Annotated in this window: 51 protein-coding genes (1 of these 51 running past the window's edge); 38 read left to right on the top strand and 13 right to left on the bottom strand. The window is 63.8% G+C overall.

Annotated features, from left to right (window positions below; genetic code table 11):
- Positions 1–717, top strand: the 3' portion of a protein-coding gene (locus OX459_RS27515) for an S-adenosyl-l-methionine hydroxide adenosyltransferase family protein (protein WP_289907425.1). The gene continues 207 nt to the left of window position 1, outside the view; only the last 717 of its 924 coding nucleotides appear in the window; the start codon falls outside the window, past its left edge; its stop codon occupies positions 715–717.
- A gap of 236 nt (positions 718–953) precedes the next feature.
- Complete coding sequence (locus tag OX459_RS27510; protein ID WP_289907424.1) at positions 954–1,277, top strand: hypothetical protein; 324 nt, start codon at positions 954–956, stop codon at positions 1,275–1,277.
- Positions 1,278–1,367: 90 nt separating this feature from the next.
- Here OX459_RS27510 and OX459_RS27505 read toward each other — a convergent pair whose 3' ends face one another.
- The 3 genes from OX459_RS27505 to OX459_RS27495 form a co-directional block, all read right to left on the bottom strand.
- Positions 1,368–4,589, bottom strand: a complete 3,222-nt coding sequence (locus tag OX459_RS27505) for an efflux RND transporter permease subunit (RefSeq protein WP_289907423.1) — start codon at positions 4,587–4,589, stop codon at positions 1,368–1,370.
- A gap of 3 nt (positions 4,590–4,592) precedes the next feature.
- Positions 4,593–5,765, bottom strand: coding sequence for an efflux RND transporter periplasmic adaptor subunit (locus tag OX459_RS27500; protein ID WP_077401247.1), 1,173 nt, complete (start codon positions 5,763–5,765; stop codon positions 4,593–4,595).
- 240 nt (positions 5,766–6,005) lie between these two features.
- Positions 6,006–6,431, bottom strand: a complete 426-nt coding sequence (locus OX459_RS27495) for a divergent PAP2 family protein (RefSeq protein ID WP_099664992.1) — start codon at positions 6,429–6,431, stop codon at positions 6,006–6,008.
- A 247-nt stretch (positions 6,432–6,678) separates the two neighbouring features.
- Here OX459_RS27495 and OX459_RS27490 point away from each other — a divergent pair, with 247 nt between their 5' ends.
- From OX459_RS27490 to OX459_RS27440, 11 genes are all read left to right on the top strand, one after another.
- Positions 6,679–7,761, top strand: coding sequence for a DUF475 domain-containing protein (locus OX459_RS27490; RefSeq protein WP_251350920.1), 1,083 nt, complete (start codon positions 6,679–6,681; stop codon positions 7,759–7,761).
- Between the two features lie 225 nt (positions 7,762–7,986).
- Positions 7,987–8,562: a TerD family protein gene (locus OX459_RS27485; RefSeq protein ID WP_086146096.1), complete on the top strand. Its 576-nt coding sequence runs from the start codon at positions 7,987–7,989 to the stop codon at positions 8,560–8,562.
- 106 nt (positions 8,563–8,668) lie between these two features.
- Positions 8,669–9,385, top strand: a complete 717-nt coding sequence (locus OX459_RS27480; protein ID WP_070224704.1) for a TIGR00266 family protein — start codon at positions 8,669–8,671, stop codon at positions 9,383–9,385.
- Between the two features lie 99 nt (positions 9,386–9,484).
- A complete protein-coding gene (locus OX459_RS27475; RefSeq protein ID WP_289907418.1) occupies positions 9,485–10,522 on the top strand; it encodes an ATP-grasp domain-containing protein in 1,038 nt (345 codons plus the stop codon).
- A complete protein-coding gene (locus tag OX459_RS27470) occupies positions 10,519–11,676 on the top strand; it encodes a phosphoribosyltransferase domain-containing protein (RefSeq protein WP_289907417.1) in 1,158 nt (385 codons plus the stop codon). The genes OX459_RS27475 and OX459_RS27470 overlap by 4 nt, the downstream gene beginning before the upstream one ends.
- On the top strand, positions 11,654–12,406 hold the full coding sequence (locus OX459_RS27465) for an HAD family hydrolase (protein WP_289907416.1): 753 nt from the start codon (positions 11,654–11,656) through the stop codon (positions 12,404–12,406). Before OX459_RS27470 ends, OX459_RS27465 begins: the two co-directional genes overlap by 23 nt.
- Positions 12,403–13,503: a cysteine protease StiP family protein gene (locus OX459_RS27460; protein ID WP_289907415.1), complete on the top strand. Its 1,101-nt coding sequence runs from the start codon at positions 12,403–12,405 to the stop codon at positions 13,501–13,503. The genes OX459_RS27465 and OX459_RS27460 overlap by 4 nt, the downstream gene beginning before the upstream one ends.
- Complete coding sequence (locus OX459_RS27455; protein ID WP_289899329.1) at positions 13,496–14,482, top strand: HpcH/HpaI aldolase/citrate lyase family protein; 987 nt, start codon at positions 13,496–13,498, stop codon at positions 14,480–14,482. The genes OX459_RS27460 and OX459_RS27455 overlap by 8 nt, the downstream gene beginning before the upstream one ends.
- A complete protein-coding gene (locus OX459_RS27450) occupies positions 14,479–15,717 on the top strand; it encodes a TerD family protein (RefSeq protein WP_289907414.1) in 1,239 nt (412 codons plus the stop codon). Before OX459_RS27455 ends, OX459_RS27450 begins: the two co-directional genes overlap by 4 nt.
- Before the next feature lie 33 nt (positions 15,718–15,750).
- Entirely contained in the window at positions 15,751–16,125 is a 375-nt protein-coding gene (locus tag OX459_RS27445; RefSeq protein ID WP_046682297.1) for a hypothetical protein, read from the top strand.
- 208 nt (positions 16,126–16,333) lie between these two features.
- Positions 16,334–17,287, top strand: a complete 954-nt coding sequence (locus tag OX459_RS27440; protein WP_289907412.1) for a hypothetical protein — start codon at positions 16,334–16,336, stop codon at positions 17,285–17,287.
- A 164-nt stretch (positions 17,288–17,451) separates the two neighbouring features.
- On the opposite strand, the gene OX459_RS27435 is transcribed toward OX459_RS27440, so the two are convergent.
- Positions 17,452–19,896, bottom strand: a complete 2,445-nt coding sequence (locus OX459_RS27435; RefSeq protein ID WP_289907411.1) for a hypothetical protein — start codon at positions 19,894–19,896, stop codon at positions 17,452–17,454.
- Between the two features lie 232 nt (positions 19,897–20,128).
- Entirely contained in the window at positions 20,129–21,142 is a 1,014-nt protein-coding gene (locus tag OX459_RS27430; RefSeq protein ID WP_289907409.1) for a serine/threonine protein kinase, read from the bottom strand.
- A gap of 104 nt (positions 21,143–21,246) precedes the next feature.
- Here OX459_RS27430 and OX459_RS27425 point away from each other — a divergent pair, with 104 nt between their 5' ends.
- From OX459_RS27425 to OX459_RS27400, 6 genes are all read left to right on the top strand, one after another.
- Positions 21,247–21,945, top strand: coding sequence for a UPF0149 family protein (locus tag OX459_RS27425; protein ID WP_034785080.1), 699 nt, complete (start codon positions 21,247–21,249; stop codon positions 21,943–21,945).
- Between the two features lie 77 nt (positions 21,946–22,022).
- Positions 22,023–22,943: a LysR family transcriptional regulator gene (locus OX459_RS27420; protein WP_289907407.1), complete on the top strand. Its 921-nt coding sequence runs from the start codon at positions 22,023–22,025 to the stop codon at positions 22,941–22,943.
- 102 nt (positions 22,944–23,045) lie between these two features.
- The gene (locus tag OX459_RS27415) at positions 23,046–24,581 is read left to right on the top strand and encodes an MFS transporter (RefSeq protein ID WP_289907406.1); all 1,536 of its coding nucleotides are present in this window, start codon (positions 23,046–23,048) and stop codon (positions 24,579–24,581) included.
- Between the two features lie 27 nt (positions 24,582–24,608).
- Entirely contained in the window at positions 24,609–25,679 is a 1,071-nt protein-coding gene (locus OX459_RS27410; RefSeq protein ID WP_289907405.1) for an HlyD family secretion protein, read from the top strand.
- Positions 25,676–27,115: an efflux transporter outer membrane subunit gene (locus OX459_RS27405; protein WP_289907404.1), complete on the top strand. Its 1,440-nt coding sequence runs from the start codon at positions 25,676–25,678 to the stop codon at positions 27,113–27,115. The genes OX459_RS27410 and OX459_RS27405 overlap by 4 nt, the downstream gene beginning before the upstream one ends.
- Positions 27,112–27,546 (top strand): hypothetical protein, encoded by a 435-nt coding sequence (locus tag OX459_RS27400; protein WP_289907401.1) that lies wholly within the window; start codon positions 27,112–27,114, stop codon positions 27,544–27,546. Before OX459_RS27405 ends, OX459_RS27400 begins: the two co-directional genes overlap by 4 nt.
- 21 nt (positions 27,547–27,567) lie before the next feature.
- Here OX459_RS27400 and OX459_RS27395 read toward each other — a convergent pair whose 3' ends face one another.
- The 5 genes from OX459_RS27395 to OX459_RS27375 all read right to left on the bottom strand — a co-directional run bounded on the left by OX459_RS27395 (position 27,568) and on the right by OX459_RS27375 (position 32,564).
- Entirely contained in the window at positions 27,568–28,356 is a 789-nt protein-coding gene (locus tag OX459_RS27395; RefSeq protein WP_289907398.1) for an ATP-binding cassette domain-containing protein, read from the bottom strand.
- A 10-nt stretch (positions 28,357–28,366) separates the two neighbouring features.
- Positions 28,367–29,419: an iron ABC transporter permease gene (locus tag OX459_RS27390; protein ID WP_289907397.1), complete on the bottom strand. Its 1,053-nt coding sequence runs from the start codon at positions 29,417–29,419 to the stop codon at positions 28,367–28,369.
- Positions 29,416–30,354, bottom strand: coding sequence for an ABC transporter substrate-binding protein (locus tag OX459_RS27385; RefSeq protein ID WP_289907396.1), 939 nt, complete (start codon positions 30,352–30,354; stop codon positions 29,416–29,418). Before OX459_RS27385 ends, OX459_RS27390 begins: the two co-directional genes overlap by 4 nt.
- Entirely contained in the window at positions 30,342–31,439 is a 1,098-nt protein-coding gene (locus OX459_RS27380) for a ChuX/HutX family heme-like substrate-binding protein (RefSeq protein ID WP_289907479.1), read from the bottom strand. The genes OX459_RS27385 and OX459_RS27380 overlap by 13 nt, the downstream gene beginning before the upstream one ends.
- Positions 31,440–31,664: 225 nt before the next feature.
- Positions 31,665–32,564: a DMT family transporter gene (locus OX459_RS27375; protein ID WP_289907394.1), complete on the bottom strand. Its 900-nt coding sequence runs from the start codon at positions 32,562–32,564 to the stop codon at positions 31,665–31,667.
- Positions 32,565–32,881: 317 nt separating this feature from the next.
- Between OX459_RS27375 and gcvA the strand changes: the two genes are divergently transcribed.
- Complete coding sequence (gene gcvA, locus OX459_RS27370) at positions 32,882–33,826, top strand: transcriptional regulator GcvA (protein WP_289907391.1); 945 nt, start codon at positions 32,882–32,884, stop codon at positions 33,824–33,826.
- Entirely contained in the window at positions 33,823–34,161 is a 339-nt protein-coding gene (locus tag OX459_RS27365; RefSeq protein ID WP_289907389.1) for a hypothetical protein, read from the top strand. Before gcvA ends, OX459_RS27365 begins: the two co-directional genes overlap by 4 nt.
- A gap of 138 nt (positions 34,162–34,299) precedes the next feature.
- On the opposite strand, the gene orn is transcribed toward OX459_RS27365, so the two are convergent.
- A complete protein-coding gene (gene orn / locus OX459_RS27360; protein WP_289899341.1) occupies positions 34,300–34,896 on the bottom strand; it encodes an oligoribonuclease in 597 nt (198 codons plus the stop codon).
- 56 nt (positions 34,897–34,952) lie between these two features.
- Between orn and OX459_RS27355 the strand changes: the two genes are divergently transcribed.
- From OX459_RS27355 to OX459_RS27285, 15 genes are all read left to right on the top strand, one after another.
- Positions 34,953–36,233 carry a M48 family metallopeptidase gene (locus tag OX459_RS27355; protein WP_289907387.1) on the top strand — a complete coding sequence of 427 codons (1,281 nt, stop codon included), beginning with the start codon at positions 34,953–34,955 and terminating at the stop codon, positions 36,231–36,233.
- Positions 36,230–36,595: a 4a-hydroxytetrahydrobiopterin dehydratase gene (locus OX459_RS27350; RefSeq protein WP_289899343.1), complete on the top strand. Its 366-nt coding sequence runs from the start codon at positions 36,230–36,232 to the stop codon at positions 36,593–36,595. The genes OX459_RS27355 and OX459_RS27350 overlap by 4 nt, the downstream gene beginning before the upstream one ends.
- A complete protein-coding gene (gene rsgA, locus OX459_RS27345; RefSeq protein WP_289907386.1) occupies positions 36,592–37,497 on the top strand; it encodes a ribosome small subunit-dependent GTPase A in 906 nt (301 codons plus the stop codon). The genes OX459_RS27350 and rsgA overlap by 4 nt, the downstream gene beginning before the upstream one ends.
- 282 nt (positions 37,498–37,779) lie before the next feature.
- Positions 37,780–38,196 carry a hypothetical protein gene (locus tag OX459_RS27340; RefSeq protein WP_289907385.1) on the top strand — a complete coding sequence of 139 codons (417 nt, stop codon included), beginning with the start codon at positions 37,780–37,782 and terminating at the stop codon, positions 38,194–38,196.
- A 240-nt stretch (positions 38,197–38,436) separates the two neighbouring features.
- On the top strand, positions 38,437–41,286 hold the full coding sequence (locus tag OX459_RS27335; protein ID WP_289907383.1) for an ATP-binding protein: 2,850 nt from the start codon (positions 38,437–38,439) through the stop codon (positions 41,284–41,286).
- Positions 41,287–41,571: 285 nt separating this feature from the next.
- Positions 41,572–42,492, top strand: coding sequence for an ornithine carbamoyltransferase (argF, locus tag OX459_RS27330; protein WP_077401165.1), 921 nt, complete (start codon positions 41,572–41,574; stop codon positions 42,490–42,492).
- Positions 42,493–42,561: 69 nt separating this feature from the next.
- On the top strand, positions 42,562–43,797 hold the full coding sequence (locus OX459_RS27325) for an argininosuccinate synthase (RefSeq protein ID WP_034759383.1): 1,236 nt from the start codon (positions 42,562–42,564) through the stop codon (positions 43,795–43,797).
- Between the two features lie 187 nt (positions 43,798–43,984).
- Positions 43,985–45,796: a methyl-accepting chemotaxis protein gene (locus OX459_RS27320; RefSeq protein WP_099665019.1), complete on the top strand. Its 1,812-nt coding sequence runs from the start codon at positions 43,985–43,987 to the stop codon at positions 45,794–45,796.
- 4 nt (positions 45,797–45,800) lie between these two features.
- A complete protein-coding gene (locus OX459_RS27315) occupies positions 45,801–46,256 on the top strand; it encodes a chemotaxis protein CheW (protein WP_289907381.1) in 456 nt (151 codons plus the stop codon).
- A complete protein-coding gene (locus tag OX459_RS27310) occupies positions 46,253–47,500 on the top strand; it encodes a protein-glutamate O-methyltransferase CheR (RefSeq protein ID WP_289907380.1) in 1,248 nt (415 codons plus the stop codon). Before OX459_RS27315 ends, OX459_RS27310 begins: the two co-directional genes overlap by 4 nt.
- 9 nt (positions 47,501–47,509) lie before the next feature.
- Positions 47,510–48,196: a chemotaxis protein CheW gene (locus OX459_RS27305; RefSeq protein WP_099665022.1), complete on the top strand. Its 687-nt coding sequence runs from the start codon at positions 47,510–47,512 to the stop codon at positions 48,194–48,196.
- On the top strand, positions 48,193–50,478 hold the full coding sequence (locus OX459_RS27300; RefSeq protein WP_289907379.1) for a hybrid sensor histidine kinase/response regulator: 2,286 nt from the start codon (positions 48,193–48,195) through the stop codon (positions 50,476–50,478). The genes OX459_RS27305 and OX459_RS27300 overlap by 4 nt, the downstream gene beginning before the upstream one ends.
- 10 nt (positions 50,479–50,488) lie before the next feature.
- Positions 50,489–51,541: a chemotaxis-specific protein-glutamate methyltransferase CheB gene (gene cheB / locus OX459_RS27295; RefSeq protein ID WP_251350948.1), complete on the top strand. Its 1,053-nt coding sequence runs from the start codon at positions 50,489–50,491 to the stop codon at positions 51,539–51,541.
- Positions 51,542–51,551: 10 nt separating this feature from the next.
- Positions 51,552–52,577, top strand: a complete 1,026-nt coding sequence (locus tag OX459_RS27290) for a diguanylate cyclase (RefSeq protein WP_289907376.1) — start codon at positions 51,552–51,554, stop codon at positions 52,575–52,577.
- Positions 52,578–52,602: 25 nt separating this feature from the next.
- Positions 52,603–52,917 carry a pyrimidine/purine nucleoside phosphorylase gene (locus tag OX459_RS27285; protein ID WP_289907375.1) on the top strand — a complete coding sequence of 105 codons (315 nt, stop codon included), beginning with the start codon at positions 52,603–52,605 and terminating at the stop codon, positions 52,915–52,917.
- 70 nt (positions 52,918–52,987) lie between these two features.
- On the opposite strand, the gene murB is transcribed toward OX459_RS27285, so the two are convergent.
- On the bottom strand, positions 52,988–54,016 hold the full coding sequence (gene murB, locus OX459_RS27280) for a UDP-N-acetylmuramate dehydrogenase (protein WP_289907373.1): 1,029 nt from the start codon (positions 54,014–54,016) through the stop codon (positions 52,988–52,990).
- A gap of 185 nt (positions 54,017–54,201) precedes the next feature.
- Here murB and OX459_RS27275 point away from each other — a divergent pair, with 185 nt between their 5' ends.
- Together OX459_RS27275 and OX459_RS27270 are read left to right on the top strand one after the other, a co-directional pair.
- Complete coding sequence (locus OX459_RS27275) at positions 54,202–54,687, top strand: YajQ family cyclic di-GMP-binding protein (protein ID WP_034759416.1); 486 nt, start codon at positions 54,202–54,204, stop codon at positions 54,685–54,687.
- A gap of 183 nt (positions 54,688–54,870) precedes the next feature.
- The gene (locus OX459_RS27270; protein WP_070277935.1) at positions 54,871–56,136 is read left to right on the top strand and encodes a nitronate monooxygenase; all 1,266 of its coding nucleotides are present in this window, start codon (positions 54,871–54,873) and stop codon (positions 56,134–56,136) included.
- A gap of 54 nt (positions 56,137–56,190) precedes the next feature.
- Here the strand turns inward: OX459_RS27270 and OX459_RS27265 are convergent, their stop codons facing one another.
- Positions 56,191–57,489: a leucine-rich repeat-containing protein kinase family protein gene (locus OX459_RS27265; RefSeq protein WP_289907477.1), complete on the bottom strand. Its 1,299-nt coding sequence runs from the start codon at positions 57,487–57,489 to the stop codon at positions 56,191–56,193.
- Positions 57,490–57,671: the final 182 nt, after the last annotated feature.

Raw genomic sequence — 57,671 nt, 5'->3', positions numbered from 1 at the left:
ATCTGGCTGGGCGCCTACCGCTTGTACCAGACGGCCAATTACTGGCCGCAAGGCACGGTATTCGTTTCCGTCATCGATCCGGGCGTGGGCACGGCGCGCAAGTCGGTGGTGCTGAAAACCAAGGGCGGGCGCTACTTCGTGGGGCCGGACAATGGCCTGTTCACCCTGATCGCCGAGCGCGACGGCGTGGCCGAACTGCGCGAAATCGATGAAAAGGTCAACCGTCTGGCTGGCTCCGCCGAGTCGTACACCTTCCATGGCCGCGACGTGTACGCGTACGTGGGTGCGCGTCTGGCGTCGGGCGCCATCAACTATGAACAGGTGGGTCCTCAATTGCCGAGCGAATCCGTGGTGAAGATCGCGTATCAAAAGCCTGTGCGCGACGGCAACACGATTCGCGGCATCGTGCCCGTACTCGACGTCAAATATGGCAATGTCTGGACGAACATTCCGAAATCCCTGCTCGATGAATTGCAGGTAAAACTGCACGACCCGCTGCAAGTACGCATCTTGCACAAGGGCAAGCAAGTGGCCAAGGTCACGGCGCCGTTCGAGCACACGTTTGGCGGCGTCGCCAAAGGCAAGCCCCTCGTCTACCTGAACAGCCTGCTCGACGTGGCCGTCGCCATCAGCCAGGGCGACTTTGCCGCCAAGCATCACGTCGAGTCGGGCGTGGATTGGGAAGTGGAAGTGAGCAAGGCCCCTGCCGCCAAATAAATCGTCTTGCGCGGCCAGAACGTCCTGTCCTGGCCCACCCCGTATCCCTTGCGGATTTGCGCTGCGTCAAACGCAGCGCGCTCCCTGTCTCCGCCAGCACCGCGCCTGTGCAAGTCCGGTGAACCAGTACCGGCCCGCCTACTCTAAACCTTGCAAGCGATGCCAGCCTTGTTCCAGATACGCAATCTGGCGAGGCATGCGTTTCCACGACAGTCTTTCACTGAAAAGGAACAATCATGACGGCTCCACTCCTGACCACCAGCAAGCTCGTCCTCGGCAGCGCCATCGTCTGTGCGCTGCTGGGCGGTTGCAACAAGCGCAACGATACCAGCACCACCGCCACGCCCGCCGCCACCGCGCCGGCAACGCCGCCCGCCACCAGCGGCACGTCCGGCACCACGGGCACGACCAATCCGGACGCCACCACGCCGGCCACGCCAGGGATGGCACCGGGCACCACCACCAACCCCGATGGCACGACCACCCCGCCCTCCACCACGCCGCCTAACAACGGCACAGGCACGGGTACAGGAACCACGCCGCCACCGCGCAACAGCTAGCGCCCTGGCCAACGGGCAGGCAAAAAAAGAGCCTTCCGCGGAAGGCTCTTGAAATACCACGGCGCAGCGCAAGCTGGCCTTGGCCCGGTTTTACTTTTGCAGGCTGACCGACGCCGCCTTCGGCGTGCGGCGTCCCATCAGGAACAGCACGGCCTTTTTCAGCATGCGGTAGGCGAAGCGCACCAGCAGCAGGGTCAGCACGCACTCGATCAAGGTCAATAGCAGGGCTACGGCCACGGGCATGCGCGCGGCGCGGCGGTGGAACTTGGCCACGGCGCTATCGCGGGCGATTTCGATGCTGTCATAGAAGGTCGGCACGACCAGCAGGGTCAGAATCGTCGAGGTGATGGTGCCGCCGATGATGGCGATCGCCAATGGACGGTAGAACTCGCCGCCCTCGCCCAGGCCCAGCGCCACGGGGAACATGCCGGCAATCAGCGCAAACGTCGTCATCAGGATGGGGCGCAGACGCATGCGTCCCGCATACATCAGCGCGTCTTCGCGGCCATGCCCCTCTTCCTCGCGCTTGCGCGCCGCGTCCAGCAACAGGATGGCGTTCTTGGCGACCAGCCCCATCAGCATGATGATTCCGATAAAGCTCATCAGGTTGAGGGTGTTATTCGTGATCACCAGCGCCACCACCACACCGATCAGACTGAGCGGCAAGGACATCATCACGGCCACCGGCGCGGTAAATGAACCAAACTGCATGACCAGGATCAAATACATCAAGCCGATACCCATCACCAGCGCGATCAGCATTTCCGTGAACAGCTCTTGCTGGTCCTGGCCGGCGCCACCGAGCGCCAGGCCATAGCCGGGCGGGAAGTCGATGGAATTGGCCAGCTTCATGGCGTCGCTCGTCACTTCGCCGTTCGAGCGGCCTTGCGCATTGGCCGACACGGTAATCGTACGCTTGCCATTCTTGTGCTCGATGCCGGACGGACCTTTGCCCATGGTGATGGTGGCGATCTGGTCGAGCGGGACCATTTGCGAAGTCCCCGTCACGCTGATCGGCAGGCGCTCGATGTTTTCCGACGCCACGCGGTCATCGGGATGCAAGCGCACGGCTACGTCGCGCGTTTCGCCCGTCGGATCGACCCAGTCGCCCACTTCCACGCCGGCAAAGGCCACGCGCAACGATTGCGCTGCATCATTGACGGAAATGCCCATCGAGTTGGCCAAGCCGCGGTTGAGCTCGATCTGCAGCTCGTTCTTCGGGTCTTGCTCGGACAGGCCCACGTCGACGGCGCCGGGAATCGTGCGCAGCTTGTCCATATAGGCATTCGTGATTTCCATCAGTTTGCGCGAGTCGGGACCCGTGAATTCCACCTGGATCGGTTTTTGCGAACCGTTGCTCAAGTCATCCTGCACCACGTATTCGGCGCCCACCAGGCGGGACATCTTTTCGCGCAGCTCGACGGCGATTTCCTTGGCCGAACGCTTGCGGGTATTGCGCTTGCCGATGTCGACATACACTCTTCCGCCGCCCGCATTGATGGAACTGTTGGTATCCTTGGTTTCAGGCAAGGTACGCGCCAGCACGGCCGCCGCTTCCAGTTTCAAACGCGAATACTCGATGCTGCTCGACGATGGGGTGCGCACATTGATCATCAAGTTGCCCGAATCGGATGCTGGCAGGAAACTCGTGCCGCCATGGGTAGCGTGCAGGACGATGGCGCCTACCAGGCTGCCGAAGGCGATCACGGCCATCCAGCGGCGATGATGCAGGGCCCAGGCGATCACGCGGCCATAACGGTCGGCCTGGTGGTCGAACCAGTGGTTGAATTTTTCCAGTACGCGGCCGATGCCTTTTTTCGGCGCCGAGTGTTCCTCGACCGGGTCGCCCCAGTAAGCCGACAACATCGGGTCGAGCGTAAACGAGATGCCCAGGCTGACGAGCACCGAGCACGTCACCGTCAAGGCAAACGGACGGAACCATTCGCCGGAAATGCCGGGCATGAACGCGACGGGAATGAAGACGGCGATGATGGAGAAAGTCGTGGCGGCCACGGCCATGCCGATCTCGGCCGTGCCTTCCAGCGCGGCCGTGCGGCGGTCCTTGCCCATCTGCATGTGACGCACGATGTTTTCACGCACGACGATGGCATCATCGATCAGCACGCCAATGGCCAGCGACAAGCCCAGCAAGGTCATGAAGTTCAGGGTAAAGCCGCACAGCCACACGGCAATGAAGGCGGCAATCACGGACGTAGGCAGGCTCAACGCCGTGATCAGGGTCGAACGCCACGAGTTCAGGAAGGCGTAGACGACGAAAATCGTCAGCACGGCGCCCAGTACCAGCGATTCGATCACATTGTTCAAGCTATGCTGGGCGTTTTCGCCGCCGTCGCGCGTCACTTGCAGGATCGTGCCTTTCGGCAAGGTCTTGTTGATTTCCGCCACCATGTCGCGGATCTTGTTGGCCACGCTGACGGTGGAAGCGTCGCGCACGCGGGTGATCGAAATGCCCACGTTGGGCTTGCCGCTGCGCATGCTCAGGCTGTTGACTTCGGCAAAGCCATCTTCGATGGTGGCCACTTGCGCCAGACGGACGATTTCCTCGCCGCGGCGCTTGATCACCACTTTCTCGAAGTCGCTTGGCGACTCGATGCGGCCCACGAGGCGGATGCTTTTCTCGTCCAGGGTGCCGCGCACCTTGCCCACGGGCGCATTCGTGTTCTGGTTGCGCAAGGCGGTGACGACGTCGCTGACGGAAACATTGTATTCACGCAACTTTTCCGCCCGCAGCAGCACGGACAGTTCGCGCTTGAGCGAACCGCCCACGTTGACCAGCGCCACGCCATCGACGGTGCGGAAGCGGTCCGACAGCACGTCCTCGGCCAGGCGCGAAATTTCCGCATGGCTTTGCGTATTCGACGACAGGGCCAGTTGCATGATGGGCTCGGCAGCCGGGTCGATGCGCTGCAAGATAGGCTCGCGCATTTCCGTCGGTAACTTGTAGCGCACGGCGGCAATCGCATTGCGGATATTGTCGGACGCTTCGATCAAATTGGTATTGAAGGAAAACTTCAGGAAGATGCTGGCCGAACCTTCATTCGAATCGCTGTTGACTTCGGTCACGCCGGAAATGCTTTGCAAGGACTTTTCCAGGCGGTTCACCACTTCGCGCTCGACCGTGTCGGGCGACGCGCCAGGGTAAGGAATGCTGACGACGATGAACGGTACTTCGACGTCCGGGTTCTGGTTGACGCGCAATTTCTTGAGCGCCAGCAAGCCGACGCACATCATGGCCAGGATCAGGACGATGGTGGCGGTGGGCCGCTTGATACTGAAATCGGAAAGGAACATGGCTTAGTTTCCTTTACCGGCAACGGCGGTGCTGCTGCTGGCCACGGCGGCGGCTGGCACGGCCTTGGCGGCCGTCAATTCCACTTTCTGGCCATCCTTGAAGGTCGAGCCCGGCGTGCGCAGCACGGTATCGCCGCTGGCCAGCCCGCTTTGCACTTCCCACTGGCCCGTGCGCACGTCGCGCGCGCCGATGCGCAAGTTGACTTTATGCAAGGCCTTGTCCTTGACTTTCCACGTGTACGTGACGTCGCCCGCCTTCACCAGGGCCGAGTCGGGGATCATCAGCGCGCTGACGGTTTCCGTCTCGATGCGGCCTTCCGCATACAGGCCGGCCACGCGCGGTTGTTCCTTGTCATTGAAATCGACGAGCACGGCCACCTGGCGCGTGACGGCGTTGGCGGCCGGATCGACGCGGCGCACCTTGCCCGCGAAATCCTGTCCCGGATAACCATTGATGCGGAACAATACGGGCTGGCCCACCTTGACGACGCCGATCTTGTCGGCCGACACCAGGCCTTCCAGGCGCATGCTGGTTGGATCGATGACCTTGATCAATTCCTTGCCGATTTGCGCCGTATCGCCATTCGATACCTTGCGCTCGCTCACGATGCCGTCGAACGGCGCGCGCACGAGGGTGCGCTGCAACTGCTGGCGCGCTTGCACGGCGCGGCTTTTCGCGGCGGACAGATCGCTTTGCGCATTGTTGCGGCGGATTTCCGCGTCTTCCAGCGCTTGCGTCGACGTCATGCCCGAAGCGCGCAGGGTTTTCATGCGCTGGAACATGCGTTCGGACTGCTCCAGCACCTGGCCGGCGGCGCGGCTGGCTTCCTCGGCCGAATTGAGGCCGTCGCGGATGGACGTTTCGTCCAGGCGCACCAGCACGTCGCCCCGCTTGACGATTTCACCATTTTCCTTCATGACCTGGATCACCACGGCCGACACTTCGGCGCGCAAGTCCGCGTTGCGCTCGGGCTGCACGGAACCGGTGATGACCGGCCCCGACGCCAGCGCATTGCTCTGGATGGTCAGCAAGTCTTCCGGGGACACGAGCAAATTGGCGGCAGCGCCCGCCTGTTCCTTGGCATTCTTGCCGCCCTTGCCGGGATCTTTGGACTCTTTGCCGCAGGCGGCCAGGGCAGAAGCGATTGCCAGAACAAACAGGGTTTTGCGCAACATGGGTAATTCTCCGGATAGATAGCACCACTACCGTTCCCGCGGCCCGGATAGGGCTGCGAGCGATAGCAGGCATAATATTTTTATTAAAACCACAAGCGCCAAAGTATCCATGAGCGCGTCCGGGCATGTCAATCGGCGGTTTCCTGTAATGCTTTAATCAATGGATGAAACGTAGTTTTTACGCCCTGAAACGCAAAACCCCGCCTTGAAGCGGGGTTTTGCGTTTCAGGGGAAGCGAACTTAGCGGCCGAAAACATAGTTGATCAGGAAACCGATGGCCACGCCCGTGCACAGGCCGCCGGCGATTTCCACCAGGGTATGGCCCATGCGCTCGCGCAACCATGTATGCGCGGGGCTGGCCGCTTCCTTGGCCAGGCGGTTGATGGCGGCCGCCTGCTTGCCCACGTGCTGGCGCAGGCTGTTGGCGTCGATGATGACGATGAAGGCCAGGGTCACTGCCACGCCGAAGGCGGGATGGCCGATGCCTTCACGCAAGGCGATCAGGGTCGCCATGCTGGACACGACGGCACTATGGTTGCTGGGAAAGCCGCCATTGCCGACCAGGCCGAACGCCCATTGCCGCGTGCGGACACTGTTGATCAGGAATTTGATCGGTCCGACCAGGATCCAGGTGATCAGGGGCGTGACGAGGTAAGCGATATCCACGGGGTATTCCTTCTTATATATATGTAGAGAATGTGTCAGGGGCTGCGGCAGCCAGACTGGCGCGCCGCAATTATCGCAGATCGGCCGCGCCAGCAGAACTGTCTGTCGTCGGCCTATAAAACGCCGCCCCCAGCGGCAACTAATATAAAATCATGGCATATACAACAATTGACGTATATCAACACCGAGTGCGGCGCGTACAGCGGCGCGGATAATCAAACGTCTTCATATTTGCAACGGGGTCCTCATGCGGCATTTCAGAATTTCCTTTTTAGTCACTTTTATCCTGATGGCTGTATCAGGCTGGTGGGGTTACAGCCATGGCGGCATGCCGGGCCTGATCCAGGCGCTGTGGATCACGGGCGTGCTGGGCATCATGGAAGTGTCGCTGTCGTTCGACAATGCGGTGGTGAATGCCTCGGTCTTACGTCACTGGAATGAATTCTGGCAAAAACTGTTCTTGACGGTAGGTATCCTCGTGGCCGTCTTCGGCATGCGGCTGCTGTTTCCATTGGTCATCGTTTCCGTCGCCACGGGCCTGGGCCTCGTCGACGTATGGACCATGGCCACCACCACGCCCGATGTGTACGCCAAGCACCTGACGGACAACCATGCGCAAGTGGCAGCCTTCGGCGGCGCCTTCCTGCTGCTGGTGTTCCTGAACTTCCTGTTCGACGACGAGAAGGAATTGCACTGGCTGGGCTGGGCCGAGGAAAAAGTCAACGCGCTGGGCACCGAAAGCCTGGCCGTGCTGATCACCATGGGCGCCGTGGCTGCCTGCGTGGCGATGGGCCCCGTGGAACAAAAATACAGCGTGCTCGCGTCGGGCATCGTCGGCATCGCCGTCTACATCGGCGTGAACTGGATCAGCGGCTTGCTGGAAGAAGGCGAACCGGACTTGCAGGATGACGCAGAAGAAAACGCCGCGCCGGCCAGGAACGGCAATGGCGACCTGGTAAAAACCGTGGCGCGCGGCAGCATCGGCGGCTTCCTGTACCTGGAAGTACTGGACGCCTCGTTCAGCTTTGACGGCGTGATCGGCGCGTTCGCCATCACCAACGACGTCGTCATCATCATGCTGGGCCTGGCCATCGGCGCCATGTTCGTGCGCTCGATGACGGTATACCTGGTGCACAAGGGCACGCTGGACGAATTCGTCTACCTGGAGCACGGCGCCCACTATGCGATCGGCATCCTCGCCTTGATCATGCTGGCGTCCGTCAAGTACCATATTCCGGAGTGGTTCACGGGCCTGTCGGGCGTGGCCTTCATCCTGGTCTCGCTGTGGTCATCCTTGCGTTATCGCAAACGGCACGCGGCACAAGCTTGAAATCGGGGGTTCCGCCCCCAATTGAGAGAGTAATGGCACGAGCGCCTTGCGCTCATCCCATGAAGGCATGTTTAACAACACCTGACAAAACCGTAGCGAGCGGAAGGAAGTTGTGGCAGAGAAGCGCAACTGTACGAAGGTACAGTGAGCATCGCAGGCCGCAAATTACGACGCGCAGTAGGTTTTGATTGGCGTTTTGAGTTAATTACTGAAAAGGAGCACCACATGGCAATCAGTTTGCAAAAAGGCGGCAACGTCAACCTGAGCAAGGAAGCACCGAACCTGAAGAAGATCATCGTCGGCCTCGGCTGGGATCCTCGTTCGACGGACGGCGCCACCTTCGACCTTGACGGTAGCGCTTTCCTCCTGAAAAGCGACGGCAAAGTCCGTGGCGACTCTGACTTCATTTTCTACAACAACCTGAAGTCGACCGACGGCTCCGTCGTCCACACGGGCGACAACACCACGGGCGAAGGCGAAGGCGACGATGAGCGCATCGAAATCGACCTGACCCGCGTGCCAAACGACATCGACCGCATCAGCATCACGGTCACTATTCACGACGCCGACGCGCGCCGCCAGAACTTCGGCATGGTCTCGAAAGCCTTCATCCGCTGCCTGAACGCGGAAGGCGAAAAAGAAATCGCCCGCTACGACCTGTCCGAAGACAGCTCGACGGAAACGGCGATGATCTTTGGCGAAATCTACCGTTACAACGGCGAATGGAAGTTCAAGGCCATCGGCCAGGGCTTCAACGGCGGCCTGGGCCCACTGGCCCGCTCGTTCGGCGTCAATGCCTAAAATTCACACGCAGAAAGCCTGCCTGGCTTTCTGCGATGAATTGGACTAGTGTCATATCATTACTGCCGCCTGCACAGTTCAGGCGGCTTTTTTTTGGAGATTTATCATGCCAGTATTTAGTGTCACGGGCGACGTCGATCCTTTCCTCCACGTCAGCATGAAACAGGGCGAAACCATCTATTGCGAATCCGATGCGATGGTGATGATGGAAACGGCGCTGGACTTGAAAGGCAAGATGACGGGCGGCCTGGGCAGCGCCATCATGCGCCGCTTCGCGAATGGCGAATCGTTCTTCCAGCAGCACATCGAAGCGGTGCGCGGCAGCGGCGATTGCCTGCTCTCGCCCACCCTGCCGGGCGCCATCGAAGTGGTCGACGTGGGCGCGCGCCAGTACCTGCTCAACGACGGCGCCTTTGTCGCCGCCACCTCGGGCACGGAAATGAAGGTGCGCACGCAAAGCATCGGCAACGCATTGTTCGCCCAATCGGGCGGCTTCTTCGTCATGGAGACGGCTGGCACGGGGCAAGTGGTGGTGTCCGGCTTCGGCTCCATGTTCCAGCTCGATGTCGAGCCGGGCAAGGATGTCGTGATCGACAATTCCCACGTCGTGTGCTGGGACAATAGCCTGAAATACGAGATTTCCGTGACCACGGGCGGCGGTTCGGGCGGCGGCGGCATCGGCGGCTTCCTCGGCAATATCGTCAACAGCGTGACAAGCGGCGAAGGCATCGTGCTGCGCTTTTCCGGCTCGGGCAAGGTGTTCATCTGCTCGCGCAATCGCGACGCCTTCCTGAAGTGGACGGCCAGCGGCAAAGCCGGCTGATTCCCCCTCCTCTATAAGGCCAGGTTAAGTCTGGCCGCTTAGAATCCCCGCGCGCGCACCTGCGCGCGGCTTCCCCCTATTTCCACCCGGTCCCCGTACATGCAAAGAGTCTGGTTCAACAAAACATTTTCCTCCGTCGGCACGGCCATGCGCCTGATCCGCGAGGCCGATATGGCCGCGACAAACGGCGCGCCCCGCTATCACCTCGTATGCAGCAATACGAACGCGCACGCGGCCGCCTTCCTGGCGGCCCACGAATACGCGGTCGAACCGTCCGGCCTCACGGGTCTCGATTATGTCGAGTGGTGCCTGGAATTTTGCCGCGGCCGGGGCATCACGATTTTCTGGCCCGGCAAGGAAGCAGGCCTGATCGGCAGCGCCAGCGCGCGCTTCGCCGCCATCGGCACGCGCGTGCTCAGCGTGGCCAGCGAAGAGACCTTGACCCTGATGCATGACAAGGCGCGCTTCTGCGACGGCCTCGATCTGCCCATGGCGCGCCCGGCCGACTACCGCGCCGTCACAAACATCACCGAATACGACGCCGCCTGCGCCGAACTGCGCCCGCTGCACCGCAAGCTGTGCATCAAGCCGTCCGAATCCGTGTATGCCCTGGGCTTTGCCATTCTCGATGAAGAGCGCACCAGCGCCCAGCTGCTGCTGGCCGGCGCCGCCTACCAGATCAATGCGCAAGAGCTGCGCAACGGCCTGGCGCAGATGGAAACGTTCAAGACCCTGCTGCTGATGGAATACCTCGATGGCCACGAATACAGCGCCGACTGCGTCGCCGACCAGGGCAAGCTCATTTGCGCCGTGCCGCGCAAGAAGCTGCACGGGGGCGGCAGCGGCCAGCTGATCGAGCTGCGCGCCGACTTGCTGGCGGCCTGCGACAAACTGGCGCGCGACTACCGCCTGAATGGCGTCTTCAACATCCAATTCCGCGAAGGCGCGAATGGCCTGGCCTTGTTGGAGATCAATCCGCGCATGTCGGGCGGTATCGGCATGGCGTGCGCGGCCGGTCCCAACCTGCCCTACCTGGCGCTGGCCGGTTTCGACCAGGGCTTTGACAAGCTCACCGTGCCCGCCATCCAGGAAGGCATGCGCGTGGGCGAAGCCGCCTACGCCGTGGAGCTGCCATGAACCTCGTCAAGCAGCAGATGCCCACGGGCGAACTGACCTTGAAAGTGGACGAGGCGCGCTTTCCGCTGGATTGGCTGATCGGCTTTGCCGCGCGCGCCAACGCCAAGCGGGGCTTTTTGTTCCTGTCCAAGGTGCTGGGCAAGCACTGGCCCGTCACGCCGCGCGCCATGCAAACCATCCACGACGACCTGGCCGCGCAGATTCCCCCCAGCCTGCCCGGCCCCGTGGTCTTCATCGCCATGGCGGAAACGGCCGTCGGCCTGGGCCAGGGCGTATTCGAGGCGTGGCTGCGCGCGAACCCGAATGGCAAGGCCCTGTTCTTGCACAGCTCGCGCTACCGCGTGGGCAGCGTGCCCTTCTTCGAATTCGAGGAATCGCACAGCCACGCGCCGCGCCAGTTCCTGCATTTTTCGGACGTGGCCAGCGCCCTGTTTTCCACCGCTCGCAGCCTGGTGCTGATCGACGATGAAGCGTCGACCGGCAACACCTTCGCCAACCTGGTGCAAGTGTGCCGCGCGCGCTATCCGCAGCTGGAAAAGCTGCACCTGGGCGTGATCACCAATTTCATGGGCCAGGCAGCCAACGCGGGCTTGAGTGAGCGTTTCGGCCTGCCCACCAGCATAGGCGCAGCCTTGTCCGGCCAGTACGCCTTCCAGGCCGGCGATGCGCCGGCACCCGTGGCGGCCAGCGCGCAGCGCTTCGAGGCGAATGCGGAACGGGGCGCCAGCCCCGCGTTCGGGCGCATCGGCGTGGGACGCGCCTTGAATCCGCCGCAAGGCCTGGCGGTGCAGCTGGCGCAGGAAATCGGCGCCGGCGATTCCGTGCTGGTGCTGGGCACGGGCGAATTCATGCATCCGTCGTTCCTGCTGGCGCGCGAATTGGAAAGCCTGGGCAAGAACGTGGTGGTGCAATCGACCACGCGCTCGCCGATTTTGTCGTGGGGTTCCGTCGGCCACATCGTCCGCTGCGACGACAATTACGGCGAAGGCATCACCAATTACCTGTACAACGTGGCGCCCGGCCAGTACCAGCACGTTTTCATCTGCCATGAAACCCCGGCCAGCCCGGCCCTCATGCAACTCGCCGGCCAGCTCAATGGCCGCCTGTTCCACTTTCAGTCAGAGACCAAAATTGAAGAAATTCCTGTTTGTTGATCTGGACGACACACTGTTCCAGACCCCGAAAAAATGCCCCGGCGAGACCGACCTGCAGCCTGCCGCCTATCTGAAAAATGGCGACGCCTGCTCGTTTACGACGGCGCGCCAGCGCGCCTTCTTTGACTTTGCGCAAAGCGGCATGACCCTGATTCCCGCCACGGCGAGAAATGGCGACGCCTTCCGCCGCGTCGACCTTCCGTTTACCAGTTACAGCGTGCTCGATTACGGCGGCATCGTGCTGCAGCCGGGCGGCGCGCTCGATGCGGGCTGGCTGTCCCTGATGCAGGACGACATGCAGACGGCCTTGCCCGGTCTGCGGGACGCCATGCACATCATCGACGATTTCCAGGCCAAAACGGGCATGCCTTCGCGCGCGCGCCTGATCGAGGACTACAACACGCCGTTCTACATCGTCGTCAAGGACCATGAAGCGCGCGGCGAGCGCCTGGCCGACATCGAAGAGCAGGTGCTGCAGCAGTGGATCGCCACGGAAGGCAGCGACTACTTCATCCACCGCAACGGCAACAACCTGGCCGTGCTGCCGAAGACCCTGAACAAGGCGCGCGCCGTGGCTTACCTGCGCGCGGAACTGGAAGCCGAACACGGCCCCATCGTCAGCTTCGGCATGGGCGACAGCCGTTCGGACGCCCGCTTCATGGCCGCCTGCGACTACGCCATCATCCCCAACGGCACCCAGCTGGCGGCACTTACGGTGGCGGCGCTATGAACAAGCAGCATTTCAGCGGCAGCTACCGGCAGGAAGACGTGGAGTTTTTGCTCACGCCGATGGCGCTCGAACCCATCCTCGACCTGGCCGAAAAAGAGCGGCTGATCCAGTCGGGCCAGCGCCACTACAGCGAAATGCTGTCGCCGGAATCCCTGCCCTCGCCCGCCTACCTGGCCCTGTTCCAGAGCGCGTTCGCGGCCAACCGCCTGCAGATGGCGCGCGACTGCCTGCGCCTGGCGGCCCTGATCGCGGCGCGCCGCACGGGTCCCATCACGCTGGTGTCGCTGGCGCGCGCCGGCACGCCAGTGGGCGTCATCCTGGGCCATTTGCTGCGCCAGGTGTTCCAGCGCGAGTGCCAGCATTATTCCGTCTCCATCATCCGCGACCGCGGCATCGACGCGAAAGCCTTGCAGCACATCCTGGCGCAGGGCCATGGTGACGCCTCCCTCGTCTTCGTCGATGGCTGGACGGGCAAGGGCGTGATTTCGCGCGAACTGCGCCAGACCGTCAACGACTTCAACGCCGCCAATGGCACGGCGATCGACGGCGGCCTGTTCGTGCTGTCCGACCTGGCCGGCACGGCCGCCTGCGCCGCCTCGGCCAGCGACTACCTGATCCCGTCAAGCATTTTGAATGCCACCGTCTCGGGCCTGGTCAGCCGCTCCGTGTTGAATGAAGCCATCGGCCCGGACGACTTCCACGGCTGCGTGTATTACGCGCAGTTCGAACAGCACGACCAGTCGCGCGCTTTCGCCGACGGCCTCGTGGCCGACGCCATGGCGATTGCCGCCAGCAGCGGCATCCCGCTGGCCGAAGCGAGCGATGCGCCAGCCATGGCGGCCCGCTCGCAAGCCTACATGGCCGCGGCGCAGCAGGAATACGGCATCAGCGACATCAACCTGATCAAGCCAGGCATCGGCGAAGCGACCCGCGTGCTGCTGCGCCGCGTGCCCGAGCGCCTGATCGTGCGCGACACGAATGCGCCGGACGTGGCACATTTGCTGCTTCTGGCGCAGGAAAAAGCCATACCCGTCACAGTAGAACCGGCGCTGCCTTACCAGGCGGTCGCCCTTATCAGGAGCGCAGTCGATGGATAACAACTCCCTACACCCGCAAAGCGAGCACAAGGCGGCGCTGGGCGCCTCCATGTATGTGCCGACCACGCACAAGGACTTGCTGGCGATCGCCAATGGCGACAAATTCAGCCATTTGCGTTCGGTCATACTTTGCACCGAAGACGCCATCGCGGAACGCGACCTCAGTTACGCACTGTTCAATTTGTCGCTGGCGCTGCAAAACATGGGCGCCGAATCGGATACCTTGCGCTTCGTGCGCGTGCGTAATCTCGAAGTGCTGGCGCGCGTGCTGTCCATGCCCGGCGCCGACAAATTGAGCGGCTTCGTGCTGCCCAAGTCCACGCGCCACAACTTCGCCGCGTATTTCGAGCTGGTGCGCCACACGCACCATTTGCTGATGCCGACCTTGGAAACGGCAGAAGTGTTCGACGACGAGGAAATGAAGCAGTTCCGCCTCCTCCTGTCCGCGCCGGAAGTGCGCCGCCGCATCCTGGCCCTGCGCATCGGCGGCAACGATCTGCTGGCCCTGCTGGGCTTGCGCCGCCCTACCAGCGGCACCATCTATTCAACGCCGCTGGGACAGGTCATCGGCCGCCTGGTGACCATCTTCAAGCCGCACGGCTTCCAGCTGACGGCGCCCGTCTTCGAACACCTGTCGCAAGGCAGCTGGCTGGACGCGGAAGTGGCGCAGGACATGGCCCACGGCATGATCGCCAAGACGGCCATCCACCCGGACCAGGTGCCGCAAATCGAACGCCACTACCAGGTGGCGCAGTCGGACATCGAACTGGCGCTGCGCATCATCGACCCGGACAGCCCGGCCGTGTTCCGCATGCAGGAATCGATGTGCGAAGTGGCCACGCACAGCAGCTGGGCGCAGCGCATCATCGAGCAGGCGCGCCTGTTCGGCATCCGCCACGCGGCCGACACGGCGCCGGCGCACGCACCGACTACCTCATTGACTCAACTCTCAAGCGACGAAGGGATTGCACGACCATGACCAATTTCACACGCGGACAAAAAGGCAAACTGGCTGACCTGGGCTTGAATGGCCCGTTTGCCGTCACGCTCGATATCGTATCGGGTTCGATGGAAGTGGACGTCAGCTGCTTCGGCGTCGATGCGGCCGGCAAGCTGTCGGACGACCGCTACATGGTGTTCTTCAACCAGAAAAACGCGCCGGACAACGCCATCACGGTGGAGCTGAACGGCCCCCGCTCCACCTTCCAGATCGACCTTTCCCGCCTGCCCGCCTCCATCGACAAGCTGGTCTTCACGGCGGCGACGGAACAGGGCAGCATGCGCGCGCTGGGAAATTCCAGCATGGCGCTGGGCCAGGCAGCCACGTTTGCCTTCACGGGCAATGACTTCCAGGACGAAAAAGCCGTCATCATCGGCGAACTGTATCGCCGCGACGGCAGCTGGCGCTTCGGCGCCGTGGGCCAGGGTTTCGCGGGCGGCCTGGCGGCGCTGCTGAAGCACTTCGGCGGCAGCGAGGCGGCGCAATCGTCCCCGGCGCCGGTTCCCGTGCCAGCGCCAGCAACCCCGCCGGCGGCGAATAAAATCTCGCTGTCGAAGATCCGCCTGGAAAAGCGCGGCGACAAGATTTCGCTCGACAAGCGCGACAGCGGCGGCTATGGCCGCATCCGTGTCAACCTGAACTGGAACCAGAACGCGTCGCAAGGCCAGGCGCCCGCCTCGAAACTGGACACGGGCTTCCTCGGCAAGCTGTTCAACAAGCCGGCCGGCCGTACGGGCGGCATCGACCTCGACATCGGCTGCCTGTTCGAAATGAGCAGCGGCGCCAAGAGCGCCGTGCAGGCGCTGGGCAACAGCTGGGGCGCATATGACCGTCCGCCGTACATCCACCTGGAAGGCGACGACCGCACGGGCAGCGTCAGCAGCGGCGAAAACATCTTCATCAACGGCACCCATTTCGACCAGATCAAGCGCGTGCTCGTGTACGCGTTCATCTACGAAGGCGTGCCGAACTGGGCCGCCACGGATGGCGTCGTGACGATCGAGATTCCCGGCCAGCCGACCGTGGAAGTGCGCCTCGACAGCGACAGCCAGCACGCCATGTGCGCCATCGCCATGCTGGAAAACCACGGCGGCAACCTGCAGGTGACAAAATTGGTGGAATACTTCGGCGGCCAAGGTAAAATCACGGCGCACCAGGCGATGGACGAGCGCTACAACTTTGGTCTCAACTGGAAAGCCGGACGGAAAGATTAATTCTTTCTCCAATTAAACAATTCACCTCCCAACATGACCCCAACGACCAAAAAAGTCACCTTCGCCTTCGCCATCTTCCTCGTGGCCGGCTTCCTGCTGCTGGCAGCCTACACGTGGATGGCCCTCAGCTTCTCGTACTCGGAAGGCGAACGGGCGGGCTACCTGCAAAAGTTCTCCAAGCGGGGCTGGATCTGCAAGACATGGGAAGGTGAATTGCTGCTGACGGCGCTGCCGGGCACCATCCCGGAAAAATTCCAGTTCAGCGTGCGCGATGAAGAAGTGGCGAAGCAATTGACGGCCGCGGCCGGCAAGCGCATCCTCGTCACCTACAGCCAGCACAAGGGCGTGCCCACGCAATGCTTCGGCGAGACGGAATATTTTGCCGATAAAGTCGTATTGAGCCAGTAATAAGACAGCAATACGACCGCAAGTCCAGCAGTCCCGCGCCGGCCAGCCTTACCAGGCCGGCGCCTCACACATTCCACTTTCTTGTACACTTGTGACAATTTCTGGCTGAACAGTTTACAAATGTAGTCAATGTGCAAGATTCTTGTGCCATCGCATGTCGCTCCGCCAGCCGATCGTCAGCGTGTATTCACCCGTCACTGGAAACGTCATGCGCATACCATTCATCGTCCTGGCGCTGCTGGCCGCCTCGCACCCCCTGTCCGCCCGGGCACAGGACCTGTCCGGCATGGCCGGCGCCCTGAAAGTCAGCTCGACCAGTGAACGCACCTTTGTGGCCGCCGTCAGCTACACGCAGCCGGTGGGCAACTACAATGCCGTCAGCCTGTCCTACATCAACGAGGGCCATCCGCAAGACCATCACCGCGACGGCATGGCGGGCCAGGCCTGGCTGCGCACGAAAAAAGTGGAGCAAGGCCTGATGCTGGGGGCCGGCGTGGGCCGCTACTTCTTCTTCGACACGGCCAGGACCGACGACGGCCTGCACAACTTCGACAATGACCACGGCTGGGGCTCCATCGTCAGCCTGCAGGCACGCTGGCAATTCGACAACCGCTGGTATGCGCAAGCGCAGCTCAACCGCATCAAGCCCGACGGCAAGGACAACACCACGCACCTGCTGCTCGGCGCCGGCTACCGCTATGACGGCGTGCCGGGCGCCAAGCTGCACTTGCAGAACTGGGCGTACGACGACACCTTGACCTTGGCGACGGGCCACACCATCGTCAACAGCCTGCGCTCCGAGTCCTCGCGCCCATTTACGCTGGAATACCGGCGCGCGGCGGGAAAATATGTGGACTGGACCGTCACCGCCCTCGATGAAGGCAACGCCGACCTGGCGCACCGGCGCGGCATGGCCGCCCAGCTGTGGCTGATCCGCTCGCTCAATGAAAAGGTGGAATTCGGCATGGGCGGCGGCCCCTACGTGGCGTGGGACGGGCGCGACACCCAGGGCCACGGCACGCGCCTGACAGGCTTGCTGTCGGCCGTGGCCCGCTACCACGCCAACCGCCGCTGGGTGGCGCAAGTGGCGTGGAACCGGGTGGTGACGGATTATCACCGCGATGCGGATGTGCTACTGGTGGGGGTGGGGAGAAAATTCTGATGGAAAAATGTAAAAAATCTTCTCTTCCACTAAAGTAACGATATCGAACAAAACCGTAGCGAGCGGCAGTGATTTGTGGCTGAGAAGCGCAACCGTACTTCCAGTACGGCGAGCATCGCCAGCCGCAAAGCGCGCCGCGCAGTAGGTTTGCTTCGGTATCCTGCCTAGCGCGAGCGCCAGACGGCTCCCGCGTCATTCGGCTGCGTCAGGCGCTCGATCACTTCGCGCGTCAAGCTGGCCGAGCTCACTTGTTCGGCTTTCGCGCGGGCGGCGCTCAAGGAGCTGGAAAACGCGCTTTGCGGCTGCTCCAGGCTGGCGCGCAGGGCGGCCAGTTCGCGCTCCTGCTGCTGCGCGCGCGCCGTTTCCATCTCCAGCAATTGCTGCTTGGCCTCGGCCATCGCGCGCGTCGTCTCGGCTGCCTTGCGCTGCAGGGCGGCGTGGGCCTGGGCGCTGGCCAGCAAGGCTTGCTGTGCAGCAAGCTTCTCGCTGGCGGCCTGCTGCGCGGCCAGTTCCAGCTGCTCGCGCTGGCGCATGGCGTCGAGCGCCTGCTGCTCCATCGCGGCGCGCGCGTCGGCTGCCGCCGTCGCCTGCTTTTCCGCTTCCAGGCGGCCGGCAATCGCTTGCGAGGCGCGCTCTTCGGCGCTGCTGGTCTGGCGCTGCTGCACCAGTTTTTGCGCGATCAGCGCCAGCGACTCGCGTTCGGCCGCGACGAAATCGCGCTCGGACGCCAGCAGCGCTTCGGCGGCTTGCGCCTTGTCCTCTTCCACGCGGGCGCGCTCGCTGTGCACCTGCCCCAGTTCCACGGCCAGGCGCGCCTGCGCCTGCACGGCTTGCGCGGCGGCGGCTTTCTGCTCGCCTTCGACCAGCGCCTGGTCCATCAGGATGCGGATGGCGTCGGCTTCCTTCTGCGCCGCTTCCTGCAAGGACTGTTCGGCCGCATGCTGGCCGCGCAGCAGTTCCGCCTGCGCGCCTTCGGCGGCGATGCGTTCCTGCGCCGCGTTGCACGCCAGCGCTTCCGCTTCCAGTTTTTCTTTCAAGGCGGCGATGGCGGCTTGTTCGGCGGCCAGGCGTTCCTGTTCCGCCTGCAGCAGCTGCTCGGCCTGCAAGGCTTTTTCCTGCGCCAGTTGCGCTGCCTGTTCCTGCGCGGCTAAAGTTGCTTTTCCAGCATCGACCTCGGCCTGCTCGGCGTCGTTCTGGCTGGCCGCCAGTTCCGCCGCCTGGCGCGCCAGTTCGGCCCGCTCATGCGCCAGGCTGGCGGCGCGCTGCTGTTCTTCCAGTTCGCGGGCCGCCGCGACGGCAGCTGCCTGCTCGGCCGCTTCGCGTGCCTTGGTCTGTTCCAGTGCGGCCGTTTCCGCCTCCAGCTTGGCGTGGCCGGCGATTTCCGCATCCTGTTCGGCGGTCACGCGGGCCAGCGCCACGGCGCGCAGCTGGCGGTCCACCTCGATGCGCGCCTCGGTGGCGGCCAGGATGCGCACGTCGGCATCGCGGCGCGCCTGCGCGCTGGCCACGGCGACCATTTCCAGGCGCTCGCGGTGGATGGCCGCGTCGCGCAATTCCTTTTCCGTCTGCAGGCGCAAACGCAGGGATTGCGCCGCATGGCGTTCCGATTCCGCCTGCGCCAGCGCGATGGCTTCGCGTTCCTGCTCCAGGTGCGCCAGCGCGCGCGCTTCTTCCAGGGCACGCACTTCGGCGGCGGCGCGGTTGAAGGCCGATTCCAGCGCGATCTGGTCGGCGCGCTCGCGCTGCACCGTCAAGTCCAGCGCTTCGCTTTCCGCTTCGGCCAGCATCTGCGCCGTCTGGCGCGCGCCGTGCGCATGGCGCTCGCGCTCGCGGGCCAGCACGGCGACTCTGGCGTCGGCCGAGGCGATGCCCACCATTTCTTCCTTGGCCGCCTGCACGGCGGCGACGCGCTCGACGGCTTGCAGGCGCGCCTGCTCCGTCTGCACTTGCAATTCTTCAGCGGCGCGGGCGGCCTGTTCAGCCAGTTCCGACTGCACGGCCACTTGCTCGCTGGCGCGCAAGCGGCTTTCCTGTTCGGCGCGCGCACGCTGTTCGGCGGCCAGGCGGATTTCATTGTCGGATTCCACGCGGGCGCGCAATTCGGCCGTTTCCTGCTTGACGGCTTCCAGGCGGGCCACGCTGGCTTGCGCGGCGGCGCGCATGGTATCGAGACGTTCGCGGTTGGCGGCAATCGCCTCTTCGGCCGCCTGTGCATTTTGCTGTGCGGCAGCGGCGGCGGCGGCGTCGATGGCGGCGCGGTCCTCGGCCAGCGAGCGCACGCGCGCCTCGGCCAGCGCGCGGCTTTCGGCGGCGCAGGTGGCCTTCGCTTCCGCTTCCACGCGGGCAATCGCCTCGTGGATGGCTTTCAATTCCATTCTCTGGCGTTCGGCGGCAGGCGCCTTGGCGTCGGTTTCCGCTGCCGGTTCGGCTGGCGGCTGGGGCGCAGGGAGCTCAGCGGCGACTGGCGCAGCAGGCACGGGCGCCTCGGTCTTGCGCTCCAGGTCCTTGAAATCATGCAGCGAGACCATGCTGTCCTGGTCGAACTCGTCGTCGGCGGAATACGCGACGGTGAGGGAGGCGGCCTGGCGCTGATTTTGCTGTGCTTGCATGATTTCTCGCTTATTCGGGTGAATTCCGTTGCTTATGGGAATTTATTACCACCATTATCGAACAGGCATGCACAAATCAGCGCAGCAAGAAGAGCCTGTTTTACCGCTCTTTTCAGGATTTGCCAGGGATTTAAGCGTCCGAGAAAATGCTCAGGGCAAGGCGCATTGCCGAAGGCAGTACGAATAGTACGCCTAGGCAATGCAACGCCGCCATGGGCGTTTTATCGCGTGCTTAAACAGGCCACAATGGCGCCTCATCCATCAAGGCCACCTGTTCGCGCAACTCGAGGATGCGGTCCTGCCAGTAGCGCTGCGTGTTAAACCACGGGAAGGCGACGGGAAAGGCGGGATCGTCCCAGCGGCGCGCCAGCCAGGCCGAATAATGGATCAGGCGCAGGGTGCGCAGCGCTTCGACCAGGTACAGCTGGCGCGGGTCGAAATCGCAAAAATCCTCGTAACCGGCCAGGATGTCGCTCATCTGGCGCACCATGTCGCCCCGCTCGCCCGACAGCATCATCCACAGGTCCTGGATGGCCGGGCCCATGCGGCTATCGTCGAAATCGACGAAATGGGGGCCCGCATCCGTCCACAGCACGTTGCCGCCATGGCAATCGCCATGCGTGCGCAGCACGGCCACGTCGCCCGCGCGGTCATAGCAGCGCTTGACGCCGTCGAGCGCCTGCTGCGCCACGCTGGAATACGCGGCCAGTAATTCGGGCGGCAAGAAATTACCTTCCAGCAAGAATTCGCGCGGCTCGACGCCGAACGTCTGGTGGTCGAGCGCCGGACGCTCCTTATAGGTGGACAGCGCGCCGACTGCGTGGATGCGGCCGATGAAGCGCCCTATCCATTCCAGGGTCGCCGGGTCGCCCAGCTCGGGCGCGCGGCCGCCGTGGCGGGGGAAGACGGCAAAGCGGAAACCCTGGTACTGGTGCAGGGTGCTGCCGTTGATTTCCAGCGCCGGCACCACCTGGATTTCGCGCTCGACCAGCTCGGACACGAACGCGTGCTCCTCCAGGATGGCCGTATCGCTCCAGCGCGCGGGACGGTAAAACTTGGCCACCAGGGGCGCGCTGTCTTCGATGCCGACCTGGTAGACGCGGTTTTCATAGCTGTTCAGGGCCAGCAGACGGCCATCACCGCGCAGCCCCACGCTATCGAGGGCGTCGAGCACGCAATCGGGGCTCAGGGCGGAAAAAGGATGGACGGGCCGGTCGTCCTCGTGCGGCTGGTTTTCATTGTGCATAAGCGACATTGTAAGGCGCGCGCGGGACGCCGGTGCAAAGACTTCGGTGATGAAGCGCCGCAAGGCGTATACTGGCGGCTTATATTCAATACAAAGAGCAAGCCATGCAACTCGAACAGCCATTATCAGAAAAAGAATTCGACGAATTAGACCAATTCCTGTTGTCGGAGCGCTGCTCCGAAGACGCGATGACCATGGATATGCTGCACGGCTATCTGACGGCCGTCGCCATCGGCCCGGAACCGATCATGCCGGCCGAATGGTTGCCGCGCGTGTGGGGCGAAGATGCCGAAGATGCGCCAAAATTCAAGAACAGCAAGGAAGAAGAGCGCATCGTCAACCTGATCATGCGCTTCATGAACGAAGTGCTGGTGACGTTTGAAGTGGCGCCGAAGGAGTTCGAAGCCCTGTTCGTCGAACACGACTACGAAGGCCAGACCCTGATCGACGCCGAAGCCTGGTGCTGGGGCTTCTGGGACGGCATGGAACTGCGTCCTGGCTCGTGGAACGAGATCTGGGATTCCGAAGTGGCCGAACTGATGCAGCCTATCTACCTGCTGGGCGCCGACGAAATCAAGGAAGAAGAGCTGAAACTGGTGGAAGACCCGGTCAAGGCGCACAAGCTGGCGCAGGAACTGGAAGCGAACCTGCCGGCCATCCACCGTTTCTGGGTACCGCGCCGCAAGGCTCCCGTGCAAACCATGAAGCGCGAAGAGCCGAAAGTGGGCCGCAACGACGACTGCCCTTGCGGCAGCGGCAAGAAGTTCAAGAAATGCTGCGGCGCCGAGCCGGCAGCCGAGTAATCCGCAACAGCATCCCCTGATGCGCCGGCGTCCTGCCGGCGCAGCGCTGGCATTGGCCCCCGGGCTATAATCGCCGCATGAAACTCCCCGACCTGAACCTGCTCGTCGCCCTCGATATCCTGCTCGAAGAAGGCAGCGCCGTGGCTGCCGCGCGGCGCATGAATTTGAGCGCACCGGCCATGAGCCGCACCCTGGCGCGCATCCGCGACGCCATCGGCGACCCCGTCTTCGTGCGCTCCGGGCGCGGCCTGGCGCCCACCCCGCGCGCGCTGGAATTACGCGAACAGGTGCGCGGCGTGGTGGAGCAGGCGCACGCCATCTTCACGTCCGGCCGCGAAGTGGACTTGCGCACCCTGGAACGCACCTTCAGCCTGTGCGCCAACGACGTGTTTGTCGGCGCCTACGGCGGCAAGCTGCGCGACCTGCTGGCCAGCCATGCGCCGCACACGGTGCTGCGCTTCGTGCCCGAAGGCGATGGCGCCACGGAAAACGACGCCTTGCACGCGGGCCGCGTCGACCTGTACATCAGCGCGCGGCGCGCCTTTGCACCCGACATCAAGCTGCAGCAGCTGTTTACCACCGGCTTTGTCGGCATCGCCCGCAGCGACCACCCGATCTTCGACGGCCCCGTCAACCTGGACAGCTTTACCGAGTACGAACATATCAGCGTCTCGCGGCGCGGCCTGGCGCGCGGTCCCTTCGACACCATCCTGGCGGAGCGGGGCTACACGCGCCGGGTCTCGCTGATCAGCCCCAACTTCCAGTCGGCCATCTTTGCCGTGGCCGATTCGCGCCTGCTGCTGCCGCTGATGCCCACGCCCCTGCTGGCCATCGTCGAGCGCCTGGGCTTGAGGCTGCGCACCTTCCAGCTGCCCATCCCCGTCGACAGCGTGGACGTCTTCCAGGCCTGGCACCCGCGCCTCGACCACGACCATGCGCACCGCTGGCTGCGCCGCATGATCAAGGAGCTGTGCGGCAGTGCGCCGCCGGGCACCTGAATCATTGCGTCAGACGCAATTCAGACTTCATTAATTATCAATTTTCACAAGATTAACGGCTACCTATACTGCGTGGACTGATTCTCATCCACGGAGTTCCCTGTGTCCGCTGTACTGCTACCCGGCGCCGTCCCGACGGCGCCGCCTCCCCCTGCACCGCCCGCGCCCCCCGTTTTTGGCCTGCGCCTGGCCACGGGCTTGGCCGGCGTGCTGCTGGCCGTGCTGGTGTCCGGCCTGAATGAAAACATCACCAAGGTCGCGCTGGCCGACATCCGCGGCGCCATGGGCATCGCGCGCGACGACGCCAGCTGGCTCGTCGCCCTGTATGCGGCCGCCTCGGTGTCGGCCATGGCGTTCGCGCCGTGGTGCTCCGTCACCTTCTCGCTGCGGCGCCTGACGGCCGCCGCCATCCTCGTCTGCATGGCCGCCGGCGTGCTCTGCCCGTTCGCGCCGAACCTGTCCGTGCTGATGTTCCTGCGCGTGGTGCAGGGCGCGGCCGGCGGCGCCCTGCCGCCCATGCTGATGACGGTGGCGCTGCGCTTCCTGCCGCCGAACATCAAGCTGTATGGCCTGGGCGGCTACGCGCTGAGCGCCACCTTCGGTCCCAGCCTGGGCACGCCGCTGGCCGCCTTCTGGACGGAATACCTGGGCTGGCAATGGGCGTTCTGGCAAATCGTCCCGGGCAGCATCGTCGCCCTGCTGATGGTGTCCTGGGGCTTGCCGCAAGACCCGCTGCGCCTGGAGCGCTTGCGCCAGTTCGACTGGCGCGGCCTGCTGCTTGGCTTGCCCGCCATCAGCATGCTGGTGGTGGGATTGCTGCAGGGCGAGCGCCTCGCGTGGTTCGCCTCGCCGCTGATCTGCGTGCTGCTGGGCGGCGGCCTGCTGCTGCTCGTCTTGTTCTTCATCAACGAATGGTCGCATCCGCTGCCGTTTTTCAAGCTGCAGCTGCTGTCGCGGCGCAACCTCAGCCACGCCCTGCTGACCCTGGGCGGCGTGCTGTTCGTGCTGCTGGCCGTGATCCTGATTCCCTCGTCCTACCTGGCGCAGGTGCACGCCTACCGTCCGCTGCAAACGGCGCCCGTGATGCTGATGGTGGCGCTGCCGCAGTTGATCGCCTTGCCGCTGGTGGCCGCCCTGTGCAATATCCGCGCCGTCGACTGCCGCTGGGTGCTGGCCATCGGCCTGGCCCTGCTGGCCCTGTCCTGCGTGCTCGGCGCGCGCATGTCGCCGGACTGGATCCGCACGCATTTCTACCTGCTGCAGGCGGTGCAGATCTTTGCGCAACCGATGGCCGTGATTCCCTTGCTGCTGCTGGCCACCACGGGCCTGGCGCCGCAGGATGGTCCTTTCGCCTCCGCCTGGTTCAACACCATCAAGGGCATGTCGGCCGTCGTCGCCACCGGCGTGCTCGATGCGCTGATCACGCGCCGCAACCATTTTCATTCGACGGTGCTCAGCGAACGCCTGGGCAACCTGCCTGCCGGCGTAGACATGGCGGGAATTGCGCAGCGCATGCATGCGCAAGTCGTCACCCTGACCTCGTCCGACCTGTACCTCATTGTCGCCGCCATCGCGCTGGCCATGATCCTGATCATTCCCATCCTGCCGACGCGCGTCTATCCGCCGCGCGCAGCCTGATTTCCATTGTTACGAAAGAGCTTCACCATGCAAAAACCCATACTGCGCTCGCGCGCATTTCTTCTCGGCCTGGCCTTGCTGGCCTGCGCCCTCGCCTTTTGCGCCTGGCAACTGCTGTTCGCCCGTGGCGACGAACAAGCCACCGACGACGCCTTCGTCAGCGCCGACTACACCGTGCTCTCCCCCAAGGTGGGCGGCATCGTGCGGGAAGTGCTGGTGGAAGACAACCAGACTGTCAAGGCGGGTCAGCTGCTAGCGCGCATCGACGACCGCGACTACCAGGCCGCCGCCGCCTCGGCCCGCGCCGAAGTCGCCGGCGCCGAAGCGCAGCTGGACTATGCCCGCGCCACCCTGCAACGCCAGCAATCGGTGATCGAGCAAGCCACGACCCTGGTCGACGCCAACCAGGCGGAAGACAAACTGGCGCAGCAGGAGCTGGCCCGCTCGCAGCACCTGGCCGGCCAGGGCGCGGGCAGCGTGCAAAACGCGCAGCAGGCGCAATCGCGCTTCGACGTGAGCCGCGCGCGCCTGGCCCAGAACCGCGCCGCCCTCGTCTCCACCCGCAAGCAGACGGACATTCTGCAGGCGCAGCAAGGCGCGGCCGAAGCGGCCCTGCTGCGCGCCCGCGCCAGCCTGCAACGGGCCGAACTTGATCTGTCGCATACGCAGCTGCTCGCCCCCATCGACGGCATCGTCGGACGCCGCGCCGTGCGTGTCGGCGCCCTGGTGGCTCCTGGCGCCAGCCTGATGGCCGTGGTGCCATTGAACCGCAGCTTCGTCGTCGCCAACCTGCAGGAAACCCAGCTGACCCACGTGCGCCAGGGCCAGCGCGCCAGCATCGCCGTCGATGCCTATCCGGGCATGCTCCTGCGCGGCACGGTGCACAGCATCGCGCCCGCCACGGGCGTGACGTTCGCCGCCATCGCGCCGGAAAACGCCACCGGCAACTTCACCAAGGTGGTGCAGCGCATCCCCGTCAGGATCGCGCTCGATCCCGGCCAGGATGGCGACGCCCGCCTGCGCGTGGGCATGTCGGCCGAAGTGCGCATCGATACGGCCATGCGCCGTCAACAGCTGCAACAGGTGAGCGCGCGATGAAAGCACTGATACTCTTCACGGCCCTGGGCCTGACCGGCTGCGGCAGCGTCGGCAGCGACTTCCAGCGTCCGCACCATGATCTGGGACAACAATGGCGCCAGGCGGAAGATGCCCGTTTCGCCGCCAGCCTGGATGGCGCCATCGAACAGCGCTGGTGGGACAGCTTTGGCGACGCCACCCTGTCTTCCCTGCTGCAGCGCGCCGCCGGCGCCAACCTCGACGTGCTGGCGGCAGGCAGCCGCCTGGAACAGAGCCGCGCCGCGCGCGGCGTGGCCGGCGCCGCGCAAGGCCCGTCCCTGGGCGCGAATGGCAGCTATGGCCGCGCGCGCAGCAGCGAACAAGGCTTGAGCGACCCGTCGCGCCACAACGGCCAGTCCGCCTACAGCCTGTGGCAAGGCAATCTCGATGCGGCCTGGGAGCTGGACTTGTGGGGCCGCGTGCGGCGCGAAGTGGAAGCGGCCGACGCACGCGTCGACATGGCCGTGGAAACGCAGCGCGGCGTGCTGCTGGCCGTGCTGGCCGAGACGGCGCGCGACTACATCGAGTTGCGCGGCGCGCAGCAGACCTTGGCCATCACGCAGCAACTGCTCGATATCGCCCGCCATACCCTGGACCTGACGCGCATCCGCCTGCGCGAAGGCGCGGCGACGCAACTCGACGAGGCCGAGGCGGCAGCCCACGTGGCCACCATCGAAGCGCGCCTGCCGCCGCTGCAGCAGCGCGAAGCGCGCCTGGGCAATGCCCTCGCCCTCTTGCTGGCGCTGCCGCCGCAAGCCTTGCAGGCGGAACTGGCGGCGGGCAAGGACATTCCGGGCGTGGCCCTGCAAGTGCAGCTGGGCGTGCCGAGCAGCCTGGCCGAGCGGCGTCCCGACATCCGCCGCGTCGAGGCGCAGCTGCACGCGGCCACGGCCGCCATCGGCGTGGCGCAAGGCGACTTTTATCCGCGCATCACCTTGTCGGGCAGCATCGGCCTGCAGGCGATGCAGCTGTCCGACATCGGCTGGGACGCCAAGCGCTTCGCCTTCGGCCCCGGTTTCAGCGTGCCCCTGTTCGATGGCGGCCGCCTGCGCGGCAACCTGCAATTACGCGAAGCGCAGCAGCAGGAAGCGGCCATCGCCTACCGCCAGACAGTGCTGGCCGCCTGGCACGAGGTGGAAGACGCGCTCTCTGGCTACCAGGCCAACGCCCGCCGCCAGGCCAGCCTCGATGAAGCCGTCAAACAGGGACGCCGGGCGCTGGGCAGCGCGGAACTGCAGTACCGCCAGGGCGGCACGGACCTGATCAACGTGCTGCATGTGCAAAACACGCTGTTGAACAACGAAGCGGCGCTGGTCGACAGCCGCGCCACCGCTTCGCTGTCGCTGGTCCAGGTCTACAAGGCGCTGGGCGGCGGCTGGCAGGCATTTTCAACCACCTCGCAAGGAAGCACGCCATGAAACCGAATCCCGCACATTTTTCCATCCACGACGTCAGCGACTTTCCCGTCGTGCGCTTTCGCCCTGAAACGGCCGTCACCGGCTATGCCCCGCTGTGGGAAAACGACATGGACGCCCTGCTGCGCCATGGCGTACCGTTCGTCATGCTGTTCGAAGAGGAACGCGGCGATGAAGCGCACATCGACCGCAAGCGGCGCGGCCTGTGGCTCAAGCACAACAAGGCAGCGCTGGCCGCCCTGTGCCGGGGCCTGGTGTCGGTCGAGGCGGACGCGCAACAGCGCGCGCGCCTGCAGGCGATGGCGGCCGGCGCCATGAAGGCATTCGGCATCCTGCAGGAGGTGGCGGCCACGCGCGAACAGGCCGACGCGCTGATGGTGTGGCTGCTGGGCAGCGGCCAGATGGCGCGGCCGCGCACGGCGGACGTGTGGTGAGTGAGTAAGTGAGTAAGTCGCTCAGGCGGCCCTGCGCACGGCGCTTCTGGCAGGGATGACGCACACGTCGCCATCGCTGCTGGTCGCCGTCGTCAGGGCGATGCCGTACAGCGCCGCCAGGGCGGGCACGGCGCCGGCATCGCTGGCGATATCGGCCACCAGCTGCCCCGAACGCACCAGCAGCAGGCGCTCGAAGCCCAGCAAGGCGTGATTGATGTCGTGCAGGATGGCGACGACGGCGTGGCCGCGCGCGGCGCAAAACTGCTGCAGGCTGTCGAGCAAATCGAACTGCAGGCCGGGATCGAGCGCCGCCAGCGGTTCGTCGACGAGTATCAAGCCATCGTGTACATCCCACATCTGCGCGAAGATGCGCGCCAGCTGTACCCGCGCCTGTTCGCCGCCGGACAGGGTGTCCAGGCGGCGGCCCAGCAAATGCGCGGCGTGCGCCAGGGTAGCCGCGTCCTGCACGATCTGCCCCAATTGCGGGTCGACCAGGCGCGCCACCCGCCCCAGGCCGATCACCAGTTCGCACTGCAGTCCGAACGCCACGTTCGAGCCTTGCGGCAGGACGGCGCGGCGCCGGGCCAGTTCGGCCAGCGGCCACTGCGCCAGCGGCCGGCCCGCGAACGCCACCTGGCCCGCCTGCGGATGCAGTTCGCGCGCCATCAGTTTGAGCAGGGTCGACTTGCCCGCGCCGCTGGGGCCGAGGATGGCGATGCGCTCACCCGACGCTACCTGCAGATTGAAGGGGCCGAAATACTGCTGGCCCAGTTGCGTGGTGGCGAAGGAGAGTTCCAGCAGGGGCGTCATGGGCATCCTTTCAGGCGGTGCCGTGGCGGAAGCGCCGCAACAGCATCAGGAAAAATGGCCCGCCCAGCAAGGCCGTGAAAATGCCGACGGGGACTTCCGCCGGAATGGCCACCGTGCGCGCCAGGGTATCGGCCAACAGCAGCAGCAAGCCGCCCATCAGCATCGCCAGCGGCAATACCTTGCGCTGGTCGGCGCCCAGCCAGGTGCGCACCAGGTGCGGCGCGATCAGGCCGATGAAGCCGATCCCGCCGCACCAGGCGACGGCAAAGCCCGTCAGCACGGCCACCAGCACGATCACCTGCGTGCGCAGCCGGCCCACGTCGATGCCCACGTGCAGGGCCTGCGCCTCGCCCAGCGCCAGCGCGTTCAATGAGCGCATCAGGAAGCGCGTGGCCCACAGCGCGCCGGCCAGCACCACCAGCAAGGCCGCCACCTGGCGCCAGCTGCCGGCCGACAGCGATCCCAATGTCCAGAAAGTCAGGGTGCGCAACTGGTCGTCGCTGGCCAGGTAGATGCACAGGCCCATGACGGCCACCGTGATGGCGTTCAGCGCCACGCCCGTCAGCAGCAGGCCGACGATGGAGCCGGGCGTGGCCCAGAGGGAGACCCGGTCGAGCAGCACGCAAATGAGCATGGCGCCGGCGAACGCGGCGGCCGGCAGCAGCCATACGCGCAGCTCGGGCGCCACGTGCAGGCTGGCGGCAAAGACGATGGTGGCCGCGCCCGCGCAGGCGGCGCCGCTGCTCACGCCCAGCAGGCCAGGATCGGCCAGCGGATTGCGGAACAGCCCTTGCGTCAAGCCGCCGGCCAGCGCCAGCGCGGCGCCGATCAGGATGGCAAACAGGGCACGCGGCAGGCGGATATGCCACAGCACATACGCGCCGCCGGACAGCGCCTCGTCGCCAGCCTGCAAGGGCGTGAGCCAGTCGGCCAGCGCCACCGGCACGGCGCCCGCCTGCACGGCGATGAGCAAGCCGCACGCCAGGGCGGCAGCCAGCAGCCCGCCAGCGCCCCAGCGCGGCCAGCGCCAGGGCGTGACGGACACCAGGGAGGCCACGTTCATGCGGCCATGGCTTTGGCAAACGCTGCATCGAGTTCGGCCAGCGCCTGCGGCATGCGCGGGCCAAAGCCCAGCAGCAGCATGGCTTCCAGCGAGACGATGCGGTGCTTGCGCCCGGCCGGCGTCTGCGCCAGCCCTGGCAGTTTCAAGATGCCGTCCACGCCGCCCGAGGCCTTCAAGCCCTGGTCCGTGACGAGCACCAGGTCGGGCCGCGCGGCAATCACGGCTTCCGGCGTGAGCGGCTTGTAGCCGGCAAATCCGCCCTGCCCGCCCATCACGTTGACGGCGCCCACATACGCCAGCATGGCGTCGGCGCCCGTCTCGCGCCCGCCCACCATCACCTGGTTCGGCGCATGGGCGAGGATGAACAGCACGCGCACCGCTGATTGTGCCGGTGATTGGCTGCGCTGGCGCACCTTGCCCAGGGCGCCGTCCCACTGCTGTTGCAAGGCTTGCGCCAGGCGCGCGGCGGGGTCGGCGCGTCCCGTGATCTGGCCCACCTGTTTTACCCGTTCGAGCAAGCCTTCGAATCTGTTATTCGCGTTCAGTACCGCCACCGGCACGCCCGCGTCGCGCACTTGGCGCAGCACCGTTTGCGGCCCCGCCTCCTCGGTGGCGATCAGCTGCGTGGGCGCCAGCGACAGCACGCCCTCGGCCGACAAGGTGCGCGCATAACCGACCTGCGGCAGCTGCTGCGCCACGGCCGGATACAGCGAGGTGGTATCGACGCCCACCAGTTCGCCCTGCGCCTCGAGCGCGTAGACGATTTCCGTCAGGGCGCCGCCCACGCTGACGATGCGCCGCGCCTTGACAAGCGGCTTGCCCGCGTCGGCCACGGCGGCCAGCACCTGCATCGGCGCGGCCAGGGCCAACGCTCCCGCCCCCATTTTTTTCAGCGCGATGCGGCGCGCCACGCTGGCGGCGATCATGCGGCGCATAGTTCACCCTCCTGCAGCACGCGCTCGACGACGTTGCGCCATTCGCACAGTTCATGCACGCCCGGCTTGCGTTCGCCGAAGAACATGACGATGGTGTCGCCCTTGGCGTCGAACAGTTCCACCGACGTCACCAGCCCGTCGACGGTAGGCTTTTTGACCACCCAAGCGCTGGCGATATGGTCTTCGCGCAAATGCAGGTTGAAGCGCGCATCGAGGACATTGATCCACGGCCCCATCACGGCGATCTTGTGCACGGGCCCCGAATGGATCTGGATCATGCCCGCATTGCCGACGAAGGCCATGATGGCGACTTTTTCGAGGGCGGCGCTGTTGAGCAGATCGAGCACGCAGGATTTGTCGAGCTGCTGCACGAAGCGCGCCTCGGCCAGGCGCAGGCCTTGCAGGCGCGAGACCGAATATTTTTTCAGCAGGGTGAAAAATTCATGCGTGTCGCGCAAATCGGCCCAGGCGGCGCGCAAGCCGGCCACGTCGATCTGCGCGTCGGGCAGTTCGGCCGGCGGCGCAGCCGGCGCCGTCACGGCGATGCCGGCCGCCTGGTCCGCGTCGGCAAAATGCGCGACCAACGCGTCATAGGCGGCCAGGTCGCTTTGCGGCTTCATGAAAATCTTGTGCACGGCATGGCCGGCAGCATCGAAAAATTGCAGGCTGCGCTGCACTTCCTTCGCGCCCCCTTTTTCGCTCACTTCGCGCACGGCAAAGCCATGCGCCCACTGGCGATAAAACACGCGCAAGTCGATGTCGCCACCGAGCACCAGGCCCACGTGGTTGTTGTGACTGGCTTTTCGATAGACACCCGTCTTTTCATGCACGCACGAAGCGTTGCGCGTCAGCGCCATGACTTCGCCCAGCGGTTCCAGCGCGGCGATGATGGCGGGCCAGTCGGCCTGCAGGCGCTCGGCGACCAGCAAGGCGCCATCGGCCGGCGACAAGCCGGCATGCGCGGCGATCAACTCGCCTTCGGAAATGGCCAGTTCCTCGGCGATGTCGCGGTGGCGGGCTTTCTTCTCGCGGCGCAGGCGGGCAAATTCGCTGGCGACCAGCTCGGTGTTGCAAATAGGGGGCATGCTCGTCACGGTGTCTCCTTTCAAGGCGAACACTGGCTGGCATGGGCTGGCTGGTGGTGGGGGAATCTTGAAGTTAATTATAAATGAGAATCATTCGCAATCAAGGCTTATTTATGTGAAAAAATTACGCGCAAAAAAAAAAGCGCCGCGACAGGAAACCCGTCGCAGCGCAAAGGAGACCGATCGATACAACTGATCAGTGTTGAGAAAATATCAGCGTTGAACTCAGGCGCTGGCCTGTACCGCCGGCATGGATGCCGGTTTCGCCGTCGGGCGCTGCGCCAGCAATACCACGGCGGCCAGGACCATGGCGCCGCCCAGCAATTGCGTGCCGCTGACGGATTCCTTCAGCAGGGTCACGCCGAACGCCATCGTGATGACGGGTTCAAACGTGGAAATAATGGATGCCTTGGCCGCGCCGATTTGCGCCACGCCGGCAAAGAAGGCGGCAATCGCGATGGCCGTCGAGAACAGAGCGATGGCGCTGACGGCCAGCCAGCCCGTCGCCGTGCCCGGCAAGGACACGCCTTGCCACAAGGCAATCGAGCTGTTCGACAGACCTGCCGTGCCCAGGATCACCACGCAAGCGGCCAATGGGTGAATATTCTCGCGGCTTTTCGACAGGCTGTTGCCAAACAGAATGTACACGGCGTACACGCCGGCGGCCATCAAGGCCAGGGCGATGCCGATGGGCTGGCCCTGCAGCTTGCCGCCCAGGGTGATGGCCATGCCGGCAATCGCCAGCGCCATCAGCACCAGCATGCGGCGGTCCAGCTTTTCCCAGCCCAGCGCCAGCGCCAGGATCGTCACCAGCACGGGATACACATACAGCAACATGCCGCACAAGCCGCTGCTGGCATACATGAGCGCATTGAAATAGCCTTGCGACTGGGCCGTGTACATCAAGCCCATCAGCATGTAACCGGCCAGCAGGCGGCCGCGCGGCAAGCGCCAGCCGCCCAGCCACACGAGCGGCAGCAACAGCATGGCGGCGATGACGAAACGCAAGGCCAGCATGGTCGACGGGTTGACCCCGGACGCATACGCCGCCTTGGCAAACACTGCGGAACTGCCGAAACCGGCGGCCGATAGCAACACCAGCGCAACAGCGCGGCGATCAGACATGACTAAACCTCTTTGAGTACGCCAGGGCAAACCTGCTGCGCGTCGCGCTTTGCGGCCTGCGATGCTCACCGTACTGAAGTACGGTTGCGCTTCTCAGCCACAAATCACTGCCGCTCGCGACGGTTTTCCCAGGCGTTGTAAATATTAATGCCAAGCAAGGCTGGAAGGTGATGCGTGCGTGAAATACATGCGTGAATCCTATTGCGGGTCACTTCACGCATAGACGGCATCATATTCGCTTGCGCAAAATGAAACAAACCAATATTCTTCACGGATAGGCCGAATATTACTGAGGCTCAATTCACTTGAAGAGTGCCATGTCACGTCCCTTGCCCCCGCTCGCCGCCCTGCACGCCTTCGAGGCGGCTGCCCGCCATGAAGGCTTCCAGCGCGCGGGCGAAGAATTGCACGTCTCGGCCGGCGCCATCGGCCACCACGTAAAACAGCTGGAAGCGTGGCTGGCCATCGTGCTGTTCCAGCGCATGCCGCGCGGCGTGGTGCTCACCAGCGCCGGGCAGCGCTATGCGGCTTCGCTGGGGCCGATCCTCAACCAGCTGGCCGACGTCTCCGAGCAGGCGCGGCGCCAGGGCGACGACAAGGTGGTGACGGTGACGGCCACCAGTTCGCTCGTCTCGCGCTGGCTGATGCCGCGCCTGGGCCGCCTGCGCGACCGCTATCCGCAGATCGAACTGCGCGTGCTGGCCTCGATGCACCCGGTCGACCTGGCGCGCGATGGCGTGGACGTGGCCATCCGCCTGGGTCCGGGCCGCTATCCGGGCCTGAAAGTGGATTTATTGATGGAAGAATGGTTTTCCGCCGTCTGCAGCCCCGATTTCCGCGCCAACGCGGCCAGCTTGCGCCAGCCCGCCGACCTGTTGCGCTACCCACTGCTGCACGACGAACCGGAAGTGCACCTGCCCGGCGAAATCGACTGGACGCGCTGGCTGCACAGCTGCGGCGTGCATTACAGCGGCAATAGCGGCAACAGCGGCGCGCGCTTTTCGCACACGTATCTATGCCTGGACGCGGCCGCCAGCGGCCAGGGCGTGGCCATCGCCGCCAGCCCCCTGATCGGCGACGATTTGCGCTCGGGCCGCCTGGTGCGCGTGTTCGAGCACGCCGTGCGCGGCCCCCACTGCTATTACCTGCTGCGCTCGCCCCAGGCGGAAACGCGGCCCCTCGTGCACGCGTTCTGCGAATGGCTGATCGCCGAGGCGCGCGCCGACCAGGAAACCGTCTGGCCCACAGTGGAGACAGCATGACGAGCACGGAACTGGCGCGCAGCGCCCGATTTATTGTCCAGCATGAATATGAACACGCCAAGGTGACGGCGGCCGATGGCCGGCAAGCCAGCCTGGGCGAGTTCTATGGCGACCCGGCCGTGGCCTTGATCGACATCAATGAGCAATGGTGCGCCGTGGCGGGCGAAGGATTGGTGCTGTGCCGGCTGGAGCAGCCGTTCGGCCAGTGCGCGGCATATTTCCGCGAACCTGGCGAGACAGTGTGGATCACGGGCTTGCGGCAAACGGGACCGTTTGCGCTGGAATGGCAAGACGAGAATGGCGTTTGGTCCGCCTTTGACTTGGATACGATGTAACAGATCCTTCGCGACGCCTCGCAAAACCGTAGCGAGCGGAAGGGAGAGGTGGCTGAGAAGCGCAACCGTACTCAAGTACGGTGAGCATCACAGGCCGCCTATACCGACGCGCAGTAGGTTTTGCGAAGCGTCATCACATTACAGCTTGATGAAGTGTTCGCGGTAGTACTTCAGCTCTTCGATCGACTCGAGGATATCGGCCAGTGCCGTGTGCTTCTGGTGCTTCTTGAAACCGGTGGCGATTTCCGGCTTCCAGCGCTTGCACAGCTCTTTCAATGTCGATACATCAACATTGCGATAGTGGAAGAACGCTTCCAGCTTCGGCATGCCGCGCACCATGAAGCGGCGGTCCTGGCCGATGGTGTTGCCGCACATGGGCGACTTGCCAGCTGGCACGTATTTTTTCAGGAACGCGATCAATTCCGCTTCCGCCTGCGCTTCCGTCACAGTCGACGCCTTGACCTTGTCGATCAGGCCCGAGCGGCCGTGCGTGCCCTTGTTCCAGGCATCCATCTTGTTCAGGGTTTCATCCGATTGATGAATCACAAACACGGGGCCTTCGGCCAGCAGGTTCAAGTGCATGTCCGTCACCACCACCGCCACCTCGATGATGCGGTCGGTATCGGGCTCCAGGCCCGTCATTTCCATGTCGACCCAGACCAGATTCATCTCATTGGGACGTGCCGGAACAATCGGTGCGGGGGTGGATGCAGTTAAGTCGGTCGCTTGTGACATAATTCTCTCTTGGCCTAATCAAACTAAATAATTAGCCATTTTCTCACAGGCACAGAATGTATTCACTCGCGTTTTCGATTTTGTTTGTATCCGTCCTCGTTTTGACCCTGGCCGTGCGCTTCTGGCTCGCTTCGCGGCAGATTCGCCACGTGCTGGCCCACCGCGCCTTTGTTCCGCCGGAATTTGCGGAAAAGATCCCGCTGGCCGCGCACCAGAAGGCGGCCGACTACACGGTGGCGAAGACCAAGTTCGGCTTGCTGACCCTGCTGGTCAACTATGCCGTGCTGATCGGTTTTACCTTGCTGGGCGGCCTGCAATGGCTGGCGCTGCACCTGAATGAATGGATGGGCTCTGGCTCGCCCATGCTGTACCAGATCGGCCTGATCGCCGCCTTTGCCGCCATTTCCGGCCTGATCGACCTGCCCTTCGATTATTACCGCCAGTTTGTGCTGGAACAACGTTTCGGCTTCAACACCATGGCGCGCAAGCTGTTCTTCACGGACATGCTCAAGGGCGTGGGCCTGGGCGCCGTCATCGGCCTGCCGCTGATCTGGGTCGTGCTGACCCTGATGGCCAAGTCGGGCGGCCTGTGGTGGCTGTACGCGTGGTTCGTCTGGAGCGGCTTCCAGTTGCTGATGATGGTGCTGTTTCCGACCGTCATCGCCCCCCTGTTCAACAAATTCACGCCGCTGGCCGACGAAGCGCTGAAAAGCCGCATCGAAGGCTTGATGCAGCGCGTCGGCTTCGCCTCGAAAGGCTTGTTCGTCATGGATGGCTCGAAGCGCAGCGCCCATGGCAATGCGTATTTCTCGGGCTTTGGCGCCAACAAGCGCATCGTTTTCTTCGACACCCTGCTGTCGCGCCTGGCGCCGCAGGAAATCGAAGCCGTGCTGGCGCATGAACTGGGCCATTTCAAGCTCAAGCACATCGTCAAGCGCATCGCCATGATGTTCGTCATTTCGCTGGGCTTTTTGGCGCTGCTGGGCTTCCTGAAGACGCAGCCATGGTTTTACGCGGGCCTGGGCGTCGACCCTGTCGCCCTGGCCCTGACGGGCCAGCCGACGGATGCGCTGGCGCTGCTGCTGTTCATGCTGGCCTTGCCCGTCTTTACTTTCCTGCTGGGACCGTTGACCTCGCTCAGCTCGCGCAAGCATGAATTCGAAGCCGACGCCTTTGCCGCCACGCACACGCAGGCGGACGACCTGGTCTCGGCGCTCGTCAAAATGTATGAAGACAATGCGTCAACCCTGACGCCCGACCCGCTGCACTCGGCCTTCTACGATAGCCACCCGCCGGCCAGCGTGCGCATCCGCCACCTGAAAGGGGCTACGACATGAATACGCCATCGACTTCGCAAGACCTGGCCCAACTGTCCTGCACGCCGCGCCAGCAGGCGCTGGGCGACACGGACATTGCCACCCTGCACGCCCTGCTGCCGCAATGGAACTTGCAAAATGGCAAGCTGTGCCGCGACTTCGGCTTCAAGAATTACTACCAGACCCTGGCGTTCGTGAACGCCCTGGCCTATATGACCCATACGCAAGACCACCATCCGGAGCTCATCATTACTTACAAAACCTGCGCCGTGCGCTACGACACGCACTCGGTCAACCATGGCGCCGGCGGCCTGTCCGAAAACGACTTCATCTGCGCCGCCAAGGCCGACCTCATCTACCAGAGCAGCCAGGTGGCCCCATGAGCGAAAGCAAGTTGACGGGCGTCATCATCGCCGCCCACGGCCGCCACTACCTGGCCGACGTGGACGGCGCCAAGCTGCAATGCGTAACGCGCGGCAAGAAAACCAATGTGGCCGTGGGCGACATCGTGCACCTGACGCGCACCTCCAACGACCAGGCCGTCATCGACCGCATCGAGGAACGCAAGACCCTGCTGTACCGCTCGGACCAGTACAAATCGAAGTTGCTGGCGGCCAACCTGACGCAGCTGTTCATCGTCGTGGCGACGGAACCGGGCTTTGCCGACGACCTGATCTCGCGCTCGCTGGTGGCGGCCGACGCGGCCGGCATCGAGGCGCGCATCATCCTCAACAAGACGGACGTGACCGCTTCGCTGGAGCGCGCCCGCGAACGCCTGCTGCCGTATTCCTCGATGGGCTATCCCGTCGATGAAGTGTCGGCGCGCGCCGAACCGGAGCACGCGGTGGCCACCCTGGCTCCCCTGCTGGCGGGGCAGTCGTCGATCCTCATCGGCCAGTCGGGCATGGGCAAGTCGTCATTGATCAACCTGCTGGTGCCGGACGCCGACATCGCCGTGCGCGAAATCTCGGCCGCGCTCGACACGGGCAAGCACACGACGACCTTTACGCGCCTGTACAAGCTCGACGAACTGGGCGCAAACAGTTCCATCATCGATTCGCCCGGCTTCCAGGAATTCGGCCTGTACCACTTGTCCGAGGGCATGCTGGAGCGGGCCTTCCGCGAATTCCAGCCCTACCTGGGCGGCTGCAAGTTCTATAACTGCCGCCACCTGATCGAGCCGCAATGCGCCATCCTGCAAGCCTTGTCTGAAGGCAAGATCGCCAAGATGCGCCATACCCTGTACGGCCAGCTGCTGCACGAATCGGCGCAAACGCTGTATTGAACGCGCCTGGCGCCCGTCGTCGAGGCGGGCGCCAAACCGATAAAAAGTTTACCGCCACGAATTAAACAGAATTAAATTCTGCTGCAGAGCCCGCTTTCTCCCATTCATTCCAAAACCATCCGTCGCCTGATTTCGCATTTCAGCGCCGGATTCCTGCATTTCATCGCTTTGCGCTGGCATGGCGCCGGCCCGCTTGCTACCTTGGCATTGTCCCCGCCAGCGAACCTGCTGGAGACAACATTGGTCTAACTCCAACCAGCATCTCGATCACAAGGTAAAATCATGAAAGCATCGTTCTCGCGTACCCTCGCCCTCGGTAGCGCCGCACTCGTCCTCGGCCTGTCTTGCCTCAGCGCCAGCGCGCTGGAAATCGGCGAACAGGACAAGGTTCAGGTCTCCGGCAAGGTGTATAAACTGGCCCCGCAGGAATTCAGCCAATACGGCAACAGCTACAAGCTCGACACGGGCGATACCTTGCTGCTGCGCCAGCAAGTCAACCGCTATTTCACGCAAATCAAGGGGCAGCCCGAAGTGGAGCTGTTCGGCCGCGCGCCGGGCGTCTTTGAAACGGCCAGCGGCACCCGCATGGAATTTCGCAACGATGGCGACGTCATCGCCATTACCGGACTGAACAATATTCCGGGCTCCGTCGCCAAGGCTGGCGAAATGGCCAGCACCGTGCACTTCGCCGGCCGCTAGCACACGCGGCACGGTACAGCACGGCAAACGGCCCGCAAGCCGTGCCAGGCTGTCCACGTGCATCAGCCGGCAGGGGCTGGTGCACGCCCCGCCTGCTTTGTGCAGCCTGAAAGGGCGCGCGTAAAAAAATACTGTCGAGTCGACCAAACAACTGCATCCGATGCAGCTTACAATGCGATCCAATAAGGTGTCACTGGCCGCTGGCCAACACCATCGCCTTGCGGGAGATTTCGGATGGAAATGTTCGCACTCGAACATGACATTGCACAGTGGGAAGATACACTGCGGCCATTGCGCGCCCTGGAGCGCCTGCCATTGCTGATGCTGCTGGCATGGCATTTGCGCCAGCGCAACTGCGCACAGGCGCTGCACCATGCGGCCGAAGCGGCAGCCTTGCTGCCCCAGGCCCAGCTGCCGCCCCCCGCCCTGGCGCTCGCGCAGGCACGTTTGCAACTGGTGCAGGCGGAAGTGGCTTGGCTGCAAGGCACGCTCGATGCGGCCGAAAGCCTGGCCATGACGGCGCACGCCATCCTGTGCGCGCATGGCGACGGCGCCGCCTGCGCCGACGCCCACTGGCTGCTGTCCTCGATTGCCGTCGACCGTGGCGACCATGCCCGCTGCGATGCGGAACTGCTGGCCGCGGCCGAACAAGCGCGCGGCGCCGGCGATGCGATGCGCGCCAGCCTGGCCGACGCGGCCGCGGCGCGCTGGGCCGTGCTGCGCGATGCGCCAGCCGCACAGGCGCGCTGGGGCAACCATTTCCAGGCCGACAGCGCCAGCGGCAAGCTGCCCGCGCCGCTGGCCGCCTGGGTGCATGACTTCCGCGGCTTGCTGGCGCACACCTCACGCGACCTGGGCGCGGCCGCCGGCCACTACATGCAAAGCTACGAGGCGGCGCTGGAAAGCGGCCAGCTGCGCGGCGCCATCACGGCCGCCATCAATATCGGCGACTGTTTCGCCAGCCTCAACGACAACGAATCGGCCCTGGAGTGGATGCAGTGCGCGCTGGACCTGGCGCGCCCCACCGGCTGGCCGCGCAGCATCGGAGCCTGCCAGACGCATACGGCCGAAACCATGCGCAAGCTGGGCCGCCTAGCCGCGGCCGAAGACTTGCTGCGCCAGGCGCTGCTCATCCTGGCGCCCGTGGCTGGCGCACGCACCTATGCCAACGCCCTGTTCCACCTGGGCGAACTGAGCCTGGACAAGGGCGACTACGACACGGCGCTCGACGCCTTCAGCCGGCTGGCGCAACGCGCCGAAGCGCTGGGCCAGGCCGATTTCCGCAGCATGGCGCAGCGCGGCAGCGCCCACGCGCTGTCCTATCTGGACCGCCCGGACGAAGCGCTGCAGGCGGCCGAGCGGGCTTGCCAGCTGGCCACCGCGCAGGGCGACGCCATGCACCAGGTGGCGGCGCTGCGCGTCTTGTCGATGTTGCATGCGCGCCATGAGTTGCCGCCGCCCGCAGACATGCTGGAACGCAATCCCGCCCTGCATTTCCTGCACCAGGCGCTACAGGTGGCAGCTTCCATCGAAGGCTATTCGCCGCCCGGCGAGCTGCTCGATGCGCTGGCGCGCGAATACGCGCATGCGGGCGACTATGCGCGCGCCTACGATATCGCCCTCGATGCGGGCATGGCGCGCGAAAAAAGCCACACCCAGCAAGCGAGCAACCGCGCCACCGCCATGCAGGTCTACCACCAGACGGAACATGCGCGCTCGGAAGGCTATCACCACCGCGAACTGGCCGCTTCCGAAGCGCGCCGCGCCGAAGTGCTGCAACAGACCAGCGACACCCTGGAACGGCTGTCGGCCATCGGCCAGGAAATCACCACCCACCTCGACGCCAGCGCCGTGTTCCAGGTGCTCGACCGCCACGTGCATGCCTTGCTGCCAGTCAACACCTTCGCCGTCTACATGCTCGACGCCGCAGGCACGGCGCTGCGCCGCGCACATGGCATGGAAGCGGGCCGGCCCCTGTCCGACAACGCCATTCCACTGAGCAATCCCCGCGCCTACTCCGTGCGCTGCCTGCTGGGCCGGCGCGAAGTGTATATCGACCAGGTGCCGCCGCGCCGCCACGCCTACACGGTGCCCGGCACCCTGCATAACCAGAGCGTGCTGTACGTGCCGCTGATGGTGGGCGAGCGCGTGCTCGGCGTGATGACGGTGCAAGCCTGCCACGCCAACGCATACGGCGAACGCGAGCGGCTGATCTTCCGCACCCTGTGCGCGTATGGCGCCATCGCGCTCGACAACGCCAGCGCCTACCGGCAATTGCAAGATGCCCAAGCGCAACTGGTATCGCAGGAAAAACTGGCCGCCCTCGGTTCGCTGATGGCCGGCGTGGCGCATGAACTGAATACCCCGATCGGCAACAGTTTATTAATCGCCAGCACCATGCAGCAAAAGACGGAAGACGTGGAACGGCTGATGAACGGTCCCGGCCTGCGCCGCTCCGACCTGGCCGCCTTCATCGACGATGCGGGCAAGGCGTCGGCGCTGGTGATGCGCGGCCTGCGCAGCGCGGCCGACCTGGTCAACAGCTTCAAGCAGGTGGCCGTCGACCGCACCACCGAGCAGCGGCGCCGCTTTGACTTGCAACAAGTGAGCAATGAAATCATCGCCACCGTCATGAACCGCATCCGCAGCTCAGGCCACCGCATCGAAATGGAGATAGCCTTCGGCATCGCCATGGACAGCTATCCCGGCCCGTTCGGCCAGGTGGTCACCAATCTGATCAACAATGCCCTGCTGCACGCCTTCGCCCCCGCGCCCAACGATGGCGGCGTCGGCACGGGCTGCATGCGCCTGTCCGCCACGGCGGACGCGGCGCGCGTGCGGATTGTCTTCGAAGACAATGGCGGCGGCATCGCGGAGCAGCATTTGTCGCGCATCTTCGACCCCTTCTTTACTACCAAGCTGGGCCAGGGCGGCAGCGGCCTGGGTTTGTCTATCAGCTACAACATCGTCACGGCCCTGCTGGGCGGCACCATCCAGGTGGCCAGCAGCCCCGCCGGCACGCGCTTCACGCTGGACTTGCCGCTGGTGGCGCCCCAGCTGGACGGCGCCGCGCCCGCCAGCATCTATTAATCCACCACCCCGTTGCCCGGGCGCAGGCTTGCCTATACAAGTACGCGCCCGGGCAGTCTTTCCAATCTAAAAGCAAAACCCTTATAATTGAACGGCTGAAGTACTTGCCATTGCATTATTTTCAACTTGGCAAACCGCATCGTACCGCGCGACAGGCGTCGCGCTGGCACCGATCAACACAGCAGCGCGCCGGGCGAGGCAGTCATCAGACGAGATGTTGTACGCTGATGCAACCCGGCGGGAAAGGCACGCCGCCGGCGGCCTGCGCATCTTCAAGTGGTCATTATGTCGACAAAAAAACCGATCAAGCACTACCTCCAGTTCTCCGATTTCACGTTGGAAGAGTACGAATATGTGATCGAACGCGCCCATCTGATCAAGCGCAAGTTCAAGAACTACGAAATCTACCATCCACTGATCGACCGCACCCTGGTGATGGTCTTTGAAAAGAACTCGACCCGCACGCGCCTGTCGTTCGAAGCCGGCATGCACCAGCTGGGCGGCGCCGCCATCTACCTGAACACGCGCGATTCCCAGCTGGGCCGCGGCGAGCCGGTGGAAGACGCGGGCCAGGTCATGTCGCGCATGTGCGACATCATCATGGTGCGCACATTCGGCCAGGAAATCATCGAGCGCTTCGCCGCCAATTCGCGCGTGCCGGTGATCAATGGCCTGACCAATGAACACCACCCGTGCCAGGTCTTTGCCGACATCTTCACCTACATCGAACACCGCGGCTCGATCGCCGGCAAGGTGGTCGCCTGGATCGGCGACGCCAACAACATGCTGTACTCGTGGCTGCAAGCGGCCGAAGTGTTCGGCTTCCATGTAAACGTGTCGACGCCGAAGGGTTACGACATTGACCTGGCGCAAGTCAAGACCGAGCGCTACACCTTCTTCGCCAATCCATCGGACGCCTGCGAAGGCGCGCACCTGGTCAACACGGACGTGTGGACCAGCATGGGTTACGAAGCGGAAAACGCGGCCCGCATCGCCGCCTTCGACGGCTGGATCGTCGATGGCGCGAAGATGGCACGCGCCGCGCCCGACGCCCTGTTCATGCACTGCCTGCCCGCCCACCGCGGCGAGGAAGTGGCTGCCGAAGTGATCGACGGCCCGCAATCGGTGGTGTGGGACGAGGCGGAAAACCGCTTGCACGTGCAAAAAGCGCTGATCGAATACCTGTTACTCGGTAAAATCAACTAATTCGCCAGGCACTGCATAACTCCTGGCAGCATCGCAATACATACATCGACAACGACAACTGGAAGCAATATGAGCGACATTAAAAAAGTAGTCCTGGCCTATTCCGGCGGACTCGACACCTCCGTCATCCTGAAATGGCTGCAAGATAACTACCAGTGCGAAATCGTCACCTTCACGGCCGACCTGGGCCAGGGCGAAGAACTGGAACCGGCGCGCGCCAAGGCCATCAAGTTCGGCATCAAGCCGGAAAACATCCATATCGAAGATGTCCGCGAAGAATTCGTGCGCGATTTCGTCTTCCCGATGTTCCGCGCCAACACCGTGTATGAAGGCGAATACCTGCTGGGCACCTCGATCGCCCGTCCGCTGATCGCCAAGCGCCTGATCGAAATCGCCAACGCCACCGGCGCCGACGCCATCTCGCACGGCGCGACCGGCAAGGGCAACGACCAGGTGCGTTTCGAGCTGGGCGCCTACGCGCTGAAGCCAGGCGTGAAAATCATCGCCCCATGGCGCGAGTGGGATCTGCTGTCGCGCGAAAAACTGCTGAAGTACGCGGAAGACGCCGGCATCGAAATCGACATGAAGCACAAGAACGGCGGCGCGCCGTACTCGATGGATGCCAACTTGCTGCACATCAGCTTTGAAGGCCGCCACCTGGAAAACCCGAGCGCCGAAGCGGAAGAAACCATGTGGCGCTGGACCGTCAGCCCTGAAAAAGCGCCGGACGAAGCGGAATACCTGGACATCGAATACGAAAAAGGCGATATCGTCGCCATCAACGGCGTGCGCATGTCGCCTGCCACCGTGCTGGCCGAACTGAACAAAGTTGGCGGCAAGCATGGCGTGGGACGCCTGGACCTGGTGGAAAACCGCTACGTCGGCATGAAGTCGCGCGGCTGCTATGAAACCCCGGGCGGCACTATCATGCTGAAAGCCCACCGCGCCATCGAATCGATCACCCTGGACCGCGAAGTTGCCCATCTGAAAGATGACCTGATGCCGCGTTACGCGTCGATGATCTACAACGGCTACTGGTGGGCGCCCGAGCGCGTTGCCCTGCAAACCCTGATCGACCACACGCAGGAAACCGTGAACGGCTGGGTGCGCATCAAGCTGTACAAGGGCAATGTCATCGTCGTGTCGCGCGATTCGAAGACCGATTCGCTGTTCGACATGAACATCGCCACCTTCGACGAAGACGGCGGCGCCTACAACCAGGCCGACGCCGGCGGCTTCATCAAGCTGAACGCCTTGCGCATGCGCATCGCCGCCATCGCCCGCGAAAAGCGCGGCCAGAAGTAATTAGTTACTGGGAGGCACTACCTCCCGCACCCGCCAAAAGCCGCCTCCGGGCGGCTTTTTTACGTTTGAAACGCACTCGGCAGCGATTTACCGCCCCGCGCGTACCCAGATCGCCCCCATTTTGCTGTCCTCATGGCAAAATGCTACAGTGCAATTGTGCTGACCTTCCTGCTTCCGGAGCCCTCCCATGTTCAAAGACCTGAGTATCAAGAATAAACTGTACCTGGGCTTCGGCTCCATCGTGGCCATCATCCTGATCTTGCTGGGCGTGGCCTACAACAGCTTTTCGCGGCTGTCGGAAGCCAATGCATGGGACCGGCACACGATGGAAGTGCTGGTCGAGATCGACAAGATTCACAATTCCATCCTGCAAATCCAGGTGGAAGCGCGCGGTTTCATCCTGACCGGCAACGAAGCTTCGCTGACGCCGGAAACCGATGAAACAGGGGTGCTGAGCCAGCACACGCAAAAAGCCATCAGCATGACGGTGGACAACAAAGTGCAATCGGAACGCTTCCGCAAGATCGACCAGCTGAGCAGCACCTGGGTCAAGGAGTGGATCACCCCCCTGATCGAGAAACGCCGCGCGCTGGGCAATGCGCCGGGCGCCACGGAAACGGTGGCGCGCCTGCTTCCGCCGGCCGGCTCGCCCGGCATCGTGCAGGCCAACAAACTGCTCGACGAAGCCGCCGCCGAAGAAAACCGCTTGCTGGCCGAGCGCACGGCCACGTCAAGTCGCCTGCAGGAAACCATGCTGCTGACCTTGGCGCTGGGCGGCGTGCTGTGCGTGGTGCTGGCGCTGGGCATTTCCTTCGTCCTGGCCAAGGCCATCCTCGGCCCGCTGAACAGCCTGACGGATGCCGTCGGGCGCATCGCCGGCGGCGAGCAAGGCGCACGCGCCGCCATCATTTCGCGCGACGAGCTGGGCAAGGTGACGGAAGAGTTCAACCGCATGGCGCAAACCATCCAGGACAACCAGGCCAATGAACTGGCCGCCACGAATAGCTTGCGCGCCAAGGTCGATTCCCTGCTGGAAGTGGTGTCGAAGGCGGCCTCGGGCGACCTGACGGGCAAGGTCGGCATCACGGGCAACGACGCCATCGGCCAGCTGGGCAACGGCCTGGCGAAGATGTTTGAAAACCTGCGCAGCCTGCTCAACAATGTGCAAAAGGCCGGCATCCAGGTGACGACGTCCGCCACGGAAATCGCCGCCTCGGCGCGCCAGCAGGAAGCCACGGGTATTGAGCAAGCGCAAACCAGCGTGGAAATTCTCAGCACCACCAAGGAAATCTCGGCCAACACGAGCCAGTTGCTGAAAACCATGGAAGACGCCACCGCCGTGGCCGACTACACGACGAATGCCACGGCCGAAGCGCAAAACAACCTCAAGCGCATGGATTCGACCATGCAGCACATGGTCTCGGCCACCGATTCCATCAACGCCAAGCTGGCGGCCCTGTCGGAAAAAGCCAGCAATATCAATAGCGTACTGATCACCATCACGAAAGTGGCCGACCAGACCAACATCCTGTCGCTGAACGCCGCCATCGAGGCGGAAAAAGCGGGCGAAGCGGGCCGCGGCTTTTCCGTCGTGGCGACGGAAATCCGCCGCCTGGCCGACCAGACGTCCGTCTCCACCTGGGATATCGAGCAAATGCTCAAGGAAATGCAGTCGGCCGTGTCCGCCAGCGTGATGGGCATGGATAAATTCTCGGAAGAAATTCGCCGCAGCGTGGGCGAGGTACGCCAAGTGGCGGAACAATTGTCGTCCGTGATGGACCAGGTGCAAAAACTCACGCCGCAATTCGATGCCGTGCTGCAAGGCATGCAGTCGCAGGCGATCGGCGCGTCGCAAATTTCCGACACCATGATGCAGCTCAACGACGCCACGCAACAGACGGTGGAGTCGCTGAAGGCCACCAGCGAAGCGGTGCACCAGCTGCAATATGCGGCGGGCGACCTGCAGTCGAGCGTGTCGACCTTCGCCGTCACCATCTGATCCCATGAAAGTGCTGCTCTTTCACATCGGACGCGACCGCTATGGCCTGCCCCTGGCCGGCATCGTGCGCGTCTTGCCGCTGCTGGAGCTCAAACAGTTGCCGCTCACGCCAGACTACGTGGCCGGCCTGATGGACTTGCACGGCACGCCCGTGCCCGTGATCGACCTGTCGCGCCTGGCCGGGCTGCCGGCCGCCGCCGCGCAATTCGACACGCGCATCGTCATCGTCGACTACCGCGCGCCTGGCGGCACCACGCATGCGCTGGGCTTGCTGGCCACGCAAGTGCGCGGCATCGCCGACATCGCGGCGGACAAGCTCGAGGATAGCGGCGTGGCCACGGCGCCGTTCCTGGGCCAGGTGGCGAGCGACGCCGACGGCATCGTGCAGCTGGTGGAACTCGAACACCTGCTGCCGCCGGACGTGCGCGCGCTGCTGTTTCAAGACGCGGGCGCGGCATGACGGCCCAAGCCCTGCTGCGCCGCGCGACCGGCCTGTCCGTTTCCAAAGCCGTGGCCGAGCGGGCCGTCGGCCAGCGCATGGAGCAAACGGGCTTCAGCGATAGCGAAGCCTACCTGCAAGCGCTCACGCCGGCCGAAATGACGCAATTGATCGAGCTGGTGGTGGTGCCGGAATCGTGGCTGTTCCGCGACCCGCAGGCGTTCTACGCCACCGTCGAACTGGTGCAGGAACGCTGGGCGCGGGGGCGCGCCACGCGCATCCTGTCGATCCCGTGCGCGGGCGGCGAGGAACCGTATTCGATGGCCATGGCGCTGCGCGACGGCGGCGTGCCGAAACAGGCGTTCAGCATCGACGCGTATGACCTGAGCCCCGGCTGCATCGAGCGGGCGCAGGCCGGCGTGTATGGCCGCAACGCCTTCCGCGCGCAGGACGTGGCCTTCCGCGAGCGCTATTTCACGCACGTGGCCGACGACGCCTACCGCATCATCGACTCCTTGCGCGAGCAAGTCACCTTCAGGCAGGGCAATCTGCTGCAATTCGATACCGCCACCTACAGCCGCCATTACGACGTCATCTTTTGCCGCAACCTCTTGATTTACTTCGACAAACCGACCACGCGTGCGGCCATCCACAACCTGTCCGCCCTGCTGGCCGACGACGGCATGCTGCTGGCCGGCTATGCGGAAGTGCCGTCGTTCTGCCAGAACGGCTTTGCGCCGCTGCAGTTCCGCCAGGCCTTCGCCCTGAAGAAGGAAACGGCGGCGCCGGCCAGCCCCGTGCAGGTGGCGCCGCTGCCGGCAGCGCGCCCCCTGCGCAGCGTGCCGCCCGCGCCAAGGCGCGCTGCCGCTGCCGCCCCTGCCGCCGCGACAGCGCCGCGCACGCGCCCCGTGTCCGTGCCATCGCCGGCGCCGGCGCCGGCCGCGCAAGCCGATTTGCTGGCCGAAGCGCGCCTGCTGGCCGACCGTGGCCAGTTGCGCGAAGCGGGCGAAAAATGCCACGCCCACCTGGCGCGCGTGCCCGAGGCGGCGGAAGCGTATTTCATGCTGGGCATCATCAATGAACTGGCCGGCAAGATGGACCTGGCCGACGATTACTGGCGCCGCTGCATCTACCTGCAGCCCGACCATTACGAGGCGCTGTGCCACCTGTCGCTGCTGGCCGAACGCAATGGCAACCACACGGCCGCCGCCACCCTGAAGGCGCGCGCAGCGCGCATCTACCAGCGCCGCCAGGCGTCCAACTAAGGGGCAAGCATGACCAACCTCATCGCCACCGAGTCCCCCGACGCCATCGACGACTGCTGGAACCATATCGGCGTGGTCGGCGACCAGAGCTGCCCCAGGCTGCCGGCCAACGTGCATTGCCGTAACTGCGACGTGTATGCGGGCGCCGCCCAGCGCAACCTGCAGCGGCCCGTGGATGAACACTACCAGCGCGACTGGGCCAGCCACTTCCGCCAGATCGATGCGGGCGGCGAGGTGCGCGACAGCTCGGCGCTGGTATTTCGCATCGGCCGCGAATGGCTGGCGCTGCCCACGCGCGTGTTCGACTCCGTGGCGCCGCAGGCCAAGCCGCACGTGCTGCCGCACCGCGGCGGGCGCGGCCTGGCGGGCATCGTCAATATCGGCGGCAAGCTGTATCCGTGCATGTCGCTGGCACACTTGCTGGGCATCGACGAACAGGGCGCGCCAGCGGCGCGCGGCCGCCACACCTTTGCGCGCCTGCTGCTGATGCGCTGGGAAGAACAGGCTTACGCGCTGCCCGTGGCCGACCTGCACGGCATCGTGCGCTATGCATCGAGCACCGTGCAAGCGCCGGCGGCCACCATCAACAAGGGCCTGTCGCGCTATCTGTCCGGCGTCATCACCGAGGGCGACATGCGCATCGGCTGCCTCGACACGGCGCTGATCGGCTTTCAACTTGCGAGATTATTACGATGAGCCAGGACCAGCACGGCGACCTGAGTGCCTTTTCCATGCTGGACCTGTTCCGCATGGAGGCGGACAGCCAGACCCAGATCCTCACCGACGGCTTGCTGGCCATGGAGCGCCATGCGGGCGATGCGGCCGCCGTCGAAGCGATGATGCGCGCGGCGCACTCGATCAAGGGCGCCGCCGCCATCGTCGGCCTGCAAGTGGTGGTGCAGCTGGCGCACGGCATGGAAGACAGCTTTGTCGCCGCCCAGCACGGCCGCCTGAAACTCACGCCGGAGCGGGTCGACGTGCTGCTGTCGGGCGTCGACCTGATCGTGCAGCTGTCGCGCCTGGACGACGCAGGCGCCGAAGCGTGGCTGGCCGCCAATGCGGCGCAGATCGACCAGACCCTGAACGCCATCGCCGGCATCGCCGACCTGCCCGAATTGCCGGCCCTGCCCTCGGCGCCCGTGCCAGCGCCGGCAGCGGCGGCGCCACAGGCTCCCGTGGCGGGAGAGGACGCGGAAGCGGAAGCGGCAGAAGCTGCCGCGCCCGCGCCGCGTACAGGTGCCGCACCGGCCAAGGCCCAGGCGCAGAATTTCGACAAACTGCTGTCGCTGGCCAGCGAATCGCGCATCAATGCGCACCAGATGCACCCGTTCATCGGTGCCTTGCAGCGCTTCAAGCGCAACCAGAGCAGCCTGTTTTCCGCCATCGAGCACCTGCACGAAGCCATTGCCCGTTCGGGCGACGCGGGCCTGATGGAAAAATCCCTGCTGGCGCTGCAAAAGACCCAGCCCCTGAAGCAGTTCATGCTCGAACACATCGCCGACATCGAAACCTATGAACGGCGCTTGCTGGCCGTCTCGCAAGGCATGGTCGACGAAGTGCTGGCGCTGCGCATGCGCCCTTTCCGCGACGGCATCCACGCCTTCCCGCGCATGGTGCGCGACCTGGCGCGCAGCCTGGGCAAGGAAGTGCAGCTGGAGATCGAAGGCGAAGACACCCTGGTCGACCGCGATATCCTGGCGAAGATCGAAAGCCCGCTGAACCACATGCTGCGCAATGCCATCGACCATGGCATGGAAGGCCCGTACGAGCGCATCGACGCGGGCAAGGAAGCGCTGGGCACGATACGCATGGAAGCGCGCCACCGCGCCGGCATGCTGAGCATCGAAATCAGCGACGACGGGCGCGGCGTCGACCTGGAAAAGATCCGCCAGTCAGTCATCGAGCGCAAGATGGCCAGCCCCGCCATGGCCGCTGCGCTGTCGCCGGGCGAGCTGCTGGAATTCCTGTTCCTGCCCGCCTTCAGCCTGAAGGCGACGGCCAATCAATTGTCCGGACGCGGCGTGGGCCTCGACATCGTGCACGAGACGATACGCCAGCAAAACGGCACAGTGCGCCTGGAATCGGAGCCGGGCCGGGGTTTCCGCGCCCTCATCACCCTGCCGCTGACGCAATCGATCGTGCGCGCGCTGGTGATCGACATCCAGGGCGAAGCCTACGCCATCCCCATCGTCAAGGTGGAAAGCGTGGTGCGCGTGCCGCAGGCGGCCATCCATACCCTGGAAAACAAGCAGTTCTTCGAACTCAAGGGCGAGCATCTGGGCCTGGTCTCGGCGGCGCAGGTGCTGGAGCTGGGTGAAGCGGCCAACCAGGCCGAGGACTTGCCCGTGGTGGTGATCGGGCGCGGCAAGCAAAGCTATGCCCTGGTGGTCGACGCCATCCGCGGCGAGCAAAGCCTGGCGGTGCAAGCCATCGATCCGATCTTCGGCAAGATGCGCGACATTTCCGCCGCCGCCCTGCTCGATGACGGCGAGCCGGTGCTGATCCTCGACGTGCCCGACCTGCTGCTGTCGATCGACAAGCTGCTGCACGAGGGCGGCCTGCGCCAGCTGGCGCAGGCGGGCCATGCGCAGCAGCGCCGCGCCAAGCGCATCCTCGTCGTCGACGATTCGCTGACGGTGCGCGAAATGGAGCGCAAGCTGCTGCTGGCGCGCGGCTTCGAGGTCGACGTGGCCATCGACGGCATCGACGGCTGGAACGTCGTGCGCAGCGGCGAATACGACCTGGTGATCACCGACGTCGACATGCCGCGCATGGACGGCATCGAGCTGGTTTCGCTGATCAAAAAGGACTTGCACCTGCACAAGCTGCCGGTGATGATCGTCTCGTACAAGGACCGCCCGGAAGACCGCGCGCGCGGCCTGTCCGCCGGCGCCGACTATTACCTGACCAAAGGCAGCTTCCACGACGAGACCTTGCTCGACGCGGTGGCCGACCTGATAGGAGATGCCCGCTTATGAGTTGTACTTCATGAAAATTGCCATTGCCAACGATGTCGCCATGGCCGCCGAGGCCCTGCGCCGCGTGGTGGCCAGCACGCAGGAACACCAGGTGCTGTGGATCGCCCGCACGGGGCTCGAAGCCGTGCGCATGTGCGAGGGCAACCGTCCCGACCTGATCCTGATGGACCTGAACATGCCGGAGATGGATGGCGTCGAGGCGACGCGCCTGATCATGGAGCAAAGCCCGTGCGCCATCCTGGTGGTCACGGGACGTCCGCAAGACAATGTCAACCAGGTCTTCCGCGCGCTGGGCGCGGGTGCGCTCGACGTCACGGCCACCCCCGTGCTGCAGGGGCAAGTGGGCGGCGACAGCGAACTGCTGGCCAAGATCAAGACCATCGGCAAGCTGATACGCCACAGCGCCGAAACGCCGCCGCCACGCCAGGCGAACGGCAATGGCGGCGAACGGGGCGACGGGCAAGTTACCACGCTGGTGGCCATCGGCGCCTCGACGGGCGGCCCTTCGGCCGTGGCCAAGGTGCTGTCCGGCTGGACGGCGCCGCCCGGTTGCGCCATCGTGGTGGTGCAGCATATCGATGAAACCTTCGCCTCGCACTTCGCCAAATGGCTCGATGACCAGCTCAGCATGCCCGCGCGCGTGATCGTCGAAGGCGATGAACTGGTGTCCGGCACGGTACTGATCGCCAAGACCAATGATCACTTGCTGCTAGATCAAAATTATCGTTTGGGTTACGATGCAGCACCACGCGAGTATGTTTACCGCCCGTCCGTCGATGTCTTCTTCAACTGCGTGGCGCAGCACTGGCGCGGCGACGCCATCGGTGTATTGCTCACAGGCATGGGGCGTGACGGCGGCGATGGCTTGCTGGCCATGCGCCGTGCCGGCAAGACGACCATCGCGCAAGACCAGGCCAGCAGTGCCGTGTACGGCATGCCGCGCGCGGCGGCCGAACTCGATGCGGCGCAGCACATCCTGCCCCTGGATAGAATAGGCGCCAGCCTGCGCAGCCGCCTGGGCGCCAAACTCAACAATGGGTGGGAGCCCTCCCCTAACATCTGAAAAGAATGCAATGCCAGAATTCTCCTCCAGTTTCAGCCAGCATGAGCCCGCATTGACCGAATTCAAGGTCAGCGTGCTGCTGGTGGACGACCAGTTGATCATTGCCGAGGCAGTACGGCGCATGCTCAGCGACCAGCAGGATATCGAATTTCATTACGTGACCGACGCCACGCAGGCGCTGGACACGGCGCTGCGTTTGCAACCGACCGTCATCCTGCAAGACCTGGTAATGCCAGGCATCGACGGCTTCGCCCTGATCCAGCTGTACCGCGAAAACGCGGCGCTCGCGCATGTGCCGGTGATCGTGATGTCGGCCAAGGATGACCCGAAACTGAAGGCGCACAGCTTTGCCGTCGGCGCCAACGATTATGTGGTGAAATTGCCGGACCGCCTGGAGCTGCTGGCGCGCATACGCTACCATTCCAACGCGCACATCAGCCGCCTGCAGCGCGACCAGGCTTTTCGTTTCCTGCGAGAAAGTCAAAAGAACCTGGCCGACGCGAATATTGAATTACAGAAACTCGCCGCCCTCGATGGCTTGACGGGCATCGCCAACCGCCGCCGCTTCGATGAAACCTTGCAATTCGAATGGCAGCGGGGCCAGCGCGACAAGACGCCGTTGAGCTTGCTGTTTTGCGATATCGACCATTTCAAAAGCTATAACGACCACTTTGGCCACCTGGCGGGCGACCTGTGCCTGAAAAAAGTCGCCGCCGTGCTGACGGAACATTTGAAGCGCCCGGCCGACCTGGCCGCCCGCTACGGCGGCGAAGAGTTCGCCCTGATCCTGCCGGAAACGGAAGCGGCTGGCGCGTTGCTGATCGCCGAAGCGTGCCGGCGCCACCTGGAAGGCTTGCAGATCGAAAATCCAGCGGCAAGCACGGGCATCGTCACCATCTCGATCGGCGTGGCCACCATCGTGCCCTCGCCGGACTCGACGGTCGAGCAATTGATCAACCGCGCCGACCAGGCCCTGTACGCGGCCAAGCGCGGCGGACGCAACAGCGTGCTGAGCGCCGCTGACGTCCAGGACTGATTTTTAACAGCAAGGAAAGTGAAGCATGAGCACACAACTGGACAATGTCAGCGTCGTCAAGAAGTCGAATATCTACTTTGACGGCAAATGCGTCTCGCACAACGTCATCCTGGCCGATGGCACGAAGAAAAGCGTGGGCGTGATTTTCACGTCATCGTTGCGCTTCAACACGGGCGCGCCGGAAATCATGGAAATCGTCGGCGGCCTGTGCAAGGTACGCCTGGCCGACGCGACAGAATGGGACAGCTATGGCGCGGGCCAGGAATTCAAGGTACCGGGCAATAGCTATTTTGATATTGAAACTGTCGAAACCGTAGATTACGTCTGCCACTTCGGCTGATCCACGCAGAAAAAACGTCCATGGCTGCGTTGCCCTGAACATTTTTTCAAGCGCGGATTGACTATTTAGTTTAGATAAACACAGGCTCGGGCGACAGGCGCACGCCATATTTCGCCTCTACATCATCCTGTATCGCTGCCGCCAGCCGGGTAATGTCCGCGCCACGAGCGCCGCCATTATTCACCAGAACCAGCGCCTGCTTGGGATACACTCCCGCGGGCCCCAGGTTTTTCCCCTTCCAGCCGCACTGATCGATCAGCCAGCCGGCCGCCAGCTTTTCCGTGCCATCGGGCTGCGCATGGTGTACCAAGGTAGGGAAACGTTCCAACAAGGCAAGACATTGCTCTCGTGACACCACGGGATTCTTGAAGAAGCTGCCCGCATTGCCTATGACAGCCGGATCCGGCAATTTTCTCCGGCGGATCGCCATCACCGTGTCGGCCACCTGTTGGGGGGTCGGCTCGGCAATATTGCGTTCGGTCACGGCCTGCGCCAGTTCCGCATAGCGCAAGTTCGGCTGCCACTCGGCCGGCAAGGCAAACGTGACTTCCAGCACGATCAGTTCGCGGCCGTCCGCCTGCTTGAAGATGCTGTCGCGGTAAGCGAAACGGCAAGCATCGCGGTCCATGTCGAAGACGATGCCGCTGCCACTGTGCATGACGCTCACGCTGTGCAGATAATCCTTGATTTCAACGCCATACGCGCCAATATTCTGGATAGGCGCCGCGCCCACCGTGCCGGGAATCAGGGACAGGTTTTCCAGCCCGCCCACGCCTTGCGCCAGGGTCCACTGCACGAAATCGTGCCAGTTTTCGCCGGCTGCGGCAGTGACGAGTATCGTCTCGAAATCCGCCTGCGCCAGGCGCATGCCGCGCGTGGCCATGTGCAGCACGGCGCCGGGAAAGTCGCCCGTCAGCACGATGTTGCTGCCGCCGCCCAGTATCAGGCGCGGCATGGCGGACAGGGCGGGATCTTGCAGTGCGGCGTGCAATTCGGCCTGCGAGGTGATGCGTACGTAGGCGGCCGCATTGGCCGCGATGCCGAAGGTATTCAGGCGCTGGAGGGAGTAATTGTGTTCGATGGTGAGCTCTGCAGACATGGGATCGGGAAATTTTGCTCGATTATAGAGCGAAAGCGACAAAAAACCACCTCAGGACAAGGGCGACTTGCCCGTTGTCCGTTAAAATGTCGCATCTTTAACAGGGCCGTCCCATGGCGCAGAATGAGCCGCCAAGGCCCAGCGCGCCGAGCGTGCGCTCGCTTTAACAAGAAAAGGAACAGACCATGCCGTCATTTGATGTAGTCTCCGAAGCCGATATGATCGAAGTCAAGAATGCAGTCGAGCAATCCAACAAGGAAATCACGACCCGCTTCGACTTCAAGGGCAGCGACGCCCGCGTCGAACACAAGGAAAACGAGTTGACCGCGTTCGCGGACTCGGAATTCCAGCTCAGCCAGGTGCGCGACGTGCTGACCAACAAATTGACCAAACGCAAGGTCGATGTGCGCTTCCTCGACGAAGGCGACATCAAGAAGATCGGCGGCGACAAGGTCAAGCAGATCATCAAGATCAAGAATGGCATCGAATCGGATGATGCCAAGAAAATCGTGCGCGTCATCAAGGACAGCAAGATGAAAGTGCAAGCGAGCATCCAGGGCGAAGCCGTGCGCGTCACGGGCGCCAAGCGCGACGACCTGCAGGCGGCCATGGCCATGCTGCGCAAGGACGTGCCCGACATGCCGCTGGAATTTAACAATTTCCGCGATTAATTTCGATGATGCGCACGCTGCGGCCTGCGCTTGCACCGGCATGGCGGCAAGCTGCCTCGGAGCGCTTGCGCGCTTGGGGTAGAATTGAAGCTGCGCACAGCTACATGCGCCCGCGCGCCTGACCGGCAGCGGGCTTGACCGTACATCTGGCTCAGTGATAACCACGGTAGTCTAAGGATAGCAATGAAACGTGTTGATGATTTCCGCCTGCGATTTGGCAAAAAAGAATATGTGCCCATCATGATAGGCGGAATGGGTGTGGATATTTCCACGTCGGAGCTGGCCCTGGAAGCGGCCCGGCTGAACGGTATCGGCCATATCTCCGATGCCATGGTGGAAGACGTGTCGGATCGCCGTTTCGACACCACCTTCGTCAAAGACAAGACGAAACTGTACAAGTTCAACATCAATAACAGCGACAAGGCCGTGGTGCAGTTCGACCTGGGCCGCCTGGCGGAAGCGCAGCGCCTGCATATCGGCCGCACCATGGAAGCGAAAAAAGGCGATGGCTTGATCTTCGTCAATTGCATGGAAAAGCTGACGATGAACGGCCCCCGCGAAACCTTGCGCGTGCGACTGAATGCGGCGCTGGACGCGGGCATCGACGGCATCACCCTGTCGGCCGGCTTGCACTTCGGTTCGTTCGCCTTGATGGCCGACCATCCGCGTTTCCGTGATGCCAAGCTGGGCATCATCGTCTCGTCCGTACGCGCCTTGCAGATTTTCCTGCGCAAGAACGCCAAGCTGGACCGTTTGCCCGACTTCATCATCGTCGAGGGCCCATTGGCCGGCGGCCATCTGGGCTTCGGCATGGACTGGGCCAATTACGACCTGCACACGATCACGGCGGAACTGCTGGCCTACCTGAAGGCCGAACAGCTGGATATCCCGCTGATCGCCGCTGGCGGCATCTTCACGGGCAGCGATGCCGTTTCCTTCCTGGAAGCGGGCGCGGCTGGCGTGCAAGTGGCGACGCGCTTTACCGTCACCAAGGAATGCGGCTTGCCAAACAAGGTCAAGCAGGAATACTACAAGGCCTCGGAAGAAGACATCATCGTCAATGGCGTCTCGCCGACGGGCTACCCGATGCGCATGCTGAAGAACACGCCCGCCATCGGCGCCGGCATCCGTCCAGGCTGCGAATCGTATGGCTACCTGCTCGACGCGACGGGCAACTGCGCGTACATCAACTCGTACAACCGCGAAGTGGCGGCCCATCCGGAGCAAAAAACCGTCGTCGTGATGGACAAGACTTGCCTGTGCACGCACATGCGCAACTTCAACTGCTGGACCTGCGGCCACTACACCTACCGCCTGAAGGACACCACGCATAAGCTCGACAACGGCGAATACCAGATCCTGACGGCCGAACACGTCTTCAAGGATTACCAGTTCAGCGTCGACAACCAGATCGCCCTGCCGGAAAAAGAAATCCTGGTGGCAAGCTGAATCTTGCCAGCCTGAAATAAAAATGGCGCAGCCTGCGAAGGCTGCGCCATTTTTTTATGCGGGGAACATGTCCCGCAAGGCCCGCTCGATCACGTCAAAGCTGGGCCGCTGCAATGCTTCTTCCTGCAGGCAATCTTCCATCATGACATGCAAGGCCGGCAAAGGCGTCGCACAATGCGCGATCAATTCGCCCAGCAGCACGCCAAAGGCCCGCGCCTCTATGCCCTGCAACACGTCCCCGTGCAGCGAGCCCGGCGCAAACATGGACGCCGCGCCAAAGTCGCCCAGCAGGCAGGCGCCGGCATCCGCATGCAGGATATTGTGGGCATACAGGTCGCCGTGCACGATACCGTGCGCATGCAACTGGCGCACGGCCGAGGCGATGCCATGGGCAATCGCCAGCGTTTGCGGAATATCAAAGCGCGCGCCATCGGCATACACATCGCGCGTACACGATTCCAGGCTCGGCGGTCCGGCCAGGTTGCGGAAGGCCGCGTCCACGAGCGGCATGACAAGTCCCAGCGCTCCTTGCGGATGTGCATCGAGCGTCCCGAGGATGGGAATCAGGTTCGGATGGGCACCGGCGCCGACACAGGCGGCCATTTCACTACGCGGCAAGCCATCGCTCGTCATGGCCCCCTTGAACACTTTGACGGCGACCTCATCGGCACCATCCAGGCGGGCACGGTAAATCACGCCCGATGCCCCCTCGCCCAGCTGCTGCGCCAATACCAGGCGCTGCCACGCGACGCCCGCTGCGGCTGAACCGGCCAGGGCCGCCAGTTCCCGCGCTTCCGTGAAGGGATTGCCCGCATACGCCAGCCAGCTCAGGCGTGGTAGGGATAGCAGACAGTCGGGCAGCGCCGTGAAACGGTTGGCGGCGATGCGCACTAGTTCCAGACGGCGGCAGTTCGCCAACGAAGCGGGCAAGCTGTCCAGGCAATTTCCCGCCAGCATGAGTTTCTGCAATTGTCCGCACTTGCCCAGCTCCTCCGGCAAGGTTTCGATGGCATTGTCGGTCAGGGTCAGCCAGCGCAGCCTGGATGGCAAGGCTGCGGCCGGCACGTGGCGTATCCGGTTCGCCTTGAAACCGATCATTTCCAGCGCAGGACAGGAACCGAGCACGGCCGGCAAGCTGGTGAACAGGTTGTCCGAGCAAAAAATGATGCGCAGCTTGTGCAGGCGTGGCAAATCGTCGGGAAGCGTGGAGAGCGCATTGCCGGACAGGTCGAGGATTTCCAGGCTGTCGGCGAGGTCGAAGATTTCGCGAGGGAATGCCGTCAAGCCGCAGGACAGCTTCAGACGGCGCAGGCCGGCCAGTTGGCCAGCGCGTAATTGCTCCAGTGTATGCACAGCAGACAAGATATCCCTTTCAAGCTAGCACGCGATCGATGCCATGCATAAAATCATTGGACGTAAAAAAACCCCAACCGGATCACCGGAAGGGGTTTTTTCGAATAACAAGCCTGACGATAACCTACTTTCACACTGGTTGCAGCACTATCATCGGCGCAAAGTTGTTTCACGGTCCTGTT

This window comes from Janthinobacterium sp. SUN026 (assembly GCF_030397625.1).
Classification (GTDB): domain Bacteria; phylum Pseudomonadota; class Gammaproteobacteria; order Burkholderiales; family Burkholderiaceae_D; genus Janthinobacterium; species Janthinobacterium kumbetense.
This window is presented reverse-complemented; position numbering and strand designations above follow the sequence as displayed.

Coding starts and splice junctions, on each gene's coding strand:
- gcvA (WP_289907391.1), top strand. CDS start 32,882: ATGTCACGTCCCTTGCCCCCGCTCGCCGCCCTGCACGCCTTCGAGGCG.
- OX459_RS27400 (WP_289907401.1), top strand. CDS start 27,112: ATGAAACCGAATCCCGCACATTTTTCCATCCACGACGTCAGCGACTTT.
- OX459_RS27340 (WP_289907385.1), top strand. CDS start 37,780: ATGAAAGCATCGTTCTCGCGTACCCTCGCCCTCGGTAGCGCCGCACTC.
- OX459_RS27455 (WP_289899329.1), top strand. CDS start 13,496: ATGGATAACAACTCCCTACACCCGCAAAGCGAGCACAAGGCGGCGCTG.
- OX459_RS27385 (WP_289907396.1), bottom strand. CDS start 30,354: ATGCGCCGCATGATCGCCGCCAGCGTGGCGCGCCGCATCGCGCTGAAA.
- OX459_RS27275 (WP_034759416.1), top strand. CDS start 54,202: ATGCCGTCATTTGATGTAGTCTCCGAAGCCGATATGATCGAAGTCAAG.
- OX459_RS27510 (WP_289907424.1), top strand. CDS start 954: ATGACGGCTCCACTCCTGACCACCAGCAAGCTCGTCCTCGGCAGCGCC.
- OX459_RS27395 (WP_289907398.1), bottom strand. CDS start 28,356: ATGACGCCCCTGCTGGAACTCTCCTTCGCCACCACGCAACTGGGCCAG.
- OX459_RS27485 (WP_086146096.1), top strand. CDS start 7,987: ATGGCAATCAGTTTGCAAAAAGGCGGCAACGTCAACCTGAGCAAGGAA.
- OX459_RS27290 (WP_289907376.1), top strand. CDS start 51,552: ATGCCAGAATTCTCCTCCAGTTTCAGCCAGCATGAGCCCGCATTGACC.
- OX459_RS27425 (WP_034785080.1), top strand. CDS start 21,247: ATGCAACTCGAACAGCCATTATCAGAAAAAGAATTCGACGAATTAGAC.
- OX459_RS27270 (WP_070277935.1), top strand. CDS start 54,871: ATGAAACGTGTTGATGATTTCCGCCTGCGATTTGGCAAAAAAGAATAT.
- OX459_RS27440 (WP_289907412.1), top strand. CDS start 16,334: ATGCGCATACCATTCATCGTCCTGGCGCTGCTGGCCGCCTCGCACCCC.
- OX459_RS27355 (WP_289907387.1), top strand. CDS start 34,953: ATGTATTCACTCGCGTTTTCGATTTTGTTTGTATCCGTCCTCGTTTTG.
- OX459_RS27480 (WP_070224704.1), top strand. CDS start 8,669: ATGCCAGTATTTAGTGTCACGGGCGACGTCGATCCTTTCCTCCACGTC.
- cheB (WP_251350948.1), top strand. CDS start 50,489: ATGAAAATTGCCATTGCCAACGATGTCGCCATGGCCGCCGAGGCCCTG.
- OX459_RS27315 (WP_289907381.1), top strand. CDS start 45,801: ATGAAAGTGCTGCTCTTTCACATCGGACGCGACCGCTATGGCCTGCCC.
- OX459_RS27285 (WP_289907375.1), top strand. CDS start 52,603: ATGAGCACACAACTGGACAATGTCAGCGTCGTCAAGAAGTCGAATATC.
- OX459_RS27325 (WP_034759383.1), top strand. CDS start 42,562: ATGAGCGACATTAAAAAAGTAGTCCTGGCCTATTCCGGCGGACTCGAC.
- OX459_RS27310 (WP_289907380.1), top strand. CDS start 46,253: ATGACGGCCCAAGCCCTGCTGCGCCGCGCGACCGGCCTGTCCGTTTCC.
- OX459_RS27365 (WP_289907389.1), top strand. CDS start 33,823: ATGACGAGCACGGAACTGGCGCGCAGCGCCCGATTTATTGTCCAGCAT.
- OX459_RS27500 (WP_077401247.1), bottom strand. CDS start 5,765: ATGTTGCGCAAAACCCTGTTTGTTCTGGCAATCGCTTCTGCCCTGGCC.
- OX459_RS27450 (WP_289907414.1), top strand. CDS start 14,479: ATGACCAATTTCACACGCGGACAAAAAGGCAAACTGGCTGACCTGGGC.
- OX459_RS27435 (WP_289907411.1), bottom strand. CDS start 19,896: ATGCAAGCACAGCAAAATCAGCGCCAGGCCGCCTCCCTCACCGTCGCG.
- OX459_RS27445 (WP_046682297.1), top strand. CDS start 15,751: ATGACCCCAACGACCAAAAAAGTCACCTTCGCCTTCGCCATCTTCCTC.
- OX459_RS27410 (WP_289907405.1), top strand. CDS start 24,609: ATGCAAAAACCCATACTGCGCTCGCGCGCATTTCTTCTCGGCCTGGCC.
- OX459_RS27460 (WP_289907415.1), top strand. CDS start 12,403: ATGAACAAGCAGCATTTCAGCGGCAGCTACCGGCAGGAAGACGTGGAG.
- OX459_RS27375 (WP_289907394.1), bottom strand. CDS start 32,564: ATGTCTGATCGCCGCGCTGTTGCGCTGGTGTTGCTATCGGCCGCCGGT.
- OX459_RS27320 (WP_099665019.1), top strand. CDS start 43,985: ATGTTCAAAGACCTGAGTATCAAGAATAAACTGTACCTGGGCTTCGGC.
- OX459_RS27390 (WP_289907397.1), bottom strand. CDS start 29,419: ATGAACGTGGCCTCCCTGGTGTCCGTCACGCCCTGGCGCTGGCCGCGC.
- OX459_RS27475 (WP_289907418.1), top strand. CDS start 9,485: ATGCAAAGAGTCTGGTTCAACAAAACATTTTCCTCCGTCGGCACGGCC.
- rsgA (WP_289907386.1), top strand. CDS start 36,592: ATGAGCGAAAGCAAGTTGACGGGCGTCATCATCGCCGCCCACGGCCGC.
- OX459_RS27300 (WP_289907379.1), top strand. CDS start 48,193: ATGAGCCAGGACCAGCACGGCGACCTGAGTGCCTTTTCCATGCTGGAC.
- orn (WP_289899341.1), bottom strand. CDS start 34,896: ATGTCACAAGCGACCGACTTAACTGCATCCACCCCCGCACCGATTGTT.
- OX459_RS27405 (WP_289907404.1), top strand. CDS start 25,676: ATGAAAGCACTGATACTCTTCACGGCCCTGGGCCTGACCGGCTGCGGC.
- OX459_RS27490 (WP_251350920.1), top strand. CDS start 6,679: ATGCGGCATTTCAGAATTTCCTTTTTAGTCACTTTTATCCTGATGGCT.
- OX459_RS27305 (WP_099665022.1), top strand. CDS start 47,510: ATGACCAACCTCATCGCCACCGAGTCCCCCGACGCCATCGACGACTGC.
- OX459_RS27505 (WP_289907423.1), bottom strand. CDS start 4,589: ATGTTCCTTTCCGATTTCAGTATCAAGCGGCCCACCGCCACCATCGTC.
- murB (WP_289907373.1), bottom strand. CDS start 54,016: ATGTCTGCAGAGCTCACCATCGAACACAATTACTCCCTCCAGCGCCTG.
- argF (WP_077401165.1), top strand. CDS start 41,572: ATGTCGACAAAAAAACCGATCAAGCACTACCTCCAGTTCTCCGATTTC.
- OX459_RS27430 (WP_289907409.1), bottom strand. CDS start 21,142: ATGCACAATGAAAACCAGCCGCACGAGGACGACCGGCCCGTCCATCCT.
- OX459_RS27470 (WP_289907417.1), top strand. CDS start 10,519: ATGAACCTCGTCAAGCAGCAGATGCCCACGGGCGAACTGACCTTGAAA.
- OX459_RS27335 (WP_289907383.1), top strand. CDS start 38,437: ATGTTCGCACTCGAACATGACATTGCACAGTGGGAAGATACACTGCGG.
- OX459_RS27380 (WP_289907479.1), bottom strand. CDS start 31,439: ATGCCCCCTATTTGCAACACCGAGCTGGTCGCCAGCGAATTTGCCCGC.
- OX459_RS27350 (WP_289899343.1), top strand. CDS start 36,230: ATGAATACGCCATCGACTTCGCAAGACCTGGCCCAACTGTCCTGCACG.
- OX459_RS27420 (WP_289907407.1), top strand. CDS start 22,023: ATGAAACTCCCCGACCTGAACCTGCTCGTCGCCCTCGATATCCTGCTC.